Source organism: Thermobifida cellulosilytica TB100 (assembly GCF_001517975.1).
Classification (GTDB): domain Bacteria; phylum Actinomycetota; class Actinomycetes; order Streptosporangiales; family Streptosporangiaceae; genus Thermobifida; species Thermobifida cellulosilytica.
Genome location: NZ_KQ950182.1, coordinates 301,453 through 343,883, shown reverse-complemented (window position 1 = coordinate 343,883; position 42,431 = coordinate 301,453). Strand labels below are relative to the sequence as shown.

General features: G+C 72.1%; 35 protein-coding genes, 2 tRNA genes and 1 CRISPR repeat array. Of the genes, 15 read left to right on the top strand and 22 right to left on the bottom strand.

The window, feature by feature from the left end:
• Positions 1 to 1,076, top strand: a 1,076-nt coding sequence (locus tag AC529_RS11630; RefSeq protein ID WP_068756484.1) for a family 4 glycosyl hydrolase, incomplete at its 5' end; no start/stop codon positions are given.
• 4 nt (positions 1,077 to 1,080) lie between these two features.
• Here the strand turns inward: AC529_RS11630 and AC529_RS11625 are convergent.
• On the bottom strand, positions 1,081 to 1,428 hold the full coding sequence (locus AC529_RS11625; RefSeq protein ID WP_068756482.1) for a hypothetical protein: 348 nt from the start codon (positions 1,426 to 1,428) through the stop codon (positions 1,081 to 1,083).
• A gap of 249 nt (positions 1,429 to 1,677) precedes the next feature.
• On the opposite strand from AC529_RS11625, the gene AC529_RS11620 reads away from it, so the two are divergent.
• Positions 1,678 to 2,718: an NAD(P)-dependent alcohol dehydrogenase gene (locus AC529_RS11620; protein WP_068756480.1), complete on the top strand. Its 1,041-nt coding sequence runs from the start codon at positions 1,678 to 1,680 to the stop codon at positions 2,716 to 2,718.
• A gap of 50 nt (positions 2,719 to 2,768) precedes the next feature.
• On the opposite strand, the gene AC529_RS11615 is transcribed toward AC529_RS11620, so the two are convergent.
• The 9 genes from AC529_RS11615 to topA all read right to left on the bottom strand — a co-directional run bounded on the left by AC529_RS11615 (position 2,769) and on the right by topA (position 17,398).
• On the bottom strand, positions 2,769 to 3,218 hold the full coding sequence (locus AC529_RS11615; protein ID WP_068756478.1) for a DUF488 domain-containing protein: 450 nt from the start codon (positions 3,216 to 3,218) through the stop codon (positions 2,769 to 2,771).
• A gap of 279 nt (positions 3,219 to 3,497) precedes the next feature.
• The gene (locus tag AC529_RS19650; RefSeq protein ID WP_083948183.1) at positions 3,498 to 6,509 is read right to left on the bottom strand and encodes a tetratricopeptide repeat protein; all 3,012 of its coding nucleotides are present in this window, start codon (positions 6,507 to 6,509) and stop codon (positions 3,498 to 3,500) included.
• Positions 6,510 to 6,824: 315 nt separating this feature from the next.
• Positions 6,825 to 6,898, bottom strand: a tRNA-Thr gene (locus AC529_RS11605).
• Positions 6,899 to 6,966: 68 nt separating this feature from the next.
• Positions 6,967 to 8,430: an aminotransferase class V-fold PLP-dependent enzyme gene (locus tag AC529_RS11600; protein WP_232306708.1), complete on the bottom strand. Its 1,464-nt coding sequence runs from the start codon at positions 8,428 to 8,430 to the stop codon at positions 6,967 to 6,969.
• A 274-nt stretch (positions 8,431 to 8,704) separates the two neighbouring features.
• Positions 8,705 to 10,249, bottom strand: coding sequence for an alpha/beta hydrolase (locus AC529_RS11595; RefSeq protein ID WP_068756474.1), 1,545 nt, complete (start codon positions 10,247 to 10,249; stop codon positions 8,705 to 8,707).
• Positions 10,185 to 11,090 carry a PSP1 domain-containing protein gene (locus tag AC529_RS11590; protein WP_068756472.1) on the bottom strand — a complete coding sequence of 302 codons (906 nt, stop codon included), beginning with the start codon at positions 11,088 to 11,090 and terminating at the stop codon, positions 10,185 to 10,187. Before AC529_RS11590 ends, AC529_RS11595 begins: the two co-directional genes overlap by 65 nt.
• A gap of 46 nt (positions 11,091 to 11,136) precedes the next feature.
• Positions 11,137 to 12,309, bottom strand: a complete 1,173-nt coding sequence (locus AC529_RS11585; protein ID WP_068756470.1) for a DNA polymerase III subunit delta' — start codon at positions 12,307 to 12,309, stop codon at positions 11,137 to 11,139.
• 115 nt (positions 12,310 to 12,424) lie between these two features.
• Complete coding sequence (gene tmk, locus AC529_RS11580; RefSeq protein WP_068756469.1) at positions 12,425 to 14,485, bottom strand: dTMP kinase; 2,061 nt, start codon at positions 14,483 to 14,485, stop codon at positions 12,425 to 12,427.
• Positions 14,486 to 14,653: 168 nt separating this feature from the next.
• Positions 14,654 to 17,398: a type I DNA topoisomerase gene (gene topA / locus AC529_RS11575; protein ID WP_068756467.1), complete on the bottom strand. Its 2,745-nt coding sequence runs from the start codon at positions 17,396 to 17,398 to the stop codon at positions 14,654 to 14,656.
• A 225-nt stretch (positions 17,399 to 17,623) separates the two neighbouring features.
• Between topA and AC529_RS11570 the strand changes: the two genes are divergently transcribed.
• Entirely contained in the window at positions 17,624 to 17,809 is a 186-nt protein-coding gene (locus AC529_RS11570; RefSeq protein WP_068756465.1) for a DUF5703 family protein, read from the top strand.
• A gap of 162 nt (positions 17,810 to 17,971) precedes the next feature.
• Here AC529_RS11570 and AC529_RS11565 read toward each other — a convergent pair whose 3' ends face one another.
• Both AC529_RS11565 and AC529_RS11560 read right to left on the bottom strand, forming a co-directional pair.
• Positions 17,972 to 18,679 carry a hypothetical protein gene (locus tag AC529_RS11565; protein WP_068756463.1) on the bottom strand — a complete coding sequence of 236 codons (708 nt, stop codon included), beginning with the start codon at positions 18,677 to 18,679 and terminating at the stop codon, positions 17,972 to 17,974.
• A gap of 911 nt (positions 18,680 to 19,590) precedes the next feature.
• Positions 19,591 to 20,907 (bottom strand): M20/M25/M40 family metallo-hydrolase, encoded by a 1,317-nt coding sequence (locus AC529_RS11560; protein WP_068756461.1) that lies wholly within the window; start codon positions 20,905 to 20,907, stop codon positions 19,591 to 19,593.
• A gap of 195 nt (positions 20,908 to 21,102) precedes the next feature.
• Between AC529_RS11560 and AC529_RS11555 the strand changes: the two genes are divergently transcribed.
• Positions 21,103 to 21,190, top strand: a tRNA-Leu gene (locus AC529_RS11555).
• Positions 21,191 to 21,299: 109 nt separating this feature from the next.
• On the opposite strand, the gene AC529_RS11550 is transcribed toward AC529_RS11555, so the two are convergent.
• Positions 21,300 to 22,451 carry a polysaccharide deacetylase family protein gene (locus AC529_RS11550; protein WP_083948151.1) on the bottom strand — a complete coding sequence of 384 codons (1,152 nt, stop codon included), beginning with the start codon at positions 22,449 to 22,451 and terminating at the stop codon, positions 21,300 to 21,302.
• Between the two features lie 425 nt (positions 22,452 to 22,876).
• Entirely contained in the window at positions 22,877 to 23,911 is a 1,035-nt protein-coding gene (locus AC529_RS11545) for a LacI family DNA-binding transcriptional regulator (RefSeq protein WP_068756459.1), read from the bottom strand.
• Between the two features lie 173 nt (positions 23,912 to 24,084).
• On the opposite strand from AC529_RS11545, the gene AC529_RS11540 reads away from it, so the two are divergent.
• Complete coding sequence (locus AC529_RS11540; protein ID WP_083948149.1) at positions 24,085 to 25,359, top strand: endo-1,4-beta-xylanase; 1,275 nt, start codon at positions 24,085 to 24,087, stop codon at positions 25,357 to 25,359.
• A 319-nt stretch (positions 25,360 to 25,678) separates the two neighbouring features.
• Complete coding sequence (locus AC529_RS11535; RefSeq protein WP_068756458.1) at positions 25,679 to 27,649, top strand: AfsR/SARP family transcriptional regulator; 1,971 nt, start codon at positions 25,679 to 25,681, stop codon at positions 27,647 to 27,649.
• Here AC529_RS11535 and AC529_RS11530 read toward each other — a convergent pair.
• The 5 genes from AC529_RS11530 to AC529_RS11510 form a co-directional block, all read right to left on the bottom strand.
• On the bottom strand, positions 27,559 to 28,059 hold the full coding sequence (locus tag AC529_RS11530; protein ID WP_068756456.1) for a S26 family signal peptidase: 501 nt from the start codon (positions 28,057 to 28,059) through the stop codon (positions 27,559 to 27,561). The genes AC529_RS11535 and AC529_RS11530 overlap by 91 nt on opposite strands.
• A complete protein-coding gene (locus AC529_RS11525; protein ID WP_232306707.1) occupies positions 28,056 to 29,873 on the bottom strand; it encodes an ABC transporter ATP-binding protein in 1,818 nt (605 codons plus the stop codon). The genes AC529_RS11530 and AC529_RS11525 overlap by 4 nt, the downstream gene beginning before the upstream one ends.
• Before the next feature lie 46 nt (positions 29,874 to 29,919).
• The gene (locus AC529_RS11520) at positions 29,920 to 30,468 is read right to left on the bottom strand and encodes a TlpA family protein disulfide reductase (protein WP_068756454.1); all 549 of its coding nucleotides are present in this window, start codon (positions 30,466 to 30,468) and stop codon (positions 29,920 to 29,922) included.
• A complete protein-coding gene (locus tag AC529_RS11515; RefSeq protein WP_068756452.1) occupies positions 30,465 to 31,043 on the bottom strand; it encodes a MauE/DoxX family redox-associated membrane protein in 579 nt (192 codons plus the stop codon). The genes AC529_RS11520 and AC529_RS11515 overlap by 4 nt, the downstream gene beginning before the upstream one ends.
• 210 nt (positions 31,044 to 31,253) lie before the next feature.
• A complete protein-coding gene (locus AC529_RS11510) occupies positions 31,254 to 31,436 on the bottom strand; it encodes a hypothetical protein (protein ID WP_068756450.1) in 183 nt (60 codons plus the stop codon).
• Positions 31,437 to 32,314: 878 nt separating this feature from the next.
• Here AC529_RS11510 and AC529_RS11505 point away from each other — a divergent pair.
• The 6 genes from AC529_RS11505 (at position 32,315) to AC529_RS20510 (ending at position 36,553) form a co-directional block, all read left to right on the top strand.
• Positions 32,315 to 33,475 (top strand): hypothetical protein, encoded by a 1,161-nt coding sequence (locus AC529_RS11505; RefSeq protein WP_068756448.1) that lies wholly within the window; start codon positions 32,315 to 32,317, stop codon positions 33,473 to 33,475.
• A 342-nt stretch (positions 33,476 to 33,817) separates the two neighbouring features.
• Positions 33,818 to 34,510 carry a helix-turn-helix transcriptional regulator gene (locus tag AC529_RS11500; protein ID WP_232306706.1) on the top strand — a complete coding sequence of 231 codons (693 nt, stop codon included), beginning with the start codon at positions 33,818 to 33,820 and terminating at the stop codon, positions 34,508 to 34,510.
• Entirely contained in the window at positions 34,507 to 34,641 is a 135-nt protein-coding gene (locus AC529_RS21175; RefSeq protein WP_269745541.1) for a hypothetical protein, read from the top strand. The genes AC529_RS11500 and AC529_RS21175 overlap by 4 nt, the downstream gene beginning before the upstream one ends.
• Positions 34,642 to 34,645: 4 nt before the next feature.
• A complete protein-coding gene (locus AC529_RS11495; RefSeq protein WP_068756445.1) occupies positions 34,646 to 35,086 on the top strand; it encodes a hypothetical protein in 441 nt (146 codons plus the stop codon).
• A 134-nt stretch (positions 35,087 to 35,220) separates the two neighbouring features.
• Entirely contained in the window at positions 35,221 to 35,811 is a 591-nt protein-coding gene (locus AC529_RS11490) for a hypothetical protein (RefSeq protein WP_068756443.1), read from the top strand.
• 205 nt (positions 35,812 to 36,016) lie between these two features.
• Positions 36,017 to 36,553, top strand: a complete 537-nt coding sequence (locus tag AC529_RS20510; RefSeq protein WP_068756441.1) for a hypothetical protein — start codon at positions 36,017 to 36,019, stop codon at positions 36,551 to 36,553.
• A 30-nt stretch (positions 36,554 to 36,583) separates the two neighbouring features.
• Here the strand turns inward: AC529_RS20510 and AC529_RS11480 are convergent, their stop codons facing one another.
• The 3 genes from AC529_RS11480 to AC529_RS11470 form a co-directional block, all read right to left on the bottom strand.
• The gene (locus AC529_RS11480) at positions 36,584 to 37,780 is read right to left on the bottom strand and encodes a PP2C family protein-serine/threonine phosphatase (protein WP_068756439.1); all 1,197 of its coding nucleotides are present in this window, start codon (positions 37,778 to 37,780) and stop codon (positions 36,584 to 36,586) included.
• Positions 37,781 to 38,444: 664 nt separating this feature from the next.
• The gene (locus AC529_RS11475) at positions 38,445 to 38,654 is read right to left on the bottom strand and encodes a DUF397 domain-containing protein (protein WP_068756438.1); all 210 of its coding nucleotides are present in this window, start codon (positions 38,652 to 38,654) and stop codon (positions 38,445 to 38,447) included.
• Between the two features lie 10 nt (positions 38,655 to 38,664).
• Positions 38,665 to 39,564, bottom strand: a complete 900-nt coding sequence (locus AC529_RS11470; RefSeq protein ID WP_332307060.1) for a helix-turn-helix domain-containing protein — start codon at positions 39,562 to 39,564, stop codon at positions 38,665 to 38,667.
• A 154-nt stretch (positions 39,565 to 39,718) separates the two neighbouring features.
• Here AC529_RS11470 and AC529_RS11465 point away from each other — a divergent pair, with 154 nt between their 5' ends.
• Genes AC529_RS11465 through AC529_RS11455 form a run of 3 tightly spaced genes read left to right on the top strand, consistent with a single transcriptional unit; the run spans position 39,719 to position 40,778 of the window.
• Positions 39,719 to 40,255: a hypothetical protein gene (locus AC529_RS11465; RefSeq protein ID WP_198156396.1), complete on the top strand. Its 537-nt coding sequence runs from the start codon at positions 39,719 to 39,721 to the stop codon at positions 40,253 to 40,255.
• Complete coding sequence (locus tag AC529_RS11460; RefSeq protein ID WP_157080191.1) at positions 40,255 to 40,497, top strand: hypothetical protein; 243 nt, start codon at positions 40,255 to 40,257, stop codon at positions 40,495 to 40,497. The genes AC529_RS11465 and AC529_RS11460 overlap by 1 nt, the downstream gene beginning before the upstream one ends.
• Positions 40,494 to 40,778: a hypothetical protein gene (locus tag AC529_RS11455; protein ID WP_068756432.1), complete on the top strand. Its 285-nt coding sequence runs from the start codon at positions 40,494 to 40,496 to the stop codon at positions 40,776 to 40,778. The genes AC529_RS11460 and AC529_RS11455 overlap by 4 nt, the downstream gene beginning before the upstream one ends.
• A 153-nt stretch (positions 40,779 to 40,931) precedes the next feature.
• Positions 40,932 to 42,423: direct repeats of the CRISPR family, unit length 29 nt; unit sequence CGGACCATCCCCACGTGCGTGGGGAGCAC.
• Positions 42,424 to 42,431: the final 8 nt, after the last annotated feature.

Below are 42,431 nucleotides of genomic sequence, written 5' to 3'. Positions count from 1 at the left end.
TGGCCCTGGCCGCCGGGGTGCTCGGCCAGGAGACGGTGGGCGCGGGCGGCATCAGCTACGGCCTGCGCACGGTGCCGGTGGCCGTGGACATCGCCCGGCGCGTCGCACGGCTCGCCCCCGACGCCTGGGTGGTCAACTTCACCAACCCCGCGGGGCTCATCACCGAGGCGATGACCCGGGTGCTGGGCGACCGCGTCGTGGGCATCTGCGACTCCCCCGTGGGCCTGGGCCGCCGGGCGGCGCGCGCGCTCGGCCTGGACCCCGACCGCGTCCACCTCGACTACGCGGGCCTCAACCACCTGGGCTGGCTGCGCGGCCTGTACGCCGACGGGCGGGACCGACTGCCGGAGCTGCTCGCCGACGAGGCCGCGCTCACCTCCTTCGAGGAGGGCCGCCTGTTCGGCGCGGCGTGGCTGCGCGCCCTGGGCGCGCTGCCCAACGAGTACCTGCACTACTACTACCTGGCACGGGAGGCCCGGGAGGCGATCGCGCACACCCTCGCCGGGGGCGGCCGCACCCGCGGCGAGCAACTGGTGGCGCAGCAGCGCGAGTTCTACCGGGAGGCCGCGCGCCGCCCCGCCGACGCCTACGACCTGTGGGAACGGACCCGGCGGGAGCGGGAGGAGACCTACATGGCCGACAACCGCCGCGCCGCCGGAGGCGTCGAACGCGACCCGGCCGACCTCGACGGCGGCGGCTACGAGCAGGTGGCCCTGGCGGTGATGCGGGCGATCGCCCTGGACCGGCCCGCGCGGCTGGTCGTCAACGTCCGCAACCGGGGCGCCCTGCCCGACCTGGACGCCGACGCGGTGGTGGAGGTGCCCTGCCTGGTCGACGCCTCCGGCGCCCGCCCCCTGGCCGTCGACCCGCTCGCCCCGCACCAGGCGGCGCTGGTCCGGACGGTCAAGGCGGTGGAGCGCGAGGTCCTCTCCGCCGTGGACACCGGCTCGCGGGCCGCCGCGCTGCGCGCCTTCGCCACCCACCCCCTGGTGGACTCGGTGGCCGTCGCCCAGCGGCTGCTCGACGGCTACCTGCGCGCCTTCCCCGAACTGGAGCAGATCCTGCCCCGGCCGTGACGGCTCACTTCCCCCCGTTCCGCCGGACCAGGGCGACCGTCTCCCGCGCCCGGTACAGGTCCATGCCCGTCGCCTCGCGGACGGCCTCGACCGCCTCGGCCTCGCGCCCCTCCCTCAGCAGGACGCGGACCCGGGCCAGGACGTGCGGCGGCAGCACCGGCTCCTGCCCGGCGCCCTCCACGGGGACCGGCCAGTACCCGCCGACGCCGTCGGCGCCGGGCAGCGGGTCAATGTCGTCGTCGCCGAACATCCGGCCCAGCCGGTACTCCGCCCCCCAGCGCACCACCGCCATCCCGACCGCCATCACCAGGACCGCTCCGAGCAGCGCGACCAGCATCAGCAGCATGCCCATGTTCCGACACTAAGTGCCACTGTGCCGCCTGTCGGGTATTGGCTCCGGGGCGTCGGAACAAATCCGTACCCGCACCGATTGCCCGGCCCCGCACACGGGCGCGCCGCGGCCCCACGGCAGCGGAAGCGCCCCCTGCCTGCCGAAACGGCATCCGAGGCGCCTCGCCGGACCTGATCTGCCCCTGCCCGCATGGCGGGCTCCCGGCGGGTAGCTGTCCCCGTGTCGTGCCGTTTCACGGAGGAGGAGACCATGCGCGCCGTGCAGTACCTGGAGATCGGCAGGCCGCCGCAGGTCGTCGACGTCGACGTGCCGGAACCCGGCCCCGGGCAGATCCTGCTGAAGGTGACCGCGGCCGGGGTGTGCCACTCCGACCTGACGGTGATGGGCTGGAGCGCCGAGGAGTTCCCGTACCAGCTCCCCCTCACCCTGGGCCACGAGGGCGCCGGAGTGGTCGCGGCGGTCGGGGCGAACGTGCACGCCGTCTCGGAGGGCGACTCCGTCGTGGTCTACGGCCCGTGGGGGTGCGGCACCTGCCACGCCTGCTCGCAAGGGCGGGAGAACTACTGCCCGCGCGCCGCCGGGCTGGGCATCGTGCCTCCCGGCCTGGGACGGCCCGGGGCGCTGGCGGAGTACCTGCTGGTGGACTCCGAACGGCACCTGGTGCCGATCGGGGACCTCGACCCGGTGACGACGGTGCCGCTGACCGACGCCGGCCTCACCCCCTACCACGCGGTCAAGCGCTCCCTGTCCAAGCTGGAGCCCGGCAGCGTCACCGTGGTCATCGGCGCGGGCGGGCTGGGCCACGTCGGCATCCAGTTGCTGCGCGCGATGTCCGCCACCGTCGTGGTGGCCCTGGACATCCGCGAGGAGAGCCGGGAGCTGGCGCTGCGCAGCGGAGCCCACCAGGCGCTGCCCTCCGACCCGAAGGCCGTGGACACCGTGCGCGAACTGACCGACGGCGCGGGCGCCCGGGTGGTGTTCGACTTCGTGGGCGCGCAGGCCACCGTGGACCTCGCCGCGCAGATGGCGGGGCTGGACTCCGACATCAACGTGGTCGGCATCGGCGGGGGCTCGCTGCCGGTGTCGTTCTTCTCGCCCCCGTACGGCACCCGGGTGAGCACCAGCTACTGGGGCACCCGCCCGGAACTGGTCGAACTGGTGGAGCTGGCCCGCCGCGGCGCGCTCGACGTCCACGTGGAGCGCTACGGCCTGGAGGAGGGGCCGCGGGTGTACGAGCGCATGGAGGCGGGCAAGATCCAGGGCCGCGCGGTCGTGGTGCCGGAGGGCTGACCGGAGGCCGGGGCCGCCGGTCGTCGGTCCGGGCTGTTCGCCCGCCCGGCTCAGGCGGCGGGCCCGCCGGTCCGCCTGCGGATCTCCCGGAGGGCCACGTAGCGGTGGCAGCGCTCCTCGTCGGCCTCGACGCACATCAACGCCACGGTCCGCGTCGCGGCCTGCTCCGCGATCCACCGGAGCCACCGGTCCGCCTCGTTGCTGCGCAGGAGCGCGGAGTAGGCGGACCGCGCCGCCTCCCGTTCGCTCGGCTCGCCCGCGAACCCCGGACGGTTCCACTTCGGGTTGCCCAGGCAGGGGGCGTGCCGGTACTCGATCCCGGCGGCCCGCAGGCTCTCGCCCAGCCGGGTCTTGCTGAGACCGGGTTTCCGCGACACCGGCGTCTTCCGGATGTCGACCAGCAGAGACACGCCGTGGCTCTGCAATCTCTCCACGAACCGGACGACGTCCAGTCCTTCGTAGCCCACTCCGAGGAGCCCGAGGGCTGTTTCCTGGACCATCGCTGTCTCCTTCGCCTCCCTACCGCCTCCCCCGTCACCCGACCGGCGCGCGGACCGGCCGCCCTGCGAGGGAGGGCCTACCGCAGCACTGCTCCGGAGAGCGGCAGGGAACGGTCCACAGATTGTGCCTGATCCTGGCCTGGACGGTGTTCGGGCTCCCGACGACGGCCGGGCACATGTGGGCAGGACGTCGGCGAAGGGCAGCAAGCGGAACGGATGTCGTGGTTGTGCCCTGGATCCCCGTCCTCGCACACGGCAACGGGCACACATCGAGCACGCTCACTCCGGAGGCAGGGAGGGGGTGTGATCGTTTCTGACCCTTTCGGCTTCCTCTAAGCGCCCCAGGTCTTGCAGGACCGAGGCGAGGTTGCCCCGGCTGGCGAGAGTGTCGGGGTGGTCTTCGCCCAAGACTCGGCGGCGGGCTTCCAGGACTGCACGGTGCTCGGCCTTGGCCTCCTCCAGGCAGCCCAACGCCCACAGGACCGAGGCGAGATTGTTCCGGCTGGTCAGAGTGGCAGGATGTTCCTCGCCCAGAACACGACAGCAAGCATCCAGGACTGCACGGTGCTCGGCCTCGGCTTCCTCCAGGCGTCCCAGGTCTTGCAGGACCAGGGCGAGGTTGCTGCGGCTGCTCAGGGTGTCGGGGTGGTCTTCGCCCAAGACTCGGCGGCGGGCTTCCAGGACTGCACGGTGCTCGGCCTTGGCCTCCTCCAGGCAGCCCAACGCCCACAGGACCGAGGCGAGATTGTTCCGGCTGGTCAGAGTAGTGGGGTGGTCCTCACCCAGAACACGACAGCAAGCATCCAGGACTGCACGGTGCTCGGTCTCGGCCTCCTCCAAACGGCCCAGGTCTTGCAGGACCGAGGCGAGATTGTTCCGGCTGGTCAGAGTGTCGGGATGCTCCTCACCCAGAACACGACAGCAAGCATCCAGGACTGCGCGGTGCTCGGTCTCGGCCTCCTCCAAACGGCCCAGGTCTTGCAGGACCGAGGCGAGATTGTTCCGGCTGGTCAGAGTGTCGGGATGCTCCTCACCCAGAACACGACGGCAGATCTCCAGCTCAGCGCGGTATTCGGCCTCGGCCTCCCCCAAGCGGCCCAACGCCCGCAGGACCGAGGCGAGATTGTTCCGGCTGGTCAGAGTGGCAGGATGTTCCTCGCCCAGAACACGGCGGCGAACCTCCAGGACTGCATGGTGCTCGGCCTCGGCCTCCTCCAAACGGCCCAGGTCGCGCAGGACGAGGGCGAGGTTGCTGCGGCTGATGAGAGTGTCGGGGTGGTCCTCACCCAGAAGGCGGCGGCGAACCTCCAGGACTGCGCGGTGCTCGGTCTCGGCCTCCTCCAGGCAGCCCAACGCCCACAGGACCGAGGCGAGGTTGCCTCGACTGACAAGAGTGTCGGGATGGTCCTCACCCAGGACGCGGCGGCAGGCATCCAGTTCGGCGCGGTATTCGGCCTCGGCCTCCTCCAGACGCCCCAGCGCCCGCAGGGCCAAGGCGAGGTTGCCTCGGCTGGTGAGGGTGTGGGGGTGGTCTTCGCCGAGGATGCGGCGGCGGGTTTCCAGGACTGCGCGGTGTTCGGCTTCGGCTTCCTCGAGGCGGCCCAGGTCGTGCAGGACCGAGGCGAGGTTGCTGCGGCTGCTCAGGGTGGCGGGGTGGTCCTCACCCAGGCGGCGGCGGGCCTCCAGGACTGCGCGGTGCTCGGCCTCGGCCTCCTCCAGACGGCCCAACGCCCACAGGACCGAGGCGAGGTTGTTGCGGCTGGTGAGGGTGTCGGGGTGGTCCTCGCCCAGAACACGACGGCAGATCTCCAGCTCAGCGCGGTGTTCGGCCTCGGCATCCTCCAGGCGCCCCAGGGCTTGCAGGACGAGGGCGAGGTTGCCCCGGCTGGCCAGGGTGTGGGGGTGGGTGGGGCCGAGGGTGGCGGTGTGGGCGGTGAGGGCCTGGCGGTAGGCGCGTTCGGCCAGCCGGTAGCGGCCCTGGGCATGCGCGGTGGTGCCGATGGCGTGGGCGTCGGCCGCGCCCGCATGGGCCAGGGCGGCGGTGACGACGGGCTCGGGCACGTGCTCGCCCGCAGGCGTACGGCGTTGGACCGCATCCACCAGGTAGTCGAACACGTCCACGCGGTCGGGACCGTGGGGGGTGAGCAGACGGGTGGTGCCGCGACGCGGCCGCACAGCCCACTCCCAGGCGGCTTCCGGGGGTTCGGGGTTGAGACGTTCCCCGCCGCGGTGGTCGAGGTAGTAACCGTGCACCTCTGTGATGAGCTTCCGAGACAGGGGGGAGGCGTAACCCGCACGGCGCAGGTCCACGGCGGCGGCGACCAGGCAGGCGCCACGGGGCCGGCTGGGAGCCCGCGGGTCGGTGTTGGCGCTCCACGCGTTCTCCCACTCGGCCAGCAGTTGCGGCCCGTTGGCCAGGTACTCGGCCACCCCGTACTCCTCCGCATGCTCCAGGGCATCGGCGATACGCCGATCATGGGCACGAAGCCGGGCGCGTTCGCGCTCGGCAGGACTGAACAGGCGGGGCAGGAAGATCCGGTGGGCACGCCCCAGCAGGGCCTGGACCCTGTGACAGGTGTCGGCGGCCGCACCGTCCTCAGGAACACTGCGCCACCGGTTCTCCTCGGCCGCGCGCAGGGTGGCCACCACGACCCGGTGACGGCGGCCTTCGGGGGCGAGCAGGCGGGAGAGGGCATCCCGGGTCAGCTCGGGCGAGGAGAACCAGGTGTTGAGGTCGTCAAGCCACAGCACACACCTGCGCTGTTCGTTGGCGGCGCGCAGCGCGGCCCCGATCCCTCCAGCGGTGGCGGGGATGATCAGGGTGTGGTCGGGCAGGACAGCGCGGACCGCTTCGAAGGCGCACCGGGTCTTGCCCGCCGTGGAGTCCCCCACCACCAGCACGAACGTGTTCTCGGCGAGTCGGGCGCGCAGTTCCTCGTCGACGTCACGCGGCACGAACGGCGGCACCGGGTCGGCACTACTGCTGGCGGCGGCCGGGTGCACGCCCCAGTCCCGGGGGTCGTCGAGCTGGCGGACCCTGGGGAGTTTCCCCGAAGGCAGGCTCAGACAGCCCTCGGCAACAGCAAGGGCCTGCTGATCGCGACGCTCCGCCTCCCGCTCGTAGCGGGCCTGCCAGGTGAGGAGTGCCGCCCCGGCCACCGTGGCGACCGCGAGGCCGAGGGCTCTGGCCCAGGGCACCTCGATCTCGAAGACGGCCAGCAGTTCCGGGGCCGCCGCCCCGAGCGCGAGAAAGGCGACCAGGAAGAACAGTCCGACCACACGTCGCCGCACGCGCATCCCTCCACCGCACCGGATGGCCGTCCCCACCCTGGTTTGTGGGACGCAGCGTACCGCCCGCCCGCTCCCGAAAGCCGGAAACAGACAGAACGGCACCACTCGCCAGAAAGGTCAGCACACGGAACAGCACGGCACGCGGCGATCTCGGTTCCCGCTCCGTGGTGCCCGATCGCGCCGGAGTCCTCAGCCGCGAACCGGCAGAGACGCGCGGTTCCACCGGACACCCGCTGACTGCCACGGCCGAGCCGTGTGGGCAAGGGCATGCGCGAAGGGCCCCTCCCGGACTCGGGAGGGGCCCTTTGACCTGGGAGCCGCCTGAGGGAATCGAACCCTCGACCTACGCATTACGAGTGCGTCGCTCTGGCCGACTGAGCTAAGGCGGCACCGCCTCGCAGGGAGGCGCTGCCAGTCTAGCGTGTCCGCGCGCGTGGCTGGAACCGATATCGGGCGGTCAGCAGGACAGGCGGGGCGGGAGCCCTTCGGTGTCGGGGAAGCGGTCCAGGTAGGTGGAGAGGGCGAACTCCAGGAAGCGCGACACGTCCTCCAGGGTGCTGACCAGGCCCACGGAGATGCGGATCGCCCCGGCCGTGGGCATGCCGATGGCGGCCAGGACCTCGTCGAGGGTGGCGGCGGCGGGCAGCCCGGGCCGGCGCAGGTCGTCGCGGTGCAGCCCGAAGGCGGCCTCGCCCGCCCCCGGGTTGCAGAAACAGCCGGTGCGCAGGGAGATGTTGGCGCGCGCGGCGTCGCGGGCGACGGCCCGTTCGTCGACGACGCGCCCGGAGGGGTCGAGGAAGTTGAAGGCGACCGTTCCGCCGCGCGCCTCGGTGGTGGTGGGGCCGTAGATGCGCACCAGCGGCGTGCCGTTGGAGTGCCGGGCCTCGGACAGGTGGTCCAGCAGCCAGCCGGTGAGACATCGCACCCGGGTGCGGACGGTCTCCATGCCGATGGCGGTGAGCCAGCGCAGTCCGATCTCCACGTCGGGGATCGACAGGTAGTTGACGGTGCCGTCCTCGAACGCGGCCGGTCCGTCCATCAACTGGTACCAGTCGCCCAGCACGCTGACGGCGCGGATCGTGCCGCCCGCGAACCAGGGCCGCCGCAGCCGCGCCAGGGCCTCCCGGCGCGCCACCAGGCAGCCCAGGCCGGTGGGGTAGCCGAACAGCTTGTACCAGCTCACCGGCATGAAGTCGGGTTTGATCCGGGCGAGGTCGATCCGGTTGGCGGGCGCGTAGGCGGCGGCGTCCAGCAGCACGTCGAAGCCGTGGCTGTGGGCGAGGTCGATCCACTCCAGGGGGTGCTGGACCCCGGTGAAGTTGCTCTGCGCCGGGTAGGCGAACAGTCCGGAGCGCACCTCGTCGCCGTCGGGCCGGGAGGGCCGCAGCGCCTCGGGGACGGGGCGGCCCAGGGAGGAGCGCACCTCGTCCTCCTCCGCGCGCAGCTCGAGCGGCACCAGGTCGATGGTGTCGATCTGCGCCCCGCGGCTGCGCGCGAACTCGCGGATCCCGTTCACCGAGTTGTGGTTGTCGGCCAGTTGCACGAACCGTGTTCCCGGCTCGAACGGGTACGCCTCCCCCACCAGGTGGCAGGCGCCGGTGGCGTTGGGGGTGAAGACGGCCGTGTACTCGTCGGGGGAGGCGTTGAAGAACTCCAGGACCGCGGTCCTGGCCTGCTCGACCAGTTCGGTGGACGCCCGCGAGGTCGGGTTGGCCGAGTGGGGGTTGCCGTAGCAGTCCCCCTCCACCCGTTGGGCGTGCGCTTTGATCTGGGCCTCGGCGGGCAGACCGCCCCCGGTGTAGTCCAGGTAGAGGTGGTTCTTGTCGTCGAGGTACCGGTACTCGGTCGCCCGGAGCCGGTCGAGCACGGTGGTGTCGACGTAGTCGGGGTAGGCGTCGAGGAACGCGGTCTGGCCGGGCACCGCGGGTGTCCGTGCCGGAGCCGCCGCGGTGTCGGCTCCCGTTCCCGCGGCGGCCGGAGTCGAGAGATTCCTCGTCGGTTTCATGCCGCTCCCCCCGCTTGACGCCGTCCCTGAGCGGACATTCCCTCCAAAAGCGACCACTCCCCCGTTGTCGAGCGAATTTTGGGCAGAATTTAAACGGTCCCAGATGTCGCCGGTATTAACTGGCGAAGGCTGTACCGTCCGCTCAGCGGCACCGTCAGCTCCGCCGGAACCCCCGCGTCCGGCACGCCGCTCACAGAGCGCAGACCGTCCCGTCCTCGGGAACCCTGACCTCCAGCAGGTAGGCGTCGACCAGACCGTCCACGCAACTGTCCGAGCCGTAGGCGGTGTGGCCGTCCCCCTCCCACGTGAGCAGTACCCCCGAGTCGAGCGTCTCAGCCATCTCCTCGGCCCACTGGTAGGGGGTGGCGGAGTCGCGGGTGGTGCCCACGACCAGGACGGGCGGCGCGCCGTCGCCGTCGATCTCGGCCACCCTGTCCTCCTGCGCCTCCTCCGGCCAGTAGGCGCAGGTCAGCGCCCCCCACGCGAGGGAGGGGCCGAACAGCGGCGCCGTCTGGCCCACGGTGCGCGCGGCCTCCTCGTAGGCGTCGAGGTCGCGCGGGCCGGGGTTATCCGCGCAGTTCACCGCGACCAGCGCGGCCACGGAGTTCTCGTAGGCGTCCTCGTCGTCGCGGCCGTACAGCACGTCGCCGAGCTGGAGCAGCACGGTGCCGTCGCCGTCCTCGATCGCCTCGGTGAGCCCGGTGCGCACCTCGGGCCAGAACGACTCGCTGTACAGCGCGGTGAGCACTCCCAGCTCCACGCGGGTCCGGTTGATCTCGCGGTCGTCCAGCCGGTTGACCAGCGGTTCGGCGGCGGCCTGCTCCAGCAGGTCGCCGATCCGCGCGATGCCGTCCTCCACGGTGGCGCCGTCGCCGTCCGCCAGCGGGCAGTCGGGCAGGCCCAGGCAGTCCTCGACGAAGGCGCGCAGCGCCGTGGTGAAGCCGCCTGCCTGCTCGACGCTGAGCTCCAACTGGTCGCCGTCGAGGGCGACCGCGCCGTCCAGCACCAGCGCCCGCACGTTCTCGCCGAACAGTTCGGCGTAGTGGGCGCCGATGGAGGTGCCGTAGGACTTGCCGAGGTAGGTGAGCCCGTCGTCGCCGAGCACCGCGCGCAGCACGTCCAGGTCCCGGGCGACGTCGGCGGTGCCCACGTGGTGGATCAGCTCGCCGGAGCGCTCCTGGCACGCCTGGACGAACTCGCGGTTGAGCCGGACGAACTCCTCGAGGCTGGCGTCGGTGGGTGCGGCGGGGTCGCCGGAGCCGTCCGCGCTGTCCAACTGGAAGCCGAGGAACTCGTCCAGTTCCACGCTGTCCATGCAGTACACCGGGGAGCTCTGGCCCACCCCGCGCGGGTCGAAGCCGACGATGTCGAACTGTTCGAGGACCTCCTCGCCGAAGGTGAGGAAGGCGCCGCTGACGTAGTCCAGGCCGGAGCCGCCCGGCCCGCCGGGGTTGACCACCAGCGAGCCGACCGGGTCGCCGCCGGAGGCGGGCAGCCGCTTCACCGCGATCTCCAGGCGCGGCCCGGACGGGTCGTCGTAGTCCATGGGGACTTCGAAGGTGCCGCACTGGAAGTCCCCGTCGCAGTCCTCCCAGGCGATCTCCTGGCCGTAGAAGGCGGCCAGCGGCCCTGCCGCCTCCGGTGCCGCGTCGCGGTCCGCCTGATCCGCCTCAGCGCATCCCGTCGCCAGCAGCACGATCGCCAGCGCCGCACCGGTCCAGCCCTTCGCTCCCACTCGCTCCCGCTCTCTGTGTCCCGCCCTGTCGGGCGCTTTCGTATGCCTGTCTGGGACCGCAGACGTCCGCGCGGTCGCACGCGCAGCGCCGTCCGGTGCCGTCGATCCGGACCACGACCTTCTCCGCCGGGACGTCGTGTCCGATGACGACCCCGTCGCCGTCGGGCACGCGCACCCGGGTCCCCCGGGGCAGGTCCGCCCGGAACTCCTGGTACAGCTCGTGCTCGTATCTCAGGCAGCACATCAGCTTGCCGCAGGCGCCCGAGATCCGCATGGGGTTGGCGGGCAGGTTCTGCGCCCGGGCCATGCGCATCGTCACCGGCTCGAAGTCGGTGAGGAAGGTCGCACAGCACAGGTCGCGCCCGCACGAGCCGATCCCGCCCCGCAGGCGGGCCTCCTCGCGCGCGGAGAGCCTGGTGAGCCGTACCCGTGCTGACAGGGTACGGCTCAGTTCGCGCACCAGGGCGCGGAAGTCCACTCTGGTGGGCGATGTGAAGTAGATGACGAAGGAGTCGCTGCCGGCGGCGTGGTCGACCCCGACGACCTTCATGTCGAGTCCGCGGGCGCGGATCAGCCGCCGGGCGGCGCGGCGCGCCTCGGCCCGGCGGCGGCGGGCCCGCTCCGCGCGGGCCACGTCCTCCTCGGTGGCGAGGCCCAGGCAGACCGGGAGCCCGTCGACGTCCTCGCTGACCCACTGCGGCGGCCACACGCACTCGGCGACCTCGGGGCCCGCGTCGGTGGGGACGAGCACCCGGTCGCCCACGCGGGGGCTGGTCTCCCCCGGGTCGAGGTAGTGGAGCCGCCCGTACCGTTCGAAGACCACCGCCATCATCATCGGCATGGGGTCAGGGTAGGCGCCGGTGGGCGGCCGCCACCAGAGCGGCGGGTCAGCCCAGGTACAGGGCCGTGGTCATGGCCTCCATGGCGATCTGGGGGTGGACGTTGGCGGCGATCCGGCGGCGGCACTCCATGACGGCGTCGATGCGGCGCAGGGTGGCCTCCGGGGTGCTGGAGCGTGCGACGCGGCGCAGGTCGGCGTCGTGGTCGCCGGTGGACAGCTCCACCGACGCGCCGAGCTGGAGGGCCAGCACGTCGCGGTAGAAGGCGACCAGGTCCATGAGGAAGGTGTCGTAGGCGTCGCGTTTGACGCGGGTGGCGCGGCGCTTCTGCCGCTCCTCCAGCTCCTTGAGGGCTCCGGCCGCGCCCCGCACGGCCTTGGCCACGCCCCGCCCGGTGGCGCCCTCGCCGAACGCGGCCTTGAGGTCGGCCTTCTCCTGCTCGTCGAGGGCCTCGGTGGTCTCCTTGGCCTCGGTCTCGGCGATCTCGTACAGCCGCGCGGCGGCCTGCACGCAGGCGCCGAGGCTGTCGAGGCGGGCGGGGAGGGAGAGGACCTCCTCGCGCCGTCGGCGGGCGGCCGGGTCGGTGGCCAGGGCGCGGGCGCGCTCCAGGTGTCCGGCCGCGGCGCGGGCCGCCTCGGCGGCGCGGGCCTCGTCGACCCCGTCCCGCCGGACCAGGGCGTCGACGATCGCCCGGGTGGACGGGGTGCGCAGGGTCACCAGGCGGCAGCGGGAGCGGATGGTGACGAGCAGGTCCTCGGCGGTGGGGGTGCACAGCAGCCACACCGTGCGCGGGGCGGGCTCCTCCACGGCTTTGAGCAGGGCGTTGGAGGCGGCTTCGGTGGCCCGGTCGGCGTCCTCGAACAGCACCACCCGGAAGCGGCCCGCGGTGGGGCTGGAGGCCGCGCGCATGACCAGCTCGCGGGTCTGCTCCACGCCGAAGCTGAGCCCGCTGGGGCGCACGTACAGCACGTCGGGGTGGGTGCCCGCGGCCACCTGGTGGCAGGAGGGGCAGTGGCCGCAGCCTCCGTCGCCGCACTGCAGGGCGGCGGCGAACGCCCGGGCGGCCTGCGACCGCCCCGATCCGGGCGGCCCGGTGAACAGCCACGCGTGCGTCATGCCCGCGCCGTCGCCGCCGGAGAGCAGGTCGTCGGCCGCGCGCGCGGCCGAACGCAACTGCCCGATCACCGTGTCCTGGCCCACCAGGTCGTCGAAGACGCTCATCACCGCTCAGCATAGGAGGACGGACCGACTTCGGGGGCGGGTTCGGCCCCGCCGCCGGGTCCGCCGCGTGCCCCTGACGGCGGTGGGGCGGGTGCCGCGGCACCCGCCCCACCGGTCACTCCTTGATGATCGGGATCATCCCGGTGATCGCCTCGGCGTCGTCGGGCACCGGGTCGGGCAGCATCTTGCGCAGGTGCCGCCGGATGGCCTTGGTGACGGCCTCCTGCGGCTCCCGGGCGTCCAGCACCAGGTAGCGCTCGGGGTGGCGGTCGGCCAGTTCCAGGAAGCCGCGGCGGACCCGCTCGTGGAACTCCAGGGTCTCCGACTCCAGCCGGTCGGCGGGGCGGTCGGCGTGGCGCCGCAGCCCCTCCTCGGCGGGCAGGTCCAGCAGGATGGTCAGGTCCGGCACCAGCCGCCCGGTGGCCCAGTCGTTGAGCCGGGCGACCTCGTCGACGCCCAGTTCCCGCCCGGCGCCCTGGTAGGCGAGGGTGGAGTCGACGTAGCGGTCGCTGATCACGATCGCGCCCCGCTCCAGCGCGGGCCGGATCACCGTCTCGACGTGCTCGGCGCGGTCGGCCGCGTACAGCAGCGCCTCGGTGCGGGCCGACATGCCCGCGTGCGCCTTGTCCAGCAGCATCGTGCGCAGCCGCATGCCCAGCTTGGTGGCTCCCGGCTCGCGGGTGGTGAGGACGTCGAATCCCTCCTCGCGCAGCCACACGGCGATCTCGCGGACCTGGGTGGACTTGCCGGAGCCCTCGCCGCCCTCGAGCACCACGAACAGGCCGCCGGGCCGCTCGGGGGCGTCGTCCTCGGCGCTCCGGCCGCCCAGCACGGCCTTCAGCTCGGCCAGCAGCGACATCTCGTGGCCCTCGTTCATCTGCCAGTAGGCCACCAGCGACACCAGGATGAGCAGGCCCGCGGCGATCAGCAGCACCCCGGCCGAGCCGTGGAACCGGTAGGTCAGCTCTCCCGCCTCGAAGGTCTGCTCCCCCATCGTCGCCGCGATCAGCGGGGCCGCGGCGACCGAGCCCATCAGCACCACGCGGGCCACGGCGTGCAGGAACGCGAAGGTGCGGCCGCGGATCTCGTCGTCGACCTCCTGGCCCAGCATGGTCAGGCCGATCACCCAGGCGATACCGGCTCCGACGCCCAGGACCGCGGTGAGCACCGCGGACAGCACCATGTCGCTGGACAGGCCGACGAGCAGCAGCGCCACCCCGGCCAGCAGCAGGGACAGGCCGAACAGGCGGCGGCGGCTGAAGTCGCGCAGCACGCGCGGGCCGAGGAGCATGCCGACCGCCATGCCGGTGAAGACCGCCCCGAACAGCACGCCGAACCCGGCGTTGCCCGCGCCGAGGTGGGTCACGTAGATGCGGGCCACGCCGATGACCGCGCCGCCCGCGCCGAAGGCGCCCAGCATGCCCAGCAGCAGGCCCCGCACCAGCCGGGTGGTTCCGGCGTACCGCAGCCCCTCCCAGATCGCGCGGAACACCGACGGGCGCTTGGGGTCGTCGGCGGCGCGGGTGGCGGGGATGGGCAGCCGCCAGACGACGGCGGCGGCGATGAAGAAGGTGACGCCGTTGAGGTAGAGGGCGATGTCCGCCTCGGGCGTGCGCATCGCGGGGAAGAAGCCGCCCAGCACCGTGCTGAGGGAGGCCAGCAGCGCGAACAGCGCCGCGGCGACCGGCGCCGAGCCGTAGGTGGTGAGCAGGCTGAGCTGGTTGGCCTGCTCCAGCCGGTGCCGGGGCACCAGGTTGGGCACGGTGGCGTCCTTGGCGGGCGCCCAGAACAGCGCCACGCACTCGGCCAGGAAGTTGGCGATGAGCAGCCAGTCCAGCCGCCCCACGACGGGGATGGAGATGTAGAGCAGGCCGCGGACGACGTCGCTGACGACCATGGTGAGGCGGCGGTCGACGTGATCGGCCAGCACCCCCGCGATCGGGCTGAGCAGCACCGAGGGGAGCACCTTGAGGACCACCACTCCGCTGACCGCGAAGTACTGGATCACCGTCTCCTCGCCCTCGGTGAGGATCGCGGCAAGGGACACCAGCGCCAGCAGGCTCAGCCAGTCACCGAGGCTGGAGAGGGACAGCGAGAGCCACAGCCGCCGGAACGGCGTGATCGCGAGAACGGTGCGCGCCTCGCCGGGCGCTCCGAGGGGTGCGGGTCTGCTCATGGCGACCAGAGTAGCGACGGGGGCGAATCATGCAACGCTTACGGACGGCCCGATACCGGCAATTCCGGACATCTTTCCACCTCTATCCCCGGCGGTCTTCCCCTCTTCTCCCAGCGTACGGGGGAGGGCCCCGGAATCCGGGGCCCTCTCGACAGGTTCGCCGTCCGTTCAGGACTTCTTGGCGGCGGTCTTCTTCGCGGTGGTCTTCTTGGCCGTGGTCGTCTTCTTCGCGGTGCTCCGGGACGCCGTCTTCTTCACCGGGGCCTTGGCCCGGCGCTCGGCCAGCAGCTCGGAGGCGCGCTCCACCGTCAGCGACTCCACGTCGTCGCCCTTGCGCAGGGAGGCGTTGCTCTCGCCGTCGGTGACGTAGGGGCCGAACCGCCCTTCCTTGATCACCATGGGCCTGCCGGTCTGCGGGTCGGCGCCGAGTTCGCGCAGCGGCGGCGCGGCGGCGCGGCGGCCCCGCTTCTTGGGCTGGGCGAACAGCTCCCGGGCCTCCTCGATGGTGACCGTGAACATCTGCTCCTCGGTCTCCAGCGAGCGGCTGTCGCTGCCCTTCTTCAGGTACGGCCCGAAGCGCCCGTTCTGCGCCGTGACCTGCTCGCCGTCGATCTCCCCGACCACGCGCGGCAGCGACAGCAGCTTCAGCGCGTCCTCCAGGGTGATCGTGTCCAGCGACATGGACTTGAGCAGGGAGGCGGTGCGCGGCTTGGGCGCGGCGGTCTTGCGGCGCCCCTTGGCCTTGGTCGCGGCCTCGGCGGTCTCGGCCTCCTCGATGATCTCGGTGACGTAGGGGCCGAAGCGGCCGTTGCGGACCACGACGGTCCGCCCCGTCTCCGGGTCCTTGCCGAGCTCGCGGTCCCCGCTGGGCTGGGCGAACAGCTCCTCGGCCCGCTCCCTGGTCAGCTCGTCCGGGGCGAGGTCCTCGGGCACGTTCACCCGCTCGCCGTTGCGCTCCAGGTAGGGGCCGTAGCGGCCGACCCGCAGCACGATGTCGGTGCCGGGCAGCGGGAAGGAGCTGATCTCCTTGGGGTCGATCTCCCCGAGCTGGTCGCTGACCAGCTCCTTCAGTCCGGCCTCGCCGTCGGCGCCGTAGTAGAACCGGCGCAGCCACGGGACCCGCTCGGCCTCGCCGCGGGCGATGGCGTCGAGCACGTCCTCCATGCGCGCGGTGAAGTCGTAGTCGACCAGGTGGCCGAAGTGCCGCTCCAGCAGTTGCACCACGGCGAAGGCCAGGAAGGACGGGACCAGCGCCGAGCCCTTCTTGAACACGTAGCCGCGTTCGAGGATGGTGCCGATGATGGTGGCGTAGGTGGAGGGGCGGCCGATCTCGCGCTCCTCCAGCTCCTTGACCAGCGACGCCTCGGTGTAGCGGGCGGGCGGGCGGGTGCTGTGCCCCTCGGCTTCGACGCTCTCGGCGCGCAGCGGGTCGCCCTCGGCCAGGGCGGGCAGCCGCCGCTCCCGGTCGTCGAGTTCGGCCTGCGGGTCGTCGGAGCCCTCGACGTAGGCCTTGAGGAAGCCGTGGAAGGTGATGATCTTGCCGGTGGCGGAGAACTCCGCGTGCTCTCCGGCGCTGGAGACGCCCTCGACGCGGACGCTCACCGACTCGCCGACGGCGTCCTTCATCTGGGAGGCGACGGTGCGCTTCCAGATGAGCTCGTAGAGGCGGAGCTCGACCCCGCTCAGCCCGGTCTCGGCGGGGGTGCGGAAGGTGTCGCCGGCGGGGCGGATCGCCTCGTGGGCCTCCTGGGCGTTCTTGACCTTGCTGGTGTAGGTGCGCGGCTTGGCCGGCAGGTAGTCCCTGCCGTACAGGCTGGCGACCTGCGCGCGGGCGGCGGCCACCGCGCTCTCCGACAGGGTGGTGCTGTCGGTGCGCATGTAGGTGATGTAGCCGTTCTCGTACAGCCGCTGCGCCACCTGCATGGTCTGCTTGGCCGACAGGCCGAGCTTGCGGGAGGACTCCTGTTGCAGGGTGGTGGTGCGGAAGGGCGCGTACGGCGAGCGCCGGTAGGGCTTGCGCTCCACCGAGCGCACCGTGTACCGGGCTCCGCTGAGGCGTTCGGCGAGCCCGCGGGCGGTCTCCTCGTCGAGGTGGCGCACGCCCTGCGGGGAGCGCAGCACGCCCTGGGAGGTGAAGTCGCGCCCCTGGGCGACGCGGGCGCCGTCGAGCCCGGTCAGCGTGGCCGGGAAGGCGGTCGGCTCGTCCCCGCCCGCCCCGGGGGCCACGTCGAAGACGGCCCTGAGCCCCCAGTACTCGGCCGCGGTGAACGCGATGCGCTCGCGCTCCCGCTCGACCACCAGGCGGGTCGCCACGGACTGCACCCGGCCCGCCGAGAGGCTGGGCATGACCTTCTTCCACAGCACCGGGGAGACCTCGTAGCCGTAGAGCCGGTCGAGGATGCGGCGGGTCTCCTGGGCGTCGACCAGGCGCAGGTTGAGGTCGCGGGTGTGCTGGGCGGCCCGGCGGATGGCCTCCTTGGTGATCTCGTTGAACACCATGCGCCGGACCGGGATCGTCGGCTTGAGCTCCTCGCGCAGGTGCCAGGCGATCGCCTCGCCCTCGCGGTCCTCATCGGTGGCCAGGTAGAGCTCGTCGGCCTGGGCGAGCAGTTCCTTGAGCTTCTTGACCTGGGCCTTCTTGTCGGTGTTGACGACGTAGAGCGGCTCGAAGTCGTGGTCGACGTTCACCCCCAGGCGCGCCCACGACTCGTCCTTGTAGCGGGCCGGGATCTCCGCGGCCTTGGTCGGCAGGTCCCGGATGTGGCCGATGCTGGACTCCACCACGTAGCCGCTGCCGAGGTAGCCCGCGATCGTCTTGGCCTTGGCCGGCGACTCGACGATGACGAGCTTGTTCCCTCCGCCCCGTGCGGTGTCCTTAGCGCTGTTTCCGGCACTGCCCTTCTTGGGTGGCACGTCTTCCCCTACGTCTCGCCTCGCGTTCGCGCGTCCACTCCGCGACGCGCGGTGTCGGTTGCCCGAACTTCGACGGTAACCGACGCCGCCCGGTGCCCTCTCGCACAGCCGCGCCCGCATGGTGCGGTGCGGTCCGGGGCACTCCCTTGTACGGGGAGTACTGTCCTCGGTCCGTGCGGGTCAACGCTCTGGCGTAACCCCGTCGGCAGTCGCAGAATAAACGCAATGCTCGAGTACGAATACCAAGAACTCCGCTTCCCACGCGGCACCTCGCGCAGCGCGGCCCGTCAGGCTCTGACCGAGCACGCCGAGTACGGCAGGTGGGAGCTTGCCCGGGTGCGTGTCTACATGGACGGCAGCCGCCGTGTCACCCTACGACGCCGGATCATCCGACAACCCCGACTGATGTGATTTAGGACACAAAATCTGGTGCGGGTGTCGCGCCTCGGCGCGGTCCCCGCCGCCGCGGCCCCGTCCCCCGGACCAGGGCGCCCCCTCGGCCGGAGGACGGGGCCGCGCACGGGTGCGGTCTGCCGCCCGGCAGTCGCCGGAGCCCGCGGTCGGCTCACCCCGTCACCGGAACAGGTTCGGGCGGTCGCTGCGGCCCAGGCCGTAGCCGACGTAGATCGCCACGCCGCCCAGCAGCACCGTGGCGACCCCGGCGCTGAGCAGCGGGGCGTCCTTCGTCCCGGTGGCCGTGAGCGCGTAGGTGGACGCCCCGGGCAGGTCGAGGGGCGCGGACTGCTCCGGAATCCGCGGCAGCCCGCGGAGGGTCGGCACGGGGGCGGTCTCGGGGAGCGCCGGAGGGGCGTCCTCCTTCTTCGGGAGCACGCTCTCGGCGCGCACCGGCCACGGCGCCCCGGCGGCCGGGGCCGGCTGCTCGGCCTGCGCGTCCTGGTCCGGCTCCGCCGCGGCCTCCTCCGCCGTGTCGGGCTGTTCGGCGGGCCCCTCCCCCGCGGCCTCCGCGACGCCCCCGAGGAGACAGTCCTCCCCGGCCTGACACCGGTCGGGTTCCTCCACCCGATCGCCGGGAGGAAGGAGCAGCACCTCGTCGGCGCCCTCCGCTGCGGGGCTGTCGGAGCAGTCCGCCAGTTGCCGCAGGAGCGCGAGGGAGTCGCCGCAGACCCGGATCGGAACGTCGACCACGGGCCCCCACTCCCTGTCGTCCGCCGCCGGGCCGCGGCCGTCGGCGGCCGTGTCGGCGTGCGCCGCGGGGCTGACCGCGAAGAGGCCCGCGGTGACGAGAGCGGCGAAGGTCGTGTTCCGCACGGGTGCGTGCATGGTGGTACTCCCTGAGCAGTGGTTGGTCTGACGGACACGGCGGGAGCGGCTCCTGGACGGGCGCCGTACTCCCGCGTGCCGCGCGGCCGGAGACGGCCGGACGCGGCCCTGTGCCGACTAGTCGGGCGTGGACGGCGGAGCGCCGGCCACGCCGCCCGCCCGCGCCGCCGGTTCCGGCGGCTCGATCCGCCGGGTCGGGCAGTCGGCCGCTGTCGGTCGGGCCGGGGGAGACTGGGGACCCGTCCGGACGGGGTCGTCGGGATCGTGGTGCGACGCCCGCGGGGACGGGGAGACGGAGGGGCGGGAGCCGGCGCACCCGGGCGGCGCCGGAACCGAGGTCCCGCGGGGAGAGGAGCCGGGGGCGGCGCGCCTGTCGCCGACCGCCCCGGCTCCGGTCGGCGCTCCGTCCTCTGGGTGCGGGCCGCCGCTCTCCCCGACGGGTGCGGCCCTCTCCGCCGGCAGCGGAGCACCGACCGGGGAAGCGGAAGCACCGCCGCCCCGGAGGGGAGCGGCGGTGGGCGCGGTGGTCTCGGCACCCTCCCCGGGCGCCGCGGCCACTGTCTCCAGCTCGCTGGGGAAGGCGTCGTCGGCGGTCGCCTCGCCGACTCCGGTTCCCGGACGTCCGGCGGCGGTGCGGCCGCCGCGGGCCGGGACACGAGCGAGAGTGTGCGGGACGGAGCGCCAGGGCACGCGGCCGGGAGCCTCCCGCCGTCCGCGACCCGAACGCACCATGGACAACCCCTCAGTGACGATGGCTGGGCAGGACCGATCCCACCGCTGACACGGAGAGAAACCCTCTCCGAACGCAAAGTAAAAGTAGCACTGAGTAAGGGAGTGGTCTCGCCGTGCAGTCAGGCGTGTCCGTCCCGTTCGCCCCCGGGACCGCGCGGGCCGCGGTCCCGGGCGGGCGCTCAGGCCAGGTCGAGGAAGCGGTCCAGGACGCGCACGCCGAAGCGCAGCGCGTCCACGGGCACGCGCTCGTCCACACCGTGGAACATGCCCACGAAGTCCAGGTCGGCGGGCAGCCGCAGCGGCACGAACCCGAAGTTGCGGATGCCCAGTCTGACGAACGCCTTGGCGTCGGTGCCCCCGGACATGCAGTACGGCACGGCCCGCGCCTGCGGGTCCTCGGCCCGCAGCGCCTCGGACATCGCGGTGACGATCCCGCCGGCGAACTCGGTCTCCACGGCGGGCAGGTAGCTGATGAACTCGCGGCTGACCTTCGGCCCCAGCAGCCGGTCGACCTCGGCGAAGAACTCCTCCTCCAGCCCGGGCAGGAAGCGGCCGTCCACCTGCGCGGTGGCCTCGCCGGGGATGACGTTGGCCTTGTAGCCGCCCGCCAGGACCGTGGGGTTGACCGAGTTGCGCAGGGTCGCGCCGACCATCCTGGCGACCGGGCCCAACTGGGCCACGGTGGCCTCCACGTCGTCCTCCTGGAACTTCACGCCGAGCACCTCGCAGACCTCCTTCAGGAAGCCGCGCGCCGCCGGGGTGAGGCGGATCGGGAACTGGTGCCGGCCGAGCCGGGCGACGGCCTCGGCCAGCTCGGTGACCGCGTTGTCGTCGTTGACCATCGACCCGTGGCCCGCGGTGCCGCGCGCGGTGAGCCGCATCCACGCCAGGCCCTTCTCCGCGGTCTCGACGAGGTACAGCCGCCGGTCCCCGACCGTGACGCTGAACCCGCCGACCTCGCTGATCGCCTCGGTGCAGTCGGCGAACAGCTCGGGGTGCCGGTCGACCAGCCAGTGCGCGCCGTAGGCGCCCCCGGCCTCCTCGTCGGCGAGGAACGCCAGCACGACGTCGCGCGGGGGCCTGCGCCCCTCCCGCAGCCGCTGCCGCACCACCGCCAGCACCATCGCGTCCATGTCCTTCATGTCGACCGCACCGCGGCCCCACACGCACCCGTCGGCGACCTCGCCGGAGAACGGGTGGTGGGTCCAGTCGGCGGCGTCGGCGGGGACGACGTCGAGGTGCCCCTGGATCAGCAGCGGCGGCCGGGACGGGTCGGTGCCCTCGATCCGCGCCACCAGGCTGCTGCGCCCCGGGTGCGACTCGTAGATCGTGGCCTCCAGGCCGACCTCGTCGAGCTTGGCGGCGACGTACTCGGCGGCCGCCCGCTCCCCCGGGCCCGAATGGTCCCCGTAGTTGGACGTGTCGATCGCGATGAGCTCCCGGCACAGGTCCACCACTTCGGCCTCGGCCGTGCTCGTCCCCCTCTGGTCCGCCATGAGTCACACCCCGTTCCTCTCCGTTGTCGGGTCTTCCCCACCATGGTCCCGTCTCCGGACGCCCGCGGCTCCTTCTGCCGCGTGCCGGGCGTGGAACCAGCGGGTGGACGACGGGTCCGAGTAATTGGCGTACGGGTCACGCCAGAGTTTTGCTATGGTTGTCCTTGTCCGGCGGCAAGCCGCCGAGAGCACCCTGTCCGGGTGGCGGAATAGGTAGACGCGCTAGCTTGAGGTGCTAGTGCCCGTTAAGGGCATGGGGGTTCAAGTCCCCCCTCGGACACCACTGAAGGCCCTGTCCGCAGGGCCTTTTTTCATGCCCGGCGACGACGGGGCCGCCGCACCGGTCGGAGCGGCGGCCCCTGAGCCGTCTCAGACGGTGGTCAGTTCACCGGTCAGGAGCAGACGTTGCCGTTGAGGGTGAACTGGTTGGGAGCGGAGGCGTTGCCGCTCTTGTTGGCGACGAAGCCGAGCTCGGCTCTCTGGCCGGGCTGGATGGTCGGGTTCCAGGACGGCGCCTTGACGGTGATCTGGGAGCCGCTCTGGGTCCAGTCGCCGTTCCAGCCGTTGCTGATGGTGACGTTGGGCAGGCTGAACTGGAGGGTCCAGTTGTTGATCGGCGAGGAGCCGGTGTTCCTGATGTAGATGGCGCCCTGGAAGCCGTTGCCCCAGTCGTTGACCACGGTGTAGTCCACGTCGCAGGGACCGCTCGGACCGCCCGGGTTGTTTCCGGGGTCACCGGGGTTGTTGCCCGGGTCGCCGGGGTTGTTTCCGGGGTCGCCCGGGTTGTTGCCCGGGTCGCCGGGGTTGTTTCCGGGGTCACCCGGGTTGTTGCCCGGGTCGGAGCCGCTGGAGCCGTCGGGCAGGGTGAAGGTCCAGCCCTGGGCCTTCCACTGCGGGATGATCTGGTTGACGGCCTGGACGGTCTGGCTGCGGTCGCCGCCGCCGTCGTGCATCAGGATCACCGCGCCGGGCGTGCGCCTCTGGTTGAGGCGCTGGACGAGTTCGAAGGTGCCGGGCGGCTCCCAGTCGCCGATGTCCATGGCCCAGCCCAGCGGCTGCATGCCCAGCTCGGCCGCGACCTGGGGGCTCTGGCCCCAGGAGCCGTAGGGTGCCCGGAAGTAGGGGATCTGGGCGCCCGGAACCGCCTGGCGGATCGCGGCGTTGGTCTCCTGGAGGTCAGCGCGGATCTGGTTGGCCGACCAGTTCCCCATGTCGCTGTGGCGCATGGAGTGGTTGCACAGGGTGTGGCCCTGCTGCACGATCTGCCGGACGAGGTCGGGGTACTGGCGCACGTGCTCGCCCCACAGGCAGAACACCGCCTTGACCTGGTGCTGGCGCAGCACCTGGAGCAGGGCCGGGGTGTCCTGCGGGTTGGGGCCGTCGTCGAAGGTCAGGGCCACGGTCTGGCCGCCCTGCGGGGTCCTGGTGACGATGTCGGCGGTGGCGGCCTGCGCCGGGGCAGCGGCGCCGAACGCGAGTCCTGCCGCGCACAGGACGGCGAGGAGGCGGCTCCGTAGTCGAGAGCCTCGGGGGAAAGCAGCCACGGGGTCTCCTTCTGAACGCCATGAAAGTTCCGGAAAGTTCCGGAACACAAGGGAAACCTAAAAAGCATCATGCCCCCTTGTCAATCATCGTTCACTTAATGTAAGTGTCGCACACTTCGTCACGCGTCGGACATGTCTAGTTACCGCGTGTCGCCCAACTCTGTCCGCGGCGCCAGCCGCTCACGTCAGCAGGTGTCCGCGCGCCGAGCTGGTCCTTTGCCCCTCCCAGCCCGCCCGCCCAGGCGGCTCCGGCCGCCGGGCCGTCGAGCGGCGGCACAGCGGGCGGCCCGGCGGAGGGCGCCGCGCCCCGGCGCACCCGTGCCCCGCCGCGGCCGCAGCACGGGGCCGAAAATTTTCGAAAAAACACCAGGGGCCCCGAAGGGGCCCCTGCCTACTGCGATCCCGAAAGATCACGCAGAGTGACGTCAGTCTCCGGCTGCGGCGGGGGGCGGAGCGGTGCTGTCCCGCACGATGAGCTCGGTGGCCAGCTCCACCCGGGGGCTCTCGATCTCCTCGTTGTCCCTGAGGCGGCGCAGGGTGCGCACCGCGAGCCTGCCCATGTCGTCCAGCGGCTGGCGCACCGTCGTCAGCGGCGGGGAGGACCAGCGCGCCTGCGGCAGGTCGTCGAAGCCGACCACGCTGACGTCGTCGGGAATCCGCAGGCCGCGCTGGCGCAGGGCCTCGTAGACGCCGAGGGCCATCTGGTCGCTGGCCGCGAACACCGCGGTCGGCGGCTCGGCCAGGCCGAACAACTGCTCGCCCGCGCGGAAGCCGGACTCGTAGTCGAAGTTGCCGGGGACGACCAGGTCGGGGTCGAGGTCGAGCCCGGCGGTCTCCAGCCCGGCCCGGTAGCCGTCCAGGCGGGCGCGGCTGCACCACAGCTCGGGACGTCCGGTCACGAAGCCGATGCGCCGGTGCCCGAGGTCGATCAGGTGGCTGGTCGCGCTGAGCCCGCCGGCCCAGTTGGTGCAGCCGACCGTGGGCACGGCCAGGTCGGGCAGGCCGACCGGGTCGATGACGACGACGGGGATGTGCAGCTCCTCCAGCTCGCTGCGCAGGTCGGAGCCGAGGCCGGTGGTGACCAGGACGGCGCCGTCGCTGGCGCGGGAGCGGACGTTGGCCAGCCACTGCCGGGTCGAACTCGCCCTGCGGTGGACGGCCGACACCGCGACGCTGCTGCCCATGTCGTGGGCGGCGTCCTCGACACCGCGGATGATCTCGACCGCCCACGGGCTGTCCAGGTCGTTGAAGACCAGGTCGATCAGGCCCACCCGCTCGCCTGCGGCCCGGCTGCCGCGGCGGCGGTAGCCCCTGGCGCGCAGCAGGTTCTCGATGCGTTCCCGGGTCTCCGGAGCCACGTCGCCCCGCCCGTTGAGGACACGCGAGACCGTCGGGGCGGACACGCCTGCTTCCGCCGCGATGGCGGAGATGGTCACGGATCGGCTCGGCGTCTGGGCCACGCATCCTCCTTCTCCACGGTGTCTCCCCAAGGGTACGAGCACGGAAGGTGAGGATGCCCCCTGTTCGGCGGGCCGGGTATTGACGACCTGCCCGGTTGGCACCTAGTGTCCTTCGTCACATGTTCCGGAATTTTTCGGAAGAACAACGATCGACTGCCACTGGGAGCCCCTGGATGAAACCCGTCCGTCTTGTCACCGCCGCACTTGCCGCGGCGGCCCTGTCCCTCCCGATGGCGGCTGCCCCCGCTGTCGCGAAGCCCGGGCACGACCACGCCCCGCCGCCCCACGCCGGCCCCAAGGCCGACAAGCTGCGCTGGGCCGCCCCTGAGGGGTTCTTCGTCGGCAGCGCCGTCGCAGGCGGCGGCCACCACCTGGAGCAGGACTACCCCGACCCGTTCTCCTCGGACCACAAGTACCGGAAGATCCTCGGGGAGCAGTTCAGCTCGGTCTCCCCCGAGAACCAGATGAAGTGGGAGTTCATCCACCCCGAGCCGGACCGCTACAACTTCGCGGACGCCGACGCCATCGTCGACTTCGCCGAGCGCAACGGCCAGGTCGTGCGGGGGCACACGCTGCTGTGGCACAGCCAGAACCCGGCCTGGCTGGAGGAGGGCGACTACTCCGCGGAGGAGCTGCGCGAGATCCTGCACGACCACATCACGACCGTCGTCGGCCGCTACGCCGGGCGGATCCAGCAGTGGGACGTGGCCAACGAGATCTTCGACGAGCAGGGCAACCTGCGCACCCAGGAGAACATCTGGCTGCGCGAGCTCGGCCCGGAGATCATCGCCGACGCCTTCCGCTGGGCGCACGAGGCCGACCCCGAGGCGGAGCTGTTCTTCAACGACTACAACGTGGAGGGCATCAACCCCAAGAGCAACGCCTACTACCAGCTCATCCAGGACCTGCTCGACCAGGGCGTCCCGGTGCACGGGTTCTCCACGCAGGGGCACCTGAGCACCCGGTACGGCTTCCCCGGCGACCTGGAGGAGAACCTGCGGCGCTTCGACGAGCTCGGTCTGGCCACGGCCATCACCGAACTGGACGTCCGCATGGACCTCCCGGAGAGCGGCATCCCGACCGACGAGCAGTTGGAGCAGCAGGCCGACTACTACCAGCAGGCGCTGGAGGCGTGCCTGGCCGTGGAGGGCTGCGACTCCTTCACGGTCTGGGGCTTCACCGACAAGTACTCCTGGGTTCCGGTGTTCTTCTCCGGTGAGGGCTCGGCGACGATCATGACCGAGGACTTCGTCCCCAAGCCCGCCTTCTACGCCCTGCAAGCCACCCTGAAGGAGGCGCGGGGCGACACGGGTCCCGGCCACGGTCCGGGCCACGGACCTGGCCACGGACCTGGCCACGGTCCGGGTCACGGTCCCGGCCAGGGGCCCGGCCAGGGTCCGGGTCACGGTCCCGGCCACGGACCGGGCCACGGACCTGGCCGACACTGATCCGATCTGCGGAGGAGCCCTCCGCACCTCTCCTCGTGGAGCCCGGACAGGGTGTTCCGGGCTCCACTTTTCTGTATTTTTCTCCGGTGACGCGAGCGAAATGACCGGTTGGGGACTATCGGCCCCCGTGCGCCCGCATTACTCCTCTGGACGATTTCCATAAAAAGTGTGATATTTGCTACTCGATAGCTTCCCCACTTTCCTTGGGAGCGCTCCCAAAGAAGGAGGACCCGTTATTCCCAGGAACCGGCCTCCCTGACCCGAGACGCCCACCGCAGTACCCGTTCCCACGACGAAGAACGACTTCCCGGAAAGGTCCATGGGACTGGAATTCGGTCTCCTCGGTCCGACACAGGTTCTCCACGACGGGGCCGAGATCTGCATCGGCCCCCTCAAACAACGCACCCTGCTGACCGCCCTCCTCCTCCAGCCCAACCGGGTGGTTCCCCTCGACCGCCTGGCCTCCGCCCTGTGGGACGACACTCCGCCCCCCTCCGCAACGGCCAACCTGCGCACCTATGTGAACCGGCTCCGCAAGCGCCTGCACTGCTTCCCCGGCCCGGAACGCATCGTCGCCCGCCGCCCCGGCTACCTGATCCGCGTCGCCCCCGAGGAACTCGACACCCACGCCTTCACCGAGCAGCAGCGGCGCGGCCGCGAGGCCCTCCGCAACGGCGACGCCGCGACGGCCGAGGCCGCGCTGACCGCGGGCCTGGCGCTGTGGCGGGGCTCCGCCGCCGAAGAGATCCCCCGCACCCCGGAACTCGCCCCCCGCCTGGAAGCCCTCGACGAGCAGCGCTACAGCGCCGTCGAGGACCTCATGCGCGCCCGCCTCATGCTCGGCTGCGACGCCGACCTCATCGGCGACCTGCGCCGCCTGGTGGCCGAGAGCCCCGTACGGGAGAGCATGTGGGGCCTGCTGATGCTGGCGCTGTACCGCGCCGGCTCCCCGGCCGCGGCCCTGGAGACCTACCAGGCCGCCCGCCGCGCCCTGCGCGAGCACCTCGGCATCGAACCCGGCGCCGAACTGGTCCGGTTGCAGCGCGACATCCTGAACCGGGACCCCCGCCTGCTGGAGTCCTGGCCGCAGAGCGCCCGGCTCCCGGCAGGCCGCACCGCCCCCCGGATGCTCCCGGCCGAACCCGCCAGGTTCGTCGGCAGGGTCGCCGAACTGCACCTTCTGGAAGAGGCGCTGCGCCCCTGCGCCGTCCCCGGCACACGCCCCCGCGTCGTCGCCGTCCACGGCCCCGGCGGCAGCGGCAAGTCGGCCCTGGCCCTCAAGGCCGCCGCCGCGCTCGCCGAGCACTACCCGGACGGGCAGCTCTACATCGACCTCGGCGGCGGCACCGGCGGCAGCCCGCGCAGCCCCGCCGACGCCCTGGGCCGTCTGCTGCGCGGACTCGGCATGGCCACCGACGAGATCTCCGCCGACGCCGAGGAGCGCGCCTACCGGTTCCGGGAGCTCACCGAAGGCCGCCGCCTGCTGGTCGTGCTGGACAACGCCGTGGACGAGGCGCAGATCCGGCCGTTGCTCCCGCCCTGGCCGGAGGTCGCGGTGCTGATCACCAGCCGGGTGCGGGGCAGCGCGCTGGACGGCGTGCGGCACGTGGCCCTCGGCCCGCTGCCGCCGGACGAGGCGGTGGAGCTGCTGGCCTCCTGCTGCGGCCCCGAACGGGTCCGCGCCGAGCCGCAGGCCGCGGAGTGGATCGCGCGGCTGTGCGACTACCAGCCGCTACCGCTGTGGATCGCGGGCACCCGGCTGTTCACCCGCCGCGAGTGGTCGCTGACCGCCTTCGCCCGGCTGCTGTGCGACGAGCGGCACCGGCTGGACACCCTGCGCTGCGGGGACCGCTCGGTGCGCTCCAGCATCGAGGCCGACTACCTGCCCCTGCGCGACAGCGACAACCCCACCGACCGGCGGGCCGCAGCACTGTTCCGCAGGCTCGGCCTGGTCCGGGCCGGGGAGTTCCGCGCGGAGACGGCGTCGGTGCTGCTGGACTGCGACGCCACCGCCGCGACCGCCGCGCTGGGCCGCCTGGCCGACATCCGGCTGATCGACCCGATCGGCGCCGACCGCTACCGGCTCTCCGGCCTGCTCCGCGTCTACGCGGCGGAACAGGCCGAGGCGTCCGAGAGCCTGGAGACCAGGCTGTGCCTGCTGCGGCGCGTGCGCCCCCTCAGGGAGCGCGGCGGCCCGGATCACACCTTCGTCCCGCTCGGGTCGACGGCCGGGGGACGGGAGCCGAGCCTGCGCAGCACCACCCCGAGGATCCGGTCGGCCGGGATGTAGCCCCACGCCCGGGAGTCGGTGCTGTGTGCGGGGTTGTCCCCGAGCACCAGCAGGCTGCCGGGCGGCACGGGGGCGTCCGGACGCACCCCGGGCGCGGCGGCACACGACGCGGGCACCGGGTCGCCCGGCAGTGCGGCGACCCGCTTGATCACCCACCGCCGCTCGGACGTCCGCCGCCCCTCCCCCGGGTGGTCCCACCTGCCCGGCAGGTACGGCGGCGCGAACACGACCACGTCGCCGCAGCGCAGCCGCTCCAGGCCACGCCTGCGCACCAGGACGCGGTCGCCCTGGCGGAGCGTCGGCGCCATGCTCTGCCCGAAGACCTCCACCACGACCAGGGTCCGCCGCAGCCCTGTCACGGCCGCCGCAGCCGCCAGGACCACCGCGGCCGTGACGGCGGCTGCGGTCACGGAGCCTCTCCCAGGCCCGGCAGTGCCGCGGCCTCCTGGTAGCCGCGCGCCTGCATGCCGAACAGGCGGGCGTAGACGCCGTCGGCGGCCATCAGCTCCGCGTGGTCGCCGCTCTCCACCACCCGGCCCTCCTCCAGCACCACGATCCGGTCGGCGTCGCGCACCGCGCCCAGCCGGTGGGAGATGAGCAGGCTGGTGCGCCCCCTGCGGTGCTCGCGCAGGCCGGTGTGGATCTCGTACTCGGCCTCGGCGTCCAGCCCCGAGCTGGGCTCGTCCAGGATCAGCAGGTCGCGCTCGCCGCGCAGGTAGGCGCGGGCCAGCGCGACACGCTGCCACTGCCCGCCGGAGAGCGGCACCCCGCTCTCCGCGTCCTGGTCGCCGTCGAAGAACATCCGGGTCAGCAGGGTGTCGTAGCCGCGGGGCAGCCCGGCCACGATCGCGTGCGCCCCGGCCCGTTCGGCGGCGGCGCGGACGGCCGCGTCGTCGCCGGCGCGCAGCCGCGCCACGTCGCCCAGGCCGATGTTCTCCCTGGCGGTCAGGTCGTACTCCATGTAGTCCTGGAACACCGCGCCGATCCGGCGGCGCAGCTCCGCGGGGTCCATCTCGCGCAGGTCCACGCCGTCCCACAGGACGGCCCCGCGCTCCGGGTCGTACATCCGGCACAGCAGCTTCACCAGCGTGCTCTTGCCCGCGCCGTTGCGGCCGACCAGGGCCACCGACCGGCCGTGCGGGATGACCAGGTCGACCCCGCGCAGCGTCCACGGGTGCTCCGGCGAGTAGCGGAACCACACGTCGCGGAACTCGATGCCGCGGCGCAGCGGGGGCACCGGCCGCGGCCGGGCCGCCACCGGCAGGTCCGGCTCGCTGCCGACGACCTGGAGGTAGTGGTCGAACATGAGAAGCTGCTGGTGGGCCAGGCTGACCTCGCGGACGAGCTGCACCAGGGCGCTCTGCACCCCGGTGACCGCCCCCACGAACAGCGAGATGTCGCCGACCGTCAGTCGCCCCTCGGCGGCGGCGAGCACCACCCACACCAGTCCGGCCCCCGCCACCGCGGCGGAGAACAGCCCCAGGCCGCTCTGCACGGCCAGTTGCCGCCGGTCCATCCGGCGGTGTTCGGCGTTGGCGGTGCGCCGCTCCCGGGTCATCCGCTCCCGCAGGTAGGCGGAGATGCCGAACAGCCGCAGCTCCTTGGCCGCGCGGACGTCGGCGAGCAGCTCGCGGAAGAAGATCTCGCGGCGCTCCACCGGGCCGATCCGCCACATCAGGGCGGCGCGCCTGCGGGAGAGCCGGAGCTCGGCGATGAGCACGGGCACCGCGGACAGCAGCACGGCCAGGGCCATCCACGGGCTGACCACCACGAGGGAGCCGAGGTAGCCGAGGACGGTCACGGTGCCGCTGCCCAGGGTGAAGACCCCGGCCACCACCATGGCGGGGGTCTGGCCGCCGGACTGCTGGGCCAGGCGCAGCCGGTCGAGGAAGGCGGGGTTCTCGAACCGGGCGAGGCCGACGAAGCGCTCGACGGCAGCGAACAGCTCGTCCTGGGAGAGCAGGCCGACCCGGCGCTGGATCTCGGAGTTGAGGTACTGGGCCGCGGCCGGGAGCAGGAGGGTGGCGGCCCCGGCCAGGGCGAGGCCGCCGCCGAGCAGGAGCAGTCCGCCCGTGTCGGAGCCGGGGGCTGCGATCTCGTCGAGCACCAGCTTGGTCAGCCAGGTGGCCGTCACCGGGGCGACCGCCTGGAGCAGGGTGGTCGCCGCGAGGCCGAGCAGCAGGTACCAGCCCGCGCGCCAGGCGAGGACGAGGGCCGCGGCCACCCCCCTCAGAGTGGTTCTGACTCCTCCGGTGACCGCGGCGGTCGGATCAGCCCGCAACGGGCACGCCCAGGTCGCTCGTCTGGTACCCGCTGGCGAGCACCTTGCCGTCGGCGGCCAGGCGGGCGAACGCGGGGAAGCCCTTGACTCCGAGGGCCTGGGCGACGGGGCCGCCGTGGTCCTCGACCGCCACCCGGGCGACCGGGGCGAGCCGGGCGAGCTGTTCGGCGGCCTCCTCCCGGCTGCCCACGACCACGGCCAGCACGTTGTCCCGGCCCCCGGGGAAGGAGCGGGCCCGGTCCACGAAGAGCGGGAGCTGTTCGGCGCAGGCCGAGCAGGTCGGGGAGAAGACCCCCACGAGCGTCTCGTCGGCCAGGGTGTCGCGGCTGACCTCGACTCCCTCCTCGGTCACGGCGGAGAACGGCCCCACCGTCTCCCCCGCGGGGAGCATGATCTGCTCGGGCGGGCCGATCCGGACCGCGTTCTGGATGAGTTCGGTGTGCTCCCGCAGGCGGCGGATCACCCCCACGGTGAGGGTGAGGTTCAGGACGCACAGCGCGCCGACCAGGATGACGGCGACGGTCAGCAGGGCGTTCACGGGGCGGTCGGCCTCCTCGGGATCGTGGGTGTGAACAGGTCGAGCAGGTCGTCGAAGAGCAGGACGGGCAGCGCGAGGATCCCGGCCGTGCCGACGGCCGCCACCGCGCCGACCAGGGCGGGCTGGGCGGAGGGGGCGGCCAGGGCCAGCACGAGTCCGGTGGCTGCCGCGGTCAGCAGCAGCAGGTTGCGGACGACGTGCGCGGGACGCAGCGCCTGGTCGGTGGCGCCGAAGCAGTGGCAGGCGACGCGGTCGCCGCGGCGCAGCACCGCGACGATGGCGGCGGTGAAGGCGGCGAGCAGGGCCGCGGCGAGCGCGAACCCGACGGCGGCGGTCCGGGGCGCGAGCAGCAGCGGCGGTATCGCGACCTCGCAGCCGACGACCACGGCGGCGAGCCGGTGGGCGCCGGTGGTGGCGCCGGAGCCCTGGAGCGGCCTGATCAGCCACCCGGGGGCGAGCTGCCGCGCGGCGGAGGTGAACTCCTCGAAGGCCCGTCTGCTGCGCAGTTTGCCGAACGCGGAGACGGCGAACACGACGGCGAGCAGGACGCGGCAGGCGATGAGGGCGTACACCATCGTCGAGGGCTCCCGGTCCGGTCAGCGGCGGGCGGTCGCCCGTACTCCGGGCTGGGTCGGCGGTCGGTCGTCCGGCGCACCGCAGCGCTGGAGCATGGGGAACCTTTCGTGGGTCTGGGGAGGTGACGGGGAGGACGGCTGGGTCCTCTGTTCTGCGGTGGGGCCGGCTGCGGCGGAGCCGCGCAGGCCCCGCCGCAGCCGGTCAGGGGATCAGCAGGGGCGGTAGGGGGTGCAGTAGCCGTCGGGGACGCCGCTGCCGGTGCAGCAGTACCGGCGGATGCACGGGCTGCTGATCGAGGCGTACTCGTACCAGCAGATGACGGCCGACGCCTTGGCCTTGGGCACGACCAGCGACAGCAGCCGGTCGCCCAGCTCACCGAAACGCTCGAACATGTTGGTCTCCTCTCGTCTGCGGGCACGGAAGCGCGGTGCCGGGGTGTGGGGAAGGTACGCCCGACCCCGTTCCGTGCCCGCGGTGGGCTGGCCTGGTCCGGGCGCCCGGGAGGGGGGAGGTCTTCGGGCGCCCGCCCTTTCCGTATCGGCCTGCCGTCACCCTAGGTGGCGACCCGATAACCGGAATACACGGGCGATACACCACGGGAGAGGCCGCAGCGCCGGGGCCGCGGGCGTGCGGCGTCCGCGCTGCTGGGACCCGGGGTGCCGCGGGAGCCGCCGTGCCGGGGATTCCGACGCCCCGGCACGGATCACGGGCCCCGGGATTTTTTCGGCGAATTCAAAACGGTTACCGATTACGAAATCTCACAACGCAACCGAATCAGTAGCCCAAAAGGGTTTTCGTCTCGGATTCCGCATCATTCTGCACGGATTCGTGATACGCGGCAGACGCGTTCGCCCACCCCCGCCCCACCCGAAGGAGATTCGGTCCGTCACCGAGCGTGTCCGCCGTGCGCCCACCGTGGTCACGCGGAGGGTTTCTCAGTTTCGGTCAGACCGAAATCAGATGAAATGTCCCTCGATCTTCCGGGGCTCCCCGGACCGCCCGAGCCCATCGGTTCACCAGTTCACACGGGTTCGGACCCGTCCGGAAAGGTGCCGCACACCCCCTCGCCCCGGCACTCCGGTCGGTCCGGAAATCCGACAAACTCTTTGCCCCTAGGACAACGTCGCTATTCTTCGGACGAAAAACGCGAGCCATCCCGCCGAATTCTCGGTCTCCGGCCTGCCGGGGGCGAGAACCCTGCGTCCCGCACCGTTCTCGGCCCCGTCTTCCACGGACGACCCCTGTCCCAGGACGATCCGAAGGACGCAACGTGAAGCTCACCAGACGGCCCTCATCGGCTCCGGTCTCCGCCGCCCTCCTCGCCCTCCTGCTGCCGCTGACGGCCTGCGGCGGCGTCGGCGGCGACTGGGCGGCCCCCGTGGTCTCCCCCACCCCCGAGGAGAGGCCCGCCGAACGGGCGCTGTCCGGCTTCGTGCGGCTCGCCGAGAACTCCACGGAGAAGGCCGTCTTCCTCACCTTCCACAACGTGGACGACGGCACCCAGAAGCTCCTCGTCGACCTCACCGAGCTGACGGCCCGCTCCGAGAGCTACGTCTTCTTCCTGGACCCCTCCAAGTTCGCCTTCTCCGCCGACTTCCGGCACGCGGCCTACGAGACCTCGCAGGGGGAGATCCGGTTGGGCGAACTCGTCCCGAACACCCACGCCTACCAGGTGACGGCGACCCTGGCCCCGGAGGAAGAGGCGGCGGAGGACCTCAGCTACCTCCTGGGCGAGGAGGTGACGATCTCCTACCGGGCACCGCAGTTCTCCCCGGACGGCAGTGAACTGTGGTTCGAGGAGTACCTCGAGCCCGGCGAGGAGGAGTCCCGGGTGCTCGCGGTCCCCACCGACGACCCCCTGGGCGCCCCGCCCGAGGAGCGGGGCCTCGTCCCCCGCGAGGTGTGGCCCCTCCACCAGTACGAGGGCCTCACCCTGACCAAGGGCACCGAGAACGTCTACGTCCCCGAGGCCGCCTACGCCGTCACGCCCGACAACGAACTCCAGGTGCTGACCGAGCCCGTCGGCGGAGGCGGCCAGGACTTCCACTTCCTGACCGACGGCACGCGGGTCGCCTCCAAGGACTTCCTCCCCGACCCGTCGGGGCGCTTCGTCGGTCTGCTCCCCAAGAAGAACTGGGGGGTGCCCAGCACCAACCGCTCCACCCTGTGGATCTTCAATCTGGCCCCCGACGGCACCCCGTCCGACGACGAGGTGATCACCGACGCCTTCAGCGACAACATCCAGCGCCTGTGGGTGGACACCGACGGCAACCGCTACGTCGTGCAGTCCGGCGGCGCCTACCACGCCCTGCCGTTCGGTGCCCGCCGCGGCGAGCCCCAGGAGCTGTTCTCCACCTTCACCCCCAAGGGCCGACTCGCGGAGGCAGCCACCTCGACGGAGATCCTCGGCATCTTCCCCGCCCGGAACTGACCTTCCGGCTCCCCGCCCGCGGCCCCGGCCCGTTCCGTCCGGGGCCGCGGGGCTTTTCCGGAAGGGGCCCGCGCCACGGCGGCCCTCCCGCGGGAGCGGCGGCGTGCCCGTGGAACCCGCCGGTGCGGGCGAAGCGCGGAGTCCGGCCTTGCCGCCACGCAGGAGCTCCCCGCCGCGGCAAGGCCGAGCGGCCCCCGCACTGAGGACCCAGGTCCCTGGCCCGCCCGGAGCGGTTGCGGAACCATGACCGTCGACCTCGGCGGATGCCGTGCGCCGGGGGACCCGACGGTCCCGACAGCCACCCCGAATTTCTACGGCGATCACCGTATTTAAACTGGGGGCGTGGAGAACAACGACAGGACCGCGCACGGCTGCATCGACCCCGGCGTGCACCGGGTGTTCGCGGACCCCAGCCGCGTGGCCGTGCTGGAGACCCTCTGCTGCGCCTCCGCCCCGCTCACCGTCCAGGACATCGCCGCACGGGTCGGCCTGCACCCCAACACCGTGCGGGGCCACCTGGCGCTGCTCGCCGAACGCGGCTACGTCGCCAGCACCGCCGAGAGACGGGAACGCCCCGGCCGCCCCAGCCTGCTCTACTCCGCGACCAGGGCAGACGACGGCGACCTGCGCAACTACCGGCTCCTGGCGGAGACCCTGGTCTCCTACCTCGCCGAACTGGACACCGACCACGCCGCCGCCGCGATCGCCGCGGGCCGGAGCCACGGCCGCCGGGCGATCCGCGAGGTGGAGTCCGGCGAGCGGGTGGACGCCGCAACGGCGATCCGCGCGGTGACGGCGCTGCTGGACCGGGCCGGCTTCCGGCCCCGACGCAGCCGCGACGGCCTCGACCTGCACCGCTGCCCGTTCCGGGAGCTCGCCGAGTCCGCCCCCGAGATCGTCTGCGGCGTCCACCTGGGCATGATGCGCGGCGCGCTCGCCGAACTGGGGGCACCGGTGGAGGCGGTGCGGCTGCGGCCGTTCGCCGAGCCCGACCGCTGCGTCGCCGAACTGCGCACCGCCGGGGAGGGGAAGTGAGCCTCACCCGCTCCCGCGGCCGCGCAGGGCGGCTTCGCGGCGACGGTCCCGCAGCGGACTCCCCCTTCCCCGACCACGGCATGCGGCACGCCGAGAACGGCGCCCGCGGATTCCTCGAGATCACGGAGTGAACCGGTGCTGACGATCTGGACTGTGGTGCGTTTCCTGCACGTACTGGGTGCGGCGCTGTGGGTGGGCGGCCAGCTCACCGTGTCGCTGGTGGTGCTGCCGCTGGCCCGGCGCAGCCTCGACGACGAGCGGCGCGGGTCGCTGCTGACCGCGATCGGCCGCCGCTTCGGCATACTGACGGTCGCCCTCTTCCTGCCGGTGCAGATCGGCACCGGCGTCGCCCTGGCCTGGCGGCACGGCGTCACCTGGGAGTCGCTGCTGGTCCCCGGCTACGGCCAGATCCTGGCGGCCAAGCTGGCGATGTTCGCCGTGGTGATGCTGGCCGCCGCGCTGCACAGCGCGGCCAGCTCCCGCGGCTACCCGGTGTTCTCCCGGATCATGGCGGTCACCAGCCTGGTGGCCTCGGTGGGCGTGATCGCGCTCGCCGCCGCCCTCCCGGCGGCCTGACCCGGCCTCCGGAACCCTTCACCCGGAATTCCGAAAAACGCCCTTGGCCCCGGATGAATTCGATGCCAGAATCGGACGAGTGCAACTCGGCGGAAAAGCAGGAGTGAGCCATCCGTTTCCTCGTCCGATTCCGCGTGGGAATTCGCACGGCCCTGCTGGCCACGGTCGCGGTCCTCGGCCTTTCCGGTGATTTCGTCGGCACCCTCGGCGGGTCCGCCTGGTACCAGCGCAGCCTGATGATCGCCTGCGGCGCGCTGGTCTTCGCCCTCCACCTCGGCGTCGAGATGCTCAGCACCCGGGAGGACCGCCTCCTGCAGCGCCGCCTGGAGGACGCCAACGACGCCCTGGCGGACTCCCGGCGCGAGGCGGCACGGCTGCGCCGGGAGAAGGCGGACCTCCAGGAGGACATCCGCGCCCTGGAGATCCAACTGGAGGCCCGCAGACAGCAACTGGCCAGCGCAGACCGCGACTTCGACGCGCTCGGCTGGCTGGCCAGCGCCGAGGGGCGGGCCGCCCTGGACGGGCTGCGCGCCTTCTCCGAGAGGATCATGACCGGGCACGGCACGCGGGCCGCAGAAACCCGGGAGGAGGCCCCCGAACCGGAGCGCAGGCCCCTCGGCCGCGACCGCGTGCTGCTGCGGGTGGCCGCCCAGGCCGCCTCCGGCCTCCTCGCGGTGCTCCTGCTCGCCCTCCTCATCTACGGAATCGAGGTCTACCTGGACTGACCCGCCACCGCGGTTCCGGCTCCGGAAATCCCCGGAATCCGCAGGAGAACACCGGAACTCACCCCTGACCGGAAACGTCGAAAAGACAACCACGACCCGGGAGCAGAAAATGCGAGCAGGCGCCCGAGGAATCTCGGTTCTTTCCGTTTCCGCAGTTCTCCTCACCGCGACCTCCTGCGTCAATTCGGCGGAGACCGTCGACCTGGTGAGCTTCACCAACGCCCACGGCGCGGCCTGCACGGCGCTGGTGGTCATCGCCGCCTACGGATCCGAGTACATCGCCAGCGGCGACGAGACCGAGAGCAGCATCGACTGCGAGTTCCCCCCGGAGGGGAAGACACCCGTCCGCGAGGAGCGACAGGCGTTCCCCGACCCCGAACCGGACAGGAGGTGGGGCTGGACCGAGCTGATCACCCTCACCGACGCGCACGGCCGCGCCTGCACCCTCGTCGCCACCACCGTGGGCAGCGGGGCGGTCGACGAGAGCAGCATCGACTGCGACTACCCGCCGCCGGAGCGCCGCCCCGGACCGTCGGTGCGCGAGTCGCCCCCCGACCCCGACCCGGACTCCGACGACGACCGGATCCAACTGGTGGTGTTCACCGACGCCCACGGCCGGTCCTGCACCACCGCCACCTCCAAGGTGGGACCCACCGAGGAGATCGACCTGACCTGCGCCTACCCCGAGAGGGCGGAGGAGCCGGCGGACACGACGCCGCAGGAGACGCCCGCGCCCCGCTGACCCGGCACGGGACGGAGCGGGCCGACAGGCTCAGCCGACGGCCCGCTCCGGCTCCGCCGCGGCGGACGCCCCCGTCTCCCGGGCCCGGTACAGGGTCAGCGCGGTGACGTCGTCGCGGTAGTCCCCTCCGGTGAAGTCGCTGAGATCGGCGGCGAGCGTCTCGATGATCCGCTCCGGCGGGACGTCCTGCCAGGCGCGCAGCCGCTGGGACAGCGGGTAGAACTCCCCGTCGCGGTTGCGCGCCTCGGTGACGCCGTCGGTGCACAGCAGCAGGGCCGTGTCCGGGGGCAGGTCGAACTCCTCGACGGTGCGGGGCTCGGGGACGAGGGAGGCGAGGCCCAGCGGCGCGCCCGGGTCGGCCCTGGTGACCGGCCCGCTGTGGCCGGGCCCCACCAGGCGGGGCCGCACGTGCCCGCAGTTGACGACGTGCACCCGGTAGTTCCGGTCGATGTGGAGGATGACCGCGGTGACGAACCGCTCCGGCTCCTCGACCTCCCGGGCGTAGGAGTTGTACTGGATGACCGCGTCGTCCATGGCGTCCACCAGTTCCAGCAGGTCCGCCTTGCGGTAGGCGACGCTGCGGAAGGCCCCGAGGACGGAGAACGCGGCGCCGACGGCGGGCAGGCCCTTGCCCTGGACGTCGGCGACCAGCACCCGCAGCCCGTGCGGGGAGCGCACCACCTCGTAGATGTCGCCGCCGACCATCCGGTCCCCCTCGACCGGCCGGTAGCGGCCGTCCACGACCAGGCCGTCGATCCGCGCGGGCAGGGAGCGGAGGATGAGCCGTTGCAGTTCGGCGGCGGTCGACCGCAGGCGGCGCACCTCCTCCTCGCGGAAGTGCAGCCGGTACGCCTCCTGCTGGTGGCGGTTCCGGTACCAGCAGGCGGCGATGCTGAGCGCGCCGAACCCCGCGGTGACCACGAGCGAGTAGAAGTCGAACCCGGCGATCCCGCCGTGGTAGGTGAAGGCCGTGCCCGCCACGAGCAGCACCCACACCGAGATGGCCACGGTCTGTCTGACCGTCCCCACACCCGCCACGATCGCGGGCAGGAAGACGAGGAACGGGACCAGGCGCGGCAGCGGACCCACGAGGAAGGCACCGGCGAGCAGAAGCGAGACCAGCCAGGCCGCCCAGAACACGAAGGCGGCGAAGGAACGGGACCGCCGCTCCACCGGAGGGACGGCCGGTTCCAGGTCCACGGCTTCGTCAGCACCGGAGCTCCGCATCACGCCCTCCCCCTTCCCCCGGTGTGCCCTCCATGCGTGACCCGGTAACCGCCACACACCTGGGGAAACGGAGCCGGACGACGATCTTGCCGGGAGCGCCGCCCGTTCCGACGAAACGGTCGGGAAGAGACGGGCCGCCCGCGACAGCGGCCTGAGACGGCCGCACGGGCGGGGGCTGCCCCGACAGCCCCGCCTGCTTCGGCCGCGAGGCGCGGCAGGAGCAGAGGGACGGTGAAGTGCCTCCACCAGCCCTGGCCGGGCCGTGAGGTTGCGGCACCGCGTCGCCGTCTTCCATGACCCTGGGGGCAGAGCAAGCGTTTGTCCTGTCCCTGGGGCCATGATCGTCAAGGCCGTGCGGGTGGTCGTCCGTGGAGTCCGGCGGCAGGAGGGCTTCCGGTCGGTTCCGCGGTCCAGCAGGTATCTCGGGCAGCGGGCAGGACACGAGCGGTCAAGCCGGGAGCGCGGGACTGCGAGGGCGTTTCCCGACGGCTGGAAGTGCTTCCACAGGTTTTCCCGAGTGAAGGAAAACCGCCCGGGCCGCTGGTAAAGTCCCAGGTCGCCAAGGGTGCTCCCCGCGCACGCGGGGATGGTCCGAGAGGTGGATAGCGGGTGTATGGGCGAGGCCCCGGCTCAATCCCGGGGGCCTCGCTTGTGATCCTGTGGCTTACAGGGCGTTGGTGCGTACCGCGTCCAGGAACGCGGCCCATTCCCGGCCGGGGATGACCAGGTGGCCCAGGTGGGGGTTCTGGGAGTCACGCACCGCAGCAGCGGGCTTCCCGGGGATGTCGGCGACCTCGACACAGTTTTCCGTCCTCGCCCCGGAGTACGAGGACTTTCGGAAGCGCAGTGGCCGAGAGTCAGACTTGAGGGGCATGGCGGCCCTTTCACTGGCGGTCGATCAGGTCCTGGATCAGCGTCCGTGACTCCTCGACGGACAATGCGGACGCGCTGACATACTGGTACACCAGTTCCCATTCGCGTACCCGGTCGGGATCGTCCGTGAGTGCTTGTGTCACGGGGTTCTCCGTGTAGACGACCGTGGAGTCTCCGTCGAAGTCCAGCAGGGTGAAGCCTCCGCTGACGGCGGCGTGCGGTCCGACTTCGTCGGGCAGCACGCGTACGCGCAGGTCTCGGCGTTGCACGTCGATCAGATGCCGTAACTGGGCGGTGTCGGCTTTGCGGAGCGCGGCCACGTCGATGATCGCCCACAACTGGGGCGTGTCCGGCCCGGCCAGGATGCGCTGGCGCAGCATCCGGGCCTCCACTCGGCGGTTCACTTCTGCGTCGTCGTGGATTCCACCGGCCTGGATGACCGCGCGGGCGTAGTCGGGGGTCTGGAGCAGTCCGGGGATGACGGTCAGCTCCACTGTGCGAATCCGGGACGCGCCTGGTTCCAGCCCGGTGAGTGCTCCCCTGCCGAGTACGTCGTCGTAGGCTGCCCACCAGCCTCGCTGCCGTGCCTCGCGGGCCAGGCGCACGAGTTCGGCACGCTCGGCGAGGTCAGTGACGTCGTAGACGTCAAGTAGAAGTTCTACGTCTTCCACGCGCGGACGCAGCCACTCGTCCCGTTCCAGTCGGGTGATTTTGGAGGCTGACCAGCGGGTGCCTCCCAAAGCGTGGGCTCGTTCTACCACCGCGTCGGCAGTCATCCTTTTGGCCTCGCGGAGCTCTCGGAGGCGTTTGGACAGGCGGCGCTTGCTGAGCGTGGGCGACACTGCCACCGGGTCATCACCTCCCGTGTCGGGCTGAGGCGATCTTACGAGGGTGTCCGGTTTTTCCTTCATTTGGCGCATTACCAATCGATGCTTAGGTTCTTCTTCAAGAATTGGATAACTAGTTAAAAAATTAGTCTTGCATTTTTGATGGCAGTACGTGACCATGAGACTGCCTGATCAAGCCGTCCCCTGCTCAAGGGGGCGCTAGTGGAGGAGGAGCAGCATGCGCCTTCTGGTTCTGTTCCGCCTATTACTGCTGGCGGCCTTCCGCCCCGTGCCCGACTCCCCCGCACTCCGCAGGCGGCCCGTGGTGCACCGGCCGCGGCACGCCGCACCGCCGCCTCGGCAGGCGCGGACCCTGCCCCCGCGCATCCCGAGCTACACCGGGTTCGCCGCCTGCGCCCGTCGCCACTCGGCCCTGTGGGAGGTCACCTACACCCACGGGGTGCCTTGCCCGTATGTGGCGCGCAACCGGGTCACCGGAAGCACGGTGGCGGTGGACGACGTGGACCTGCTCGACCACATCCTGGCCACCTACGAACACCCCCACCCCGTGCGCGGCTACTACGGCCAGCACTTCCTCCCCCACGGCCACGGTTACGGGAACAGCCGAAACAGCAGCCGTCACGCCGACCACGACACCGCAGCCCGCCCCGCGGCACCGCAGCCGCACCCGCGAGGAGACCTTCTGGAGGGCGGCCGTGCGGCGGGGCAGCACACCGGCCGTCCTCAGGCCCGGTGGAACGGGGGCGGGTGGTGATGGCCGACTACACCCTCACTGCCGACCAGGTCGCGCTGCTGGCCGACGGCCGCACCCACCTGGATACCCTCGCCCAGCACCACGGCGATGAGCGCTTCCTGCTCCTCACCCACTGCGGAGCCCCCGGCCTCTACCAGCAGCAGACCGAAGACCGCTGGATCTACGCCGCCCCCGGACTACTCGGCCACAACGACAACACCAACGACAACCCCAAGGGCGATGCCGGGGAGGAGGCCCCGTGAGCGGCCGGTCCGAACAGGCGCGCATCTACCGCATCAGCGAAAACCGGGCCTGGCGAGGAAAGACCGAACTGTCCCCCGCCCAGATCCGCGCCCTGGCCCAGACCCTGGCCGCCATCGCCCGCACCCGCGAGGAAGACGCCCTGCGCAAGGCCTACCCGGTGGGCGCCCGGGTGCGGTTCGGGGACAACCTGCACACCGTGACCGGCTACACCGACTCCCCTGGCCTGCCGCCCATGCTCAAACTCTCCGGCAACACCATCACCCACCCCACCCACACCTGAACACAGACAACCGCACAGGCGAGAACAGACCACAGCCACACCCCGCGTACGCGGAGAGCACCAGAAGGGCGGCTACGGCTGGTTCGTGGAGCCGGGACCTCCCCGCGTGCGCGGAGAGCACGTTGGGTTTCAGCCCGGTGCGGTGCGCCAGTAGGGACCATCCCCACGTGCCTGGGGAGCACAACTCGAGCTGTTCGGCGGTCTCCGTCTCCGACGGACCATCCCCACGTGCGTGGGGAGCACGCCTGCCACGCCCGGATCTTGCGGCGCGCGGCCGGACCATCCCCACGTGCGTGGGGAGCACGGCCGGTCCGGGACCAGCGCGTGGGACCGCCCCGGACCATCCCCACGTGCGTGGGGAGCACGACCTCGCGGAGATGCAGCAGGTCTTGAGCTTCGGACCATCCCCACGTGCGTGGGGAGCACTGCATCCGGTCGTACAGCGGGTTGTACGGCGTCGGACCATCCCCACGTGCGTGGGGAGCACTGCGTGACCGGGTCGTGGGACCGATCAACACTCGGACCATCCCCACGTGCGTGGGGAGCACGCTCACGCCGGGGCTCTCTCGTCAGGATCCGTCCGGACCATCCCCACGTGCGTGGGGAGCACAGCTCGGACAGCCCGGGAACCTTATCCGCGACCGGACCATCCCCACGTGCGTGGGGAGCACACAGGTTTCCGCCAAGCTTGAGCCTCTTACTTCGGACCATCCCCACGTGCGTGGGGAGCACGCGGCGACCCGGTTCCACACCGGGCGCAGGCCCGGACCATCCCCACGTGCGTGGGGAGCACTCCTCCGGCGCGCCGGTCGCCCAGTCCACGAGCGGACCATCCCCACGTGCGTGGGGAGCACGAATGCAATGTAGCTGCTACGTTTACAAGCCCCGGACCATCCCCACGTGCGTGGGGAGCACAACCACGAAGGAGGCGCGCCGCTCGGGCGCGCCGGACCATCCCCACGTGCGTGGGGAGCACGCGCGCCAGTCCGGTCCCAGTACCTGCCTGGTCGGACCATCCCCACGTGCGTGGGGAGCACCGCACCCTGCGCGGCGGTGCGGCCCGCGTCAAGGGACCATCCCCACGTGCGTGGGGAGCACTGGTTCTAACGGCGGGGGACGCGCGCGGCGAGCGGACCATCCCCACGTGCGTGGGGAGCACCTCATCCGCCCAACCGGGCGGGGAAAGGGCGGAGGACCATCCCCACGTGCGTGGGGAGCACGTGTTCCACACAACCCGGCAGGCGTCACCGATCGGACCATCCCCACGTGCGTGGGGAGCACAACAGGAGCGGGGAACGGGGAACGGGGAACCGCGGACCATCCCCACGTGCGTGGGGAGCACAGGGCGAGCATCACCCGGGTCGGGGTCAAGGGCGGACCATCCCCACGTGCGTGGGGAGCACTCGTCCGCGAAAGGGCGGACCCTCATCCGCCCCGGACCATCCCCACGTGCGTGGGGAGCACTGGTGTCGCCGAGGATGGTGACGCCGTCCTGCGGACCATCCCCACGTGCGTGGGGAGCACGACCAGGGCGCGCGTGGCGGCCTACTACGCGACGGACCATCCCCACGTGCGTGGGGAGCACTGGTGTCGCCGAGGATGGTGACGCCGTCCTGCGGACCATCCCCACGTGCGTGGGGAGCACGACCAGGG

Coding starts and splice junctions, on each gene's coding strand:
- AC529_RS11515 (WP_068756452.1), bottom strand. CDS start 31,043: ATGGTGTACGCCCTCATCGCCTGCCGCGTCCTGCTCGCCGTCGTGTTC.
- AC529_RS11590 (WP_068756472.1), bottom strand. CDS start 11,090: ATGCCGATGATGATGGCGGTGGTCTTCGAACGGTACGGGCGGCTCCAC.
- AC529_RS11560 (WP_068756461.1), bottom strand. CDS start 20,907: ATGGCGGACCAGAGGGGGACGAGCACGGCCGAGGCCGAAGTGGTGGAC.
- AC529_RS11620 (WP_068756480.1), top strand. CDS start 1,678: ATGCGCGCCGTGCAGTACCTGGAGATCGGCAGGCCGCCGCAGGTCGTC.
- AC529_RS11510 (WP_068756450.1), bottom strand. CDS start 31,436: ATGTTCGAGCGTTTCGGTGAGCTGGGCGACCGGCTGCTGTCGCTGGTC.
- AC529_RS11540 (WP_083948149.1), top strand. CDS start 24,085: ATGAAACCCGTCCGTCTTGTCACCGCCGCACTTGCCGCGGCGGCCCTG.
- AC529_RS11470 (WP_332307060.1), bottom strand. CDS start 39,564: ATGAAGGAAAAACCGGACACCCTCGTAAGATCGCCTCAGCCCGACACG.
- AC529_RS11570 (WP_068756465.1), top strand. CDS start 17,624: ATGCTCGAGTACGAATACCAAGAACTCCGCTTCCCACGCGGCACCTCG.
- AC529_RS11625 (WP_068756482.1), bottom strand. CDS start 1,428: ATGGGCATGCTGCTGATGCTGGTCGCGCTGCTCGGAGCGGTCCTGGTG.
- AC529_RS11585 (WP_068756470.1), bottom strand. CDS start 12,309: ATGAGCGTCTTCGACGACCTGGTGGGCCAGGACACGGTGATCGGGCAG.
- AC529_RS11460 (WP_157080191.1), top strand. CDS start 40,255: ATGGCCGACTACACCCTCACTGCCGACCAGGTCGCGCTGCTGGCCGAC.
- AC529_RS11535 (WP_068756458.1), top strand. CDS start 25,679: ATGGGACTGGAATTCGGTCTCCTCGGTCCGACACAGGTTCTCCACGAC.
- tmk (WP_068756469.1), bottom strand. CDS start 14,485: ATGAGCAGACCCGCACCCCTCGGAGCGCCCGGCGAGGCGCGCACCGTT.
- AC529_RS11475 (WP_068756438.1), bottom strand. CDS start 38,654: ATGCCCCTCAAGTCTGACTCTCGGCCACTGCGCTTCCGAAAGTCCTCG.
- AC529_RS11615 (WP_068756478.1), bottom strand. CDS start 3,218: ATGGTCCAGGAAACAGCCCTCGGGCTCCTCGGAGTGGGCTACGAAGGA.
- AC529_RS11465 (WP_198156396.1), top strand. CDS start 39,719: ATGCGCCTTCTGGTTCTGTTCCGCCTATTACTGCTGGCGGCCTTCCGC.
- AC529_RS11480 (WP_068756439.1), bottom strand. CDS start 37,780: ATGCGGAGCTCCGGTGCTGACGAAGCCGTGGACCTGGAACCGGCCGTC.
- AC529_RS11565 (WP_068756463.1), bottom strand. CDS start 18,679: ATGCACGCACCCGTGCGGAACACGACCTTCGCCGCTCTCGTCACCGCG.